Annotated in this window: 55 protein-coding genes and 2 pseudogenes (1 of these 57 cut by a window edge); 34 read left to right on the forward strand and 23 right to left on the reverse strand. The window is 52.1% G+C overall.

Annotation, left to right across the window (positions count from 1 at the left end; translation table 11 throughout):
- The first annotated feature begins 43 nt into the window (after positions 1–43).
- The 3 genes and pseudogenes from OEL83_10530 to OEL83_10540 all read left to right on the forward strand — a co-directional run bounded on the left by OEL83_10530 (position 44) and on the right by OEL83_10540 (position 2502).
- On the forward strand, positions 44–499 hold the full coding sequence (locus OEL83_10530) for a ribosome maturation factor RimP (protein ID MDK9707474.1): 456 nt from the start codon (positions 44–46) through the stop codon (positions 497–499).
- Between the two features lie 81 nt (positions 500–580).
- Positions 581–1939 (forward strand): transcription termination factor NusA, encoded by a 1359-nt coding sequence (nusA, locus tag OEL83_10535; GenBank protein MDK9707475.1) that lies wholly within the window; start codon positions 581–583, stop codon positions 1937–1939.
- A 419-nt stretch (positions 1940–2358) separates the two neighbouring features.
- Positions 2359–2502: pseudogene (locus OEL83_10540) on the forward strand (translation initiation factor IF-2 N-terminal domain-containing protein).
- 194 nt (positions 2503–2696) lie between these two features.
- Here OEL83_10540 and OEL83_10545 read toward each other — a convergent pair.
- Positions 2697–3080, reverse strand: a complete 384-nt coding sequence (locus OEL83_10545) for a hypothetical protein (protein MDK9707476.1) — start codon at positions 3078–3080, stop codon at positions 2697–2699.
- 7 nt (positions 3081–3087) lie between these two features.
- On the opposite strand from OEL83_10545, the gene infB reads away from it, so the two are divergent.
- The 8 genes from infB to OEL83_10585 all read left to right on the forward strand — a co-directional run bounded on the left by infB (position 3088) and on the right by OEL83_10585 (position 11597).
- Complete coding sequence (gene infB, locus OEL83_10550; GenBank protein ID MDK9707477.1) at positions 3088–5208, forward strand: translation initiation factor IF-2; 2121 nt, start codon at positions 3088–3090, stop codon at positions 5206–5208.
- Between the two features lie 18 nt (positions 5209–5226).
- A complete protein-coding gene (rbfA, locus tag OEL83_10555) occupies positions 5227–5649 on the forward strand; it encodes a 30S ribosome-binding factor RbfA (protein MDK9707478.1) in 423 nt (140 codons plus the stop codon).
- Entirely contained in the window at positions 5618–6622 is a 1005-nt protein-coding gene (locus tag OEL83_10560) for a bifunctional oligoribonuclease/PAP phosphatase NrnA (GenBank protein MDK9707479.1), read from the forward strand. Before rbfA ends, OEL83_10560 begins: the two co-directional genes overlap by 32 nt.
- Before the next feature lie 51 nt (positions 6623–6673).
- Positions 6674–7420 (forward strand): tRNA pseudouridine(55) synthase TruB, encoded by a 747-nt coding sequence (truB, locus tag OEL83_10565; protein MDK9707480.1) that lies wholly within the window; start codon positions 6674–6676, stop codon positions 7418–7420.
- A 268-nt stretch (positions 7421–7688) separates the two neighbouring features.
- A complete protein-coding gene (gene rpsO, locus OEL83_10570) occupies positions 7689–7958 on the forward strand; it encodes a 30S ribosomal protein S15 (protein MDK9707481.1) in 270 nt (89 codons plus the stop codon).
- 201 nt (positions 7959–8159) lie between these two features.
- Positions 8160–10238 (forward strand): polyribonucleotide nucleotidyltransferase, encoded by a 2079-nt coding sequence (pnp, locus tag OEL83_10575; GenBank protein ID MDK9707482.1) that lies wholly within the window; start codon positions 8160–8162, stop codon positions 10236–10238.
- Positions 10239–10350: 112 nt separating this feature from the next.
- Positions 10351–10806 carry a dUTP diphosphatase gene (gene dut / locus OEL83_10580; protein MDK9707483.1) on the forward strand — a complete coding sequence of 152 codons (456 nt, stop codon included), beginning with the start codon at positions 10351–10353 and terminating at the stop codon, positions 10804–10806.
- A complete protein-coding gene (locus tag OEL83_10585) occupies positions 10803–11597 on the forward strand; it encodes an MBL fold metallo-hydrolase (protein MDK9707484.1) in 795 nt (264 codons plus the stop codon). The genes dut and OEL83_10585 overlap by 4 nt, the downstream gene beginning before the upstream one ends.
- Positions 11598–11638: 41 nt before the next feature.
- Here the strand turns inward: OEL83_10585 and yhbY are convergent, their stop codons facing one another.
- The 4 genes from yhbY to OEL83_10605 all read right to left on the reverse strand — a co-directional run bounded on the left by yhbY (position 11639) and on the right by OEL83_10605 (position 14755).
- The gene (yhbY, locus tag OEL83_10590; protein ID MDK9707485.1) at positions 11639–11974 is read right to left on the reverse strand and encodes a ribosome assembly RNA-binding protein YhbY; all 336 of its coding nucleotides are present in this window, start codon (positions 11972–11974) and stop codon (positions 11639–11641) included.
- A gap of 205 nt (positions 11975–12179) precedes the next feature.
- Positions 12180–12530 carry a hypothetical protein gene (locus tag OEL83_10595; GenBank protein MDK9707486.1) on the reverse strand — a complete coding sequence of 117 codons (351 nt, stop codon included), beginning with the start codon at positions 12528–12530 and terminating at the stop codon, positions 12180–12182.
- Between the two features lie 8 nt (positions 12531–12538).
- Positions 12539–12859 carry a TraB domain-containing protein gene (locus OEL83_10600; GenBank protein MDK9707487.1) on the reverse strand — a complete coding sequence of 107 codons (321 nt, stop codon included), beginning with the start codon at positions 12857–12859 and terminating at the stop codon, positions 12539–12541.
- Between the two features lie 192 nt (positions 12860–13051).
- Positions 13052–14755, reverse strand: coding sequence for a LysM peptidoglycan-binding domain-containing protein (locus tag OEL83_10605; GenBank protein ID MDK9707488.1), 1704 nt, complete (start codon positions 14753–14755; stop codon positions 13052–13054).
- 242 nt (positions 14756–14997) lie between these two features.
- On the opposite strand from OEL83_10605, the gene OEL83_10610 reads away from it, so the two are divergent.
- On the forward strand, positions 14998–18360 hold the full coding sequence (locus tag OEL83_10610; protein MDK9707489.1) for a transglycosylase domain-containing protein: 3363 nt from the start codon (positions 14998–15000) through the stop codon (positions 18358–18360).
- A 221-nt stretch (positions 18361–18581) separates the two neighbouring features.
- Positions 18582–20414 (forward strand): tetratricopeptide repeat protein, encoded by a 1833-nt coding sequence (locus OEL83_10615; protein ID MDK9707490.1) that lies wholly within the window; start codon positions 18582–18584, stop codon positions 20412–20414.
- A 116-nt stretch (positions 20415–20530) separates the two neighbouring features.
- Here OEL83_10615 and asd read toward each other — a convergent pair whose 3' ends face one another.
- The 4 genes from asd to OEL83_10635 form a co-directional block, all read right to left on the reverse strand.
- Positions 20531–21658: an aspartate-semialdehyde dehydrogenase gene (gene asd, locus OEL83_10620; protein MDK9707491.1), complete on the reverse strand. Its 1128-nt coding sequence runs from the start codon at positions 21656–21658 to the stop codon at positions 20531–20533.
- 146 nt (positions 21659–21804) lie between these two features.
- Complete coding sequence (locus tag OEL83_10625) at positions 21805–22275, reverse strand: signal peptidase II (GenBank protein ID MDK9707492.1); 471 nt, start codon at positions 22273–22275, stop codon at positions 21805–21807.
- Positions 22276–22381: 106 nt separating this feature from the next.
- A complete protein-coding gene (locus OEL83_10630; protein ID MDK9707493.1) occupies positions 22382–23740 on the reverse strand; it encodes an ATP-binding protein in 1359 nt (452 codons plus the stop codon).
- Positions 23724–24875, reverse strand: coding sequence for an iron-containing alcohol dehydrogenase (locus OEL83_10635; protein ID MDK9707494.1), 1152 nt, complete (start codon positions 24873–24875; stop codon positions 23724–23726). Before OEL83_10635 ends, OEL83_10630 begins: the two co-directional genes overlap by 17 nt.
- Positions 24876–25130: 255 nt before the next feature.
- On the opposite strand from OEL83_10635, the gene mtnP reads away from it, so the two are divergent.
- The 5 genes from mtnP (at position 25131) to OEL83_10660 (ending at position 30136) form a co-directional block, all read left to right on the forward strand.
- Positions 25131–25880, forward strand: a complete 750-nt coding sequence (gene mtnP / locus OEL83_10640; protein ID MDK9707495.1) for an S-methyl-5'-thioadenosine phosphorylase — start codon at positions 25131–25133, stop codon at positions 25878–25880.
- Positions 25881–25898: 18 nt separating this feature from the next.
- Positions 25899–26420 carry an adenine phosphoribosyltransferase gene (locus tag OEL83_10645; protein MDK9707496.1) on the forward strand — a complete coding sequence of 174 codons (522 nt, stop codon included), beginning with the start codon at positions 25899–25901 and terminating at the stop codon, positions 26418–26420.
- 106 nt (positions 26421–26526) lie between these two features.
- The gene (locus OEL83_10650; GenBank protein ID MDK9707497.1) at positions 26527–27879 is read left to right on the forward strand and encodes a UDP-glucose/GDP-mannose dehydrogenase family protein; all 1353 of its coding nucleotides are present in this window, start codon (positions 26527–26529) and stop codon (positions 27877–27879) included.
- Positions 27880–27902: 23 nt separating this feature from the next.
- Complete coding sequence (gmd, locus tag OEL83_10655) at positions 27903–29021, forward strand: GDP-mannose 4,6-dehydratase (protein MDK9707498.1); 1119 nt, start codon at positions 27903–27905, stop codon at positions 29019–29021.
- A gap of 11 nt (positions 29022–29032) precedes the next feature.
- Complete coding sequence (locus OEL83_10660; protein MDK9707499.1) at positions 29033–30136, forward strand: GDP-L-fucose synthase; 1104 nt, start codon at positions 29033–29035, stop codon at positions 30134–30136.
- A 47-nt stretch (positions 30137–30183) separates the two neighbouring features.
- On the opposite strand, the gene OEL83_10665 is transcribed toward OEL83_10660, so the two are convergent.
- Complete coding sequence (locus tag OEL83_10665) at positions 30184–31494, reverse strand: hypothetical protein (protein MDK9707500.1); 1311 nt, start codon at positions 31492–31494, stop codon at positions 30184–30186.
- A 241-nt stretch (positions 31495–31735) separates the two neighbouring features.
- Between OEL83_10665 and OEL83_10670 the strand changes: the two genes are divergently transcribed.
- The 4 genes from OEL83_10670 to mutY are packed head-to-tail and all read left to right on the forward strand — an operon-like array spanning position 31736 to position 34950.
- Positions 31736–32803 (forward strand): iron-containing alcohol dehydrogenase family protein, encoded by a 1068-nt coding sequence (locus OEL83_10670; protein ID MDK9707501.1) that lies wholly within the window; start codon positions 31736–31738, stop codon positions 32801–32803.
- 15 nt (positions 32804–32818) lie between these two features.
- Positions 32819–33520 (forward strand): AzlC family ABC transporter permease, encoded by a 702-nt coding sequence (locus OEL83_10675; protein MDK9707502.1) that lies wholly within the window; start codon positions 32819–32821, stop codon positions 33518–33520.
- Positions 33505–33831, forward strand: coding sequence for an AzlD domain-containing protein (locus tag OEL83_10680; GenBank protein MDK9707503.1), 327 nt, complete (start codon positions 33505–33507; stop codon positions 33829–33831). The genes OEL83_10675 and OEL83_10680 overlap by 16 nt, the downstream gene beginning before the upstream one ends.
- A gap of 6 nt (positions 33832–33837) precedes the next feature.
- On the forward strand, positions 33838–34950 hold the full coding sequence (gene mutY / locus OEL83_10685) for an A/G-specific adenine glycosylase (GenBank protein ID MDK9707504.1): 1113 nt from the start codon (positions 33838–33840) through the stop codon (positions 34948–34950).
- 1 nt (position 34951) lies between these two features.
- Here the strand turns inward: mutY and OEL83_10690 are convergent, their stop codons facing one another.
- From OEL83_10690 to OEL83_10710, 5 genes are all read right to left on the reverse strand, one after another.
- Positions 34952–36403, reverse strand: a complete 1452-nt coding sequence (locus OEL83_10690) for an exodeoxyribonuclease III (protein ID MDK9707505.1) — start codon at positions 36401–36403, stop codon at positions 34952–34954.
- Positions 36404–36463: 60 nt separating this feature from the next.
- Entirely contained in the window at positions 36464–37723 is a 1260-nt protein-coding gene (locus OEL83_10695; protein MDK9707506.1) for a diaminopimelate decarboxylase, read from the reverse strand.
- Positions 37724–37735: 12 nt separating this feature from the next.
- On the reverse strand, positions 37736–38194 hold the full coding sequence (locus OEL83_10700; GenBank protein ID MDK9707507.1) for an Lrp/AsnC family transcriptional regulator: 459 nt from the start codon (positions 38192–38194) through the stop codon (positions 37736–37738).
- Positions 38195–38413: 219 nt separating this feature from the next.
- Positions 38414–38845, reverse strand: a complete 432-nt coding sequence (locus OEL83_10705; GenBank protein ID MDK9707508.1) for a CAP domain-containing protein — start codon at positions 38843–38845, stop codon at positions 38414–38416.
- Positions 38846–38892: 47 nt separating this feature from the next.
- On the reverse strand, positions 38893–40635 hold the full coding sequence (locus OEL83_10710) for a cache domain-containing protein (GenBank protein MDK9707509.1): 1743 nt from the start codon (positions 40633–40635) through the stop codon (positions 38893–38895).
- Positions 40636–40653: 18 nt separating this feature from the next.
- Here OEL83_10710 and OEL83_10715 point away from each other — a divergent pair, with 18 nt between their 5' ends.
- From OEL83_10715 to OEL83_10725, 3 genes are all read left to right on the forward strand, one after another.
- Entirely contained in the window at positions 40654–40800 is a 147-nt protein-coding gene (locus tag OEL83_10715) for a hypothetical protein (protein ID MDK9707510.1), read from the forward strand.
- Positions 40801–40935: 135 nt separating this feature from the next.
- The gene (locus OEL83_10720; GenBank protein ID MDK9707511.1) at positions 40936–41820 is read left to right on the forward strand and encodes an ABC transporter ATP-binding protein; all 885 of its coding nucleotides are present in this window, start codon (positions 40936–40938) and stop codon (positions 41818–41820) included.
- A complete protein-coding gene (locus tag OEL83_10725) occupies positions 41817–42896 on the forward strand; it encodes an ABC transporter permease (protein ID MDK9707512.1) in 1080 nt (359 codons plus the stop codon). Before OEL83_10720 ends, OEL83_10725 begins: the two co-directional genes overlap by 4 nt.
- Positions 42897–42904: 8 nt before the next feature.
- Here OEL83_10725 and OEL83_10730 read toward each other — a convergent pair whose 3' ends face one another.
- On the reverse strand, positions 42905–44233 hold the full coding sequence (locus OEL83_10730; GenBank protein MDK9707513.1) for a hypothetical protein: 1329 nt from the start codon (positions 44231–44233) through the stop codon (positions 42905–42907).
- 370 nt (positions 44234–44603) lie between these two features.
- Between OEL83_10730 and OEL83_10735 the strand changes: the two genes are divergently transcribed.
- Positions 44604–45317: a polyprenol monophosphomannose synthase gene (locus OEL83_10735; protein ID MDK9707514.1), complete on the forward strand. Its 714-nt coding sequence runs from the start codon at positions 44604–44606 to the stop codon at positions 45315–45317.
- A gap of 51 nt (positions 45318–45368) precedes the next feature.
- On the opposite strand, the gene OEL83_10740 is transcribed toward OEL83_10735, so the two are convergent.
- Positions 45369–46754 (reverse strand): class II fumarate hydratase, encoded by a 1386-nt coding sequence (locus OEL83_10740; protein MDK9707515.1) that lies wholly within the window; start codon positions 46752–46754, stop codon positions 45369–45371.
- 248 nt (positions 46755–47002) lie between these two features.
- Positions 47003–47377, reverse strand: coding sequence for a desulfoferrodoxin (locus OEL83_10745; protein MDK9707516.1), 375 nt, complete (start codon positions 47375–47377; stop codon positions 47003–47005).
- Positions 47378–47744: 367 nt separating this feature from the next.
- Here OEL83_10745 and OEL83_10750 point away from each other — a divergent pair, with 367 nt between their 5' ends.
- The 8 genes and pseudogenes from OEL83_10750 (at position 47745) to OEL83_10785 (ending at position 53720) form a co-directional block, all read left to right on the forward strand.
- On the forward strand, positions 47745–48290 hold the full coding sequence (locus OEL83_10750) for a DOMON domain-containing protein (protein ID MDK9707517.1): 546 nt from the start codon (positions 47745–47747) through the stop codon (positions 48288–48290).
- A gap of 13 nt (positions 48291–48303) precedes the next feature.
- Positions 48304–49173 carry an SCO family protein gene (locus OEL83_10755; GenBank protein ID MDK9707518.1) on the forward strand — a complete coding sequence of 290 codons (870 nt, stop codon included), beginning with the start codon at positions 48304–48306 and terminating at the stop codon, positions 49171–49173.
- A gap of 86 nt (positions 49174–49259) precedes the next feature.
- On the forward strand, positions 49260–50891 hold the full coding sequence (locus OEL83_10760) for a cbb3-type cytochrome c oxidase subunit I (protein MDK9707519.1): 1632 nt from the start codon (positions 49260–49262) through the stop codon (positions 50889–50891).
- Positions 50863–51495, forward strand: coding sequence for a cytochrome c oxidase subunit 3 family protein (locus OEL83_10765; protein ID MDK9707520.1), 633 nt, complete (start codon positions 50863–50865; stop codon positions 51493–51495). The genes OEL83_10760 and OEL83_10765 overlap by 29 nt, the downstream gene beginning before the upstream one ends.
- A gap of 34 nt (positions 51496–51529) precedes the next feature.
- The gene (locus tag OEL83_10770) at positions 51530–51817 is read left to right on the forward strand and encodes a cytochrome C oxidase subunit IV family protein (GenBank protein MDK9707521.1); all 288 of its coding nucleotides are present in this window, start codon (positions 51530–51532) and stop codon (positions 51815–51817) included.
- A 15-nt stretch (positions 51818–51832) separates the two neighbouring features.
- The gene (gene coxB, locus OEL83_10775) at positions 51833–52429 is read left to right on the forward strand and encodes a cytochrome c oxidase subunit II (GenBank protein ID MDK9707522.1); all 597 of its coding nucleotides are present in this window, start codon (positions 51833–51835) and stop codon (positions 52427–52429) included.
- Positions 52405–53343: a UbiA family prenyltransferase gene (locus OEL83_10780; GenBank protein ID MDK9707523.1), complete on the forward strand. Its 939-nt coding sequence runs from the start codon at positions 52405–52407 to the stop codon at positions 53341–53343. The genes coxB and OEL83_10780 overlap by 25 nt, the downstream gene beginning before the upstream one ends.
- A 92-nt stretch (positions 53344–53435) precedes the next feature.
- A pseudogene (locus tag OEL83_10785) lies at positions 53436–53720 on the forward strand (ArsC family (seleno)protein).
- Here the strand turns inward: OEL83_10785 and OEL83_10790 are convergent.
- From OEL83_10790 to mtaB, 5 genes are all read right to left on the reverse strand, one after another.
- Positions 53717–53854, reverse strand: a complete 138-nt coding sequence (locus OEL83_10790) for a hypothetical protein (protein ID MDK9707524.1) — start codon at positions 53852–53854, stop codon at positions 53717–53719. The pseudogene OEL83_10785 and the gene OEL83_10790 overlap by 4 nt on opposite strands.
- A 41-nt stretch (positions 53855–53895) precedes the next feature.
- The gene (locus OEL83_10795) at positions 53896–54051 is read right to left on the reverse strand and encodes a rubredoxin (GenBank protein MDK9707525.1); all 156 of its coding nucleotides are present in this window, start codon (positions 54049–54051) and stop codon (positions 53896–53898) included.
- A 222-nt stretch (positions 54052–54273) separates the two neighbouring features.
- Complete coding sequence (gene recA, locus OEL83_10800) at positions 54274–55347, reverse strand: recombinase RecA (protein ID MDK9707526.1); 1074 nt, start codon at positions 55345–55347, stop codon at positions 54274–54276.
- A 123-nt stretch (positions 55348–55470) separates the two neighbouring features.
- Complete coding sequence (locus OEL83_10805) at positions 55471–56715, reverse strand: CinA family nicotinamide mononucleotide deamidase-related protein (protein MDK9707527.1); 1245 nt, start codon at positions 56713–56715, stop codon at positions 55471–55473.
- A protein-coding gene (gene mtaB / locus OEL83_10810) for a tRNA (N(6)-L-threonylcarbamoyladenosine(37)-C(2))-methylthiotransferase MtaB (GenBank protein MDK9707528.1) crosses the window boundary here: on the reverse strand, positions 56705–57349 show its 3' portion. The gene runs 678 nt beyond the window's last position; 645 of the gene's 1323 nt are visible here — the last part of the coding sequence; its start codon lies beyond the right edge, outside the window; the stop codon is at positions 56705–56707. The genes OEL83_10805 and mtaB overlap by 11 nt, the downstream gene beginning before the upstream one ends.

Genomic DNA, 57349 nt, shown 5'->3' on the forward strand with positions numbered 1-57349 from the left:
CCACGTAGTGAAAGAGCTCTAGTGTCAATAAGGGTTTTCGATAATGAGTCAGTTTGTGATAGATAGAGTGCAGAGTTTTCTGCTGACCCTGTTGCCCACTCTGGGGCTTGAGCTTTTCGACATACAGTTTCGTAGAGAAGGAAATGGCTGGGTTTTAAGGGTTTTTATCGATGCGGAATCCGGTGTTACATTGAATCACTGTAGCGATGTCAGTCGTGAATTGGGAAATTATCTCGACGTAGAAGATTGTATCGAACATGCTTACCATCTGGAGGTTTCTTCGCCCGGATTGGAACGGCCCCTCAGGTCAATAAATGACTTCCTTCGCTTTGCCGGTAAAACAGCACGGGTGAAGCTACACCACGAGGTCGATGGAGAAAAACTTTTTGAAGGTGTGATTGAGGTCGTAAGTGATGGCCAGATACATCTGAGATTGGCTGACGGGAGTATGGCGCGGTTTACTCTTGAGATGATCAGTAAAGCCAGGTTAACCATCTGAGCCTGACCGGCCCGTGGTTGTAAGAAAATTGCAAAATCTCCCCACACAAAGGGATGAAAGTCAGAATAACGGGGTAAAAGAATGCTCTCAGATTTGAAACGCATAATCGACCAGATAAGCAGGGATCGAGGTTTTGATAAAACATTATTGATAGAGGCCATCGAAGAGGCCGTTCAATCTGCTGCCCGGAAGAAATTCGGGAGCCGTCGGGAGATTGAGGTACGTTACAATGAGGAATATGGTGAGGTTGAGGTGTTTCAGTTCAGAAATGTTGTTGAAGAAGCACTTGATGACCAAACAGAAATTTCATTGACCGATGCCTTGCGCCTTGATCCAGAGGTACAGATTGGTGACGAGCTAGGTGAAAAGATGGAAGATATCAGCGACCTTGGCCGCATTGCCGCTCAATCTGCCAAGCAGGTTATCATTCATAAAATGAAGGATGCCGAGCGCGAGGTCATTTATGATATGTTCAAGGACCGGATTGGTGAGGTCGTGAGCGGTATTGTCCAACGCTTTGAGCGGGGCAATATGATTGTCAATCTCGGTCGTACCGATGCCATTTTGCCGAAAGACCAGCAGATAGCCAAACGTTCTTTTAAGCAGGGCGATCGGATCAGGGCCTATCTGAAAGAAGTACGGCAAACCAGTCGTGATTCCCAGCTCATTTTGTCGCGAACCTGTGATGAGTTTCTGGCGAAATTGTTTCAAATGGAAGTGCCGGAGATGGCTGAAGGGATCGTTCGCGTCATGGGTGTCAGCCGTGAGCCCGGATTTCGCGCGAAAATAGCGGTTAGTTCCTCGGAGAGCGATGTCGATCCAGTAGGAGCCTGCGTTGGTATGAAGGGGTCGAGGGTTCAAAATGTCGTCCAGGAATTGCAGGGGGAGCGTATTGATATAGTCACATGGAGCCCTGATCCAGCCAAGTATGTCTACAATGCTTTGGCGCCAGCTCACGTAAGTATGGTTATGGCCGATGAGGACAATCGTTCTTTGCTGGTTGTAGTGCCCAATGATCAGCTTTCTTTGGCGATCGGCAGACAGGGGCAGAATGTTCGTCTTGCTTCAAAACTGATCGGCTGGCGGATAGATGTGAAAAGCGAACAGCGCTATGCCAACCTGGCCGATCCCGGTTACCAGTCGCTCCTTGGCCTGCGCGGGATAGATGAGACCTTGGCCGACCAGTTACTCGGCAAGGGTATTTACTCATCAGGTGTTTTGGCGGAGAAAACCGTAAATGACTTAATGGTAATTCGTTCAATAGACGAGGAGTTTGCCCAAGCACTCATTGATGAGGCAAAGGCAAAGCCGTATACCGGACCGGTTACTGTGCGGAACACTCTCCCGCCCGTCACTGTAACAAACGATAAGGCAATTACGGAAGAGATACAACCTAAGAGCGAAATGCCTGGTGGTACTGACAATGAGGGACGGGAATAGGTACTTGTCTTTCCACATCCCTTGGACGGTTGAATTTCGCGATGTGGCGGTGCGGTTATCGAACAGAACATACAATTCGGAGCTTCCTTGGTTCCAAGATTGAGCGATGACTACTTTGATGCAAAGAACCTGTATCTCCTGCGGAGCGAAAAAAGCCAAAGACGACCTTTGGCGTTTTGTATGGAAGGGTGACATTCCGACACGAGACCTCAGGCAGTCTGAGCCGGGGAGAGGGGCATATTGTTGCCAAGAAGAGGGTTGTCACCGAGTCTTTTTCAAACAGAGAAAAAAATGGAAAAGAGTATTTCGCCTTTAATCAAAGGGATTTAATATTATTTGCCTAGCGCTGGATGTCGTTACGTTGTTGAGAAGCTGTTGATAGGTGAATTTACTTTTGCGATGCAATACGGGAGTAAGGGATGAGCAGAGTTCGGGTGTATGAGCTGGCCAAGGAGGCCGGAATGAGCAGCAAGGCGTTGGCCGATAAATTGGTTGAATTGGGCTTTGATATCAAAGGTCACAGTTCTTCGGTGGACGACGAAACCGCTGAGAGTATTAGGAATGCACTCAAAAGATCAGCTCATTCCGAGCGGGTAGATAAGCGAGGTGCGGGTAACGAGAGTGACCGGTCAACAGTGGTACGGCGTAAATCGACAGTAATCAGAAGAAGACCTGTTATTGCTGCCGAGGAAGCTCCCGGAAGGGAAGGCGGGTCCGAAGTCCCGGTGACTCACTCCGATTCAAAAAATGATGAGTCTCAGTCGGTTACACCAGTTGTGGCGGCTGCGGCTGATGAGACAAAAATTTCAGACAATTTGCACTCTAGCTCTGAAAAATCTACTGAGTCAGTGGAAAAAGTTCCCGATTCTTCTCCCGTACCCGAAATAACTGCCCAGGAACCAAAGCTGGAAGTAGTTGTCGAACAAGCAGATTTCCAAAGAGCTCGATTGATTTCAAAGAGCGAAAGGCCTGCATCACCGAAGGAAGAAGTTGATGGTAATGTTGCACCAATAAAGGCCGAGGAATCGCTTGAGGAGACAACAGAGGCAAAGACTGCCCCGCCCCGTGAGGCCACCGGGCAGATAACATCTTTCGCCAGACCCGAACCAAAAGACAAAAGGGAAAAGAAACCATTTCCCAAGAAGTCAATGGCCAGAGTGGTTCGTACTATCGAGTTGCCGGTGGCACCTGAAGAAACACCATCGTCAGTTCGCCCGAAAAAAAAGGTAACGAAACCACCACAGCAAAGACGGCCTGGGGCTGTTGGAACCGATGATCCGGTTTTGTCAGCGAGCGAAGAGGCTGCGCGGATTAAGAAAAAAGGCAAAAAGGTTGTTGAAGGGGATGTTGATAAAGACAGTGAATTCAGGCGGGGGGGTGGAAAGAAGGGGCTAAAGAATGTCAAGTTCACCCATTTTGCTCAGGATTATCTTGAGCGGGAAGGGGGCGCCCGTCGTGGCAAGAGAGGCAGAAAGCCACCTAAGGTCGTTGCGTTACCAGCGGAAATGAAGGCTAGCAAGAAACGCTTTAAAGTCTTCGATATGATCAGCGTTGGGGAACTCGCTCTGCGCATGAAGATTAAGGCAAGCGAGGTTATTGCCAAGCTCATGGGGCTTGGGGTAATGGCCACTATTAATCAATTGGTAGACACCGAAACGGCTATGCTCATAGCCACCGATTTTGGCTATGAAGTGGAGCAGGGAATAACGGAAGAAATCGGTGTGCAGATGCTTCAGGAAGCGGAGGAAGGCGGCGAGAGACATCTCCGTTCTCCGGTTGTTACGGTTATGGGGCATGTTGACCACGGTAAAACCTCCATTCTTGATGCCATCCGCAAGACCGATGTCGCCTTGGGTGAGGCGGGTGGGATTACCCAGCATATCGGGGCGTATCATGTGCGCTCAAGTTCTGGTGACGTTACCTTCGTCGACACACCCGGCCATGCAGCATTCACAGAGATGCGGTCCAGGGGGGCGCAGGTTACCGATATCGTTATCCTGGTTGTTGCTGCCGATGATGGGGTAATGGATCAGACACGCGAGGCGATTCATCACGCGCAAGCGGCAAATGTGCCAATAATAGTCGCGGTTAATAAGATCGATAAAGAAAATGCCGATATCGACAGGGTGAAACGTGAGCTTTCCGACCTGAACCTTATGCCTGAAGACTGGGGTGGGCAGACGATGTATTGTGAGACCTCCGCCAAAAAGAATATCGGCATAGACAACCTTCTTGAGTCGATCCAGGTTTTGGCGGAAGTTCTTGAACTGCGTGCCGATGCATCCCGAAAGGCAAGGGGCAGGGTTATTGAGGCTCAGCTGCATAAGGGCAGAGGCCCCGTGGCAACAGTGCTCATCCAGGAAGGGACTTTGCAGCTTGGAGACTATTTCGTGGTCGGCCAGCACAGCGGCAAGGTCAGGGCCATGCTTGATGACAAAGGCAGGAAAATCAAGGAAGCCGGGCCTTCCATACCGGTGGAGGTACAGGGTCTTTCCGGGGTGCCGAGCGCCGGCGATGAATTCGTGGTAGTCACCGATGAAAAAATGGCTCGCAGCGTTTCTCAGGTCAGGGCTCTCAAAGCCAGGGAAAGTGAGCTGGGTGCTACCAGCAAGATCTCACTCGACAGATTATTCGAACAGATGAGTGAGGGCGATGTTCAGGAGCTGCGGGTGGTTCTCAGAGCCGATGTGCAAGGAACCCTTGAAGCCTTTGCCAAGGCGGCAGAAGATCTTTCTACTAAATCAATCAAAGTTAGAATTCTTCATGAAGGCACAGGTACTATCACCGAATCGGATATCCTTTTGGCCTCCGCTTCCGATGCAATCATTATCGGTTTTAACGTCAGACCTTCTGTGAAGGTGCGGGATCTGGCCACCAAGGAAAATGTTGATGTCAGGTCGTATGATGTTATCTATCACGCCCTTGACGATATTCGCAAGGCAATGGTTGGCATGCTTGAGCCGACTTATGAAGAACAGGTCATCGGTTTGGCTGAGGTACGTGAAACCTTTAGTGTTCCCAAGGTTGGGACGATTGCCGGCTGTTCGGTACTTGAAGGCAAGATCCTGCGTACCGCCAAGATTCGCGTGTTGCGTGAAGGGGTTGTCATCTTCACCGGCAAGATCGAATCGCTCAGGCGGTTCAAAGACGACGTCAAAGAGGTTCTCTCCGGTTTTGAATGCGGTATCGGGGTTGAGAAATTTAATGATATCAAGATTGGTGATCATCTTGAGGCCTTCATTATGAACGAAGTTGAAGCAACCCTCTAAAATAAGGATGGATTTGTCGTGAAGACCTGGGATCCGAAACGGACACTTGAGTCCGTAGGTATTGGAGAAAAGAGCGAACAGAAACGTTCATCCCGGGTGGCGGAAGCGATCAGGAATGAGCTGGCTATCTTGGTGATCAGCAAGGTGCAGGACCCTCGGTTGCACAACCTCAACATCTCGCGTGTTGAGGTGAACGATGATCTGAGCGTGGCACTGATTTTCTTTACCGTCCTTGGTGATAAGAAGGAAGCGAAAGAGGCCGAGAGGGGACTCCAGCGAGCCAAGGGATTTTTGCGCAGCCATATTGCCAGGACCCTCAATTTGCGCTTTACACCGGATCTGCAATTTCGATATGATGATGTTGTGGAGAAGGTAGCTGAGTTGGAAGAACTATTTCAGGAAATTGCCAATGAACGAAAATCCCGAGAGGACAATCCCTGAGCGGCTAATAGCTGAGATACAAGGCGCGAAGAATATAGTCCTGCTTACTCATTCCCACCCGGATGGCGATGCTTTGGGATCTCTTTTCGCATTGGCAGGAATTCTTGATACACTCGGGAAAAACGTCTTTTGTTTCCTCGAGGAGCCTGTTTCCCATCATTACGATTTCCTTCCGGATACCCAAAGGGCCAACACAAATATTGAGGATTTCCGGAAATTTGTCGGCGATTCCGGAACCGATATCTTGATGATTGGCCTTGACTGCGGTGATGATGATCGGCTGGGCAGATTAAAAGCAGAGTTTTTGCGGATCGAACCGTTTTTGGTGATAGATCATCATCGGTCGCACAGGGCCTTTGGTACGATCAGCTGGGTAGATCCGTGCCGCTCTTCCACCGGTGAGATGATTTTTGAGTTAGCACAGGTCCTACAGGCACCAATTACCTACAATTGCGCCTACAATCTGTATGTTGCCATCTGCACTGACAGTGGATCGTTTCGTTATGAGTGTACAACTCCCCGAACCATGCAGATTGCCGCGGAACTTCTCGAAAAAGGGGTGCGGCCGGAGGAGGTAGGGAGCCATCTCTATGACAAATACAGCGTGGAACGATTGAGGCTGATGCAGATGGTTCTGGCTACCATCTCCCTTTGTGCCGAAGATCGAATTGCCTTTATGCATGTTTCTAATGAGATGCTTGAACAAAGCGGTGCTACCATTCAGGATGTTGAAGGTTTCGTTGATCTGCCGCGCTCTCTTCTATCGGTCAAAGTGGCTGTTTTGATCAAGGAAACTGGCAATGGTGTTGTCGCGGTTAGTATGCGAGCGAAAGGCGAGTGCGATGTGGCTTTGGTTGCAAAAGAATTTGATGGTGGCGGGCATCGCAATGCTGCTGGCTTTCGCACTCAGGGGAAAACCATCGAACAGGTGCAACAGGACGTACATAAAGCCTTATGCAGGATCTTAGCATGAAGAAAGCAGAAATACGGGTAAGCGCTTTCTTCTCGGGCAATTTTTGATAAGATGAATAGTTGTGGTATGTTTGAGGCCGGTGTCTTTCTCGTCGATAAACCGGCTGGAATTACCTCTTTTGCTGTGGTTGGCCGGTTGCGACGGATTTTGCAGATGAAAAAGGTTGGCCATGCTGGCACCCTTGATCCTTTTGCCACTGGTTTGCTCGTTCTCTGCGCAGGAAGGCCGGCGACACGGATCATCTCCGAGCTCATGGTTGGAGATAAAGAATATTTAGCAACGTTGCGGTTGGGAGTTGAGACCGAAACCTATGATACGGAAGGGGCGGTGGTTCGGCGCCGGAACGTAGGCTTTATTGCCCCGGCAGAGATAGAAGCCTGTCTTGATAAATTTCGTGGCAGGCAACTCCAGGTGCCGCCGGTGTACTCAGCTCTAAAACACCAAGGTAAGCCTCTTTACTATTATGCTCGCAAAGGCATTGCTGTTACCAAAGAGGCGCGGGAAGTCGATATAAAACTTCTCGAACGTACTGATGGCCATGGAGACGTTGCAGGTGGAGAAGCTGATCTTGGTATACGCGTAGTATGCAGCAAAGGGACATATATTCGGTCCCTTGCAGCCGATATCGGTCGGCAGTTGGGCTGCGGCGCCCATCTGGTGCAGCTACGGCGAATCAGGAGCGGATGCTTTTCCATTAATGAGAGCATAGGTTGGGATGAACTCGGTGGCGATGATGCCCGGGAATGCTGCCTGAGAACAATGATATCTGTTGAGCAGGCGTGTAAACTCTTGCAATAATCAGCCGAGTTGGCTAGTGTGTGCTCGACAGTGGTATTCTATACTCAAGGAGTTTTCTTGTTTCGCACAAGAAGAGAAAGTGGGTAGTTCCCCTTGAGTTGTACGGAATCGAATAGTTTCTTGCTGGTCGGCTTGGCTCGCCACCAAATTTGTCGCCGGCAGGTGTTGCTCCGTGTTGGTACCCCATACTCAGGGATGCCAGGAGTTATGTCGTTACTCTATATTTATCGAATAGTTTTTATTTATTATACATTTCAGGAGGATTGTCGTGGCACAGTCAGCAGTAAAGAAAAACGAAATCATTGAGAAATTTAAGGTTCACCCTTCCGACACCGGGTCTTCTGAGGTGCAGATTGCTCTTCTTACCGATCGGATTGAATATCTTACCGAGCATTTTAAAGTCCATCAAAAGGATCATCATTCAAGACAAGGCCTTCTCAAGCTTGTTGGTCAACGCCGCAGCTTGCTTGATTATCTGAAAAAGAAAAACATTGAGAAGTACCGTATAATGCTCAAGGAACTCAATCTCAGGAAGTAACTGTAATCGTTGTTGCCGGATGCTGGTTGTCTCGGCAGGGTGCTGTGTTATTGCCTCAAACAGTTCTTGATGTAAGAATTGTTTGAGGTTTTTGTTGTTTATGGAATTCCGAAAATAGAAAGCATACGGGGCTGGTGGATAATCCAGTCGGAGATATTGGCGCTGCGCCTTTCCCTGATGCTACAAACATCTGGAGAAATCATGTTGAAAAGAGTTGAAGCAGAAATTGGTGGCAAAGTAATTTCCATCGAGACAGGAAAAATTGCCAAGCAGGCATCTGGATCCATTGTAATTCGATCCGGCGAAACAATGGTATTGGTGACCGCTGTTGGGGCAAACGAAAATAAAACTGATGCCGGTTTTCTGCCCCTGACCATTGAATATCAGGAGAAACTGGCAGCGGTAGGAAGGATTCCCGGCAATTATTTCCGTCGGGAAATTGGTAGGCCGAGTGATGCTGAAGTGTTGACCTGCAGAATTATTGATCGCCCCCTTAGGCCCCTTTTTGCCTCGGGATATTGTGCTGAAACCCAGGTTATCGCTACTGTTCTTTCCGCGGATCAGGATGTTCAACCGGATATTCTTGCTCTGACAGGGGCGTCTTGCGCTCTCACCCTATCTGACATACCGTTCAATGGCCCGGTAGCCGGAGGGCGCGTCGGCTGCATCGATGGACGATATATTATTAATCCAACCATTTCCGAGCTAAAAAAGTCGACCATGGACATCGTTGTCGCTTGTACTCGCAACGCTGTGGTCATGGTTGAAGGCAAGGCCGACGAACTTGGAGAGGATGAGGTCTTGGCTGGGATCTTTTATGCCTTTGAGCATCTACAACCCTTGATCAACCTGCAGGAGCAGTTGCAGAAATCATCCGGTAAATCCAAACGTTCGGTTGTGGCGCCGACAGTTGACGAAGCCCTCCTCGCCAAGGTGAAAGAGATAGCTGCAGCCGGAATGGAAAAGGTTTTCAATACCTTTGATAAACTTGAACGCAGCCTTGTCTATGATGAGTTGAAGGGCGAAGTTGTCGCTGCTCTTGATCCGGAAAAGGCCCGAGGGAATGAAATTAGCGAATTGCTTTCCGCATATAAAAAATCCTTCATGCGGGACAAGATCGTCAATAGCGAAATCAGAATTGGCGGTCGAAAATTCAACCAAATTCGTGAAATCGCCTGCGAGACAGAATATCTGCCGCGAACTCACGGGTCTGCTCTTTTTACCCGCGGAGAAACTCAGGCCCTTGTTTCAACGACGCTTGGCAGTGAACGCGATAAACAACGGGTTGAGACTCTCCATGGTGAGATCACTAACCGTTTTATGCTGCATTATAACTTCCCTCCATATTGCGTTGGTGAGGTTCGCGGTCTGCGTGGGCCGTCTCGTCGGGATATTGGCCATGGTAATCTGGCGACCCGTGGACTTGAGGCTGTGCTTCCGTCTGAAGAGGATTTTCCCTATTCAATACGCGTAGTTTCCGAGGTTCTTGAATCAAACGGCTCTTCCTCTATGGCCACGGTTTGTGGAGGGAGCATGGCTATGATGGATGCGGGAGTACCTCTGAAAAGCCCGGTTTCCGGTATAGCCATGGGCTTGATAAAGGAAAATGATAAAGTGGTAATTCTTTCCGATATCCTTGGCGATGAGGATCATCTCGGTGACATGGATTTCAAGGTAGTTGGAACCGGTGAAGGGATTACCTCACTGCAGATGGATATCAAGATCGATGGGGTTGATAGGCAAATTATGGGCAAAGCCCTTGCTCAGGCCAAAGAAGGCCGAGTTCATATCCTTGCCGAGATGAAGAAAAGCATTGCCAAATCACGAGACGAGGTCGCTGAGCATGCCCCGAAATACATGGTACATAAGATTAATCCGGATAAGATTCGTGACTTGATCGGCCCGGGTGGTAAAATCATCAAGGAATTATCCGCTGAATTCGATGCCAAAATCGAAGTCGATGATTCTGGGCTCGTGAAGATGTTTGCTTTGAATGGTGACATGGCTGATGCCCTTCTTGCCAAAGTAAAGGCGATCACTGCCGAGGCCGTGGTAGGTGCTGTTTATAAAGGGATAGTTAAAACCATCAAAGATTTTGGCGCATTTGTCGAGATCTTGCCTGGAACAGATGGCCTGGTACACATCTCCGAGCTTGATATCAAAAGAGTATCTAAGGTTACCGACGTAGTGAACGAAGGTGATGAAATCGAAGTCAAGGTTCTTGATGTTGACAATCGTGGCCGGATACGTCTGAGTCGCAAGGCCATGCTTGAACAATAGAGCAGGCCGTAGACAGAGTTTATTGTAGCAAGCGAGGCCGGCTCCCTGAACAAGGGGCCGGCTTTTTTTATGCGGCGTTTGAGGGAGAAATGACCAACTGGGAAGGGTAACAATGGACGTAAAGGAAGTCGAAATTTGTTGGCTGATACCCGAAGAAGAACGTGATCTGAATCTGCCCAGCTATGAATCGGCAGAGGCAGCCGGAATGGACGTCGAAGCAGCGGTGCATGGAGAAATGGTTATAGAATCTGGAAAGATGGGCCTTGTACCGACAGGTTTTGGTGTAGCGCTGCCGACCGGTTATGAACTCCAGGTCCGGCCGCGTAGCGGCTTAGCGGTAAAATATGGCCTGACCATTCTTAATAGTCCGGGGACCATCGACTCAGACTATCGAGGCGAAGTCAAGATTGTCTTGATCAACCTTGGATCTAAACCCTTTACCATTCATCGGGGAGACCGTATTGCACAGTTGGTGCTCGCCCCAGTCACCAGGGCCAGGCTCTATCTCGTTGAGGATCTCGGTCCTACCGACAGGGGTGATGGCGGTTTTGGTCATACCGGAGTATGACAGTGCGGTTCTCAATACTTGGCAGCGGTAGCAGGGGAAATTCCGTTTACATTGAAAGCGGTCGGACTGGTATTTTGGTTGATGCTGGGTTTTCCGGCAAAGAGATGCAGTCTCGGTTACACAAGATTGGTCGTGATCTTCACGATGTTCAGGCAATATTTTTAACCCATGAGCATAACGATCATATCGGCGGTGTAGGAGTACTTTCGAGGAAATACAGGATTCCAGCGTATGCCAATCCGGGAACCTTTGCAGCTGGCGAAGCAAGGCTGGGGAGGCTTTTTTCCAGAATGGAATTTGAAACTGGAAGCGAGGTGGCGATTGGTGATCTGCTGGTACGGTCCTTTAGCGTTTCCCATGATACCGCTGACCCGGTCGGCTTCGTGGTTAGCGATGCCCAAAACAGTATCGGCTATTGTACCGATACCGGTAAAGTCTCCCACCTTATGGCCAGGAGGTTGAGCGGCTGCAATGCCCTCATCTTAGAGTTTAATCATAACCTGGAAATGTTGAAAAATGGGCCGTATCCCTTGCCCCTCCAACAGCGGGTACGATCAAGCAAAGGACATCTCAGTAATGAAGATGCCGCAACATTTCTTGCAGAACTCATGGGAGAACATGTGCATAGCGTCGTGCTGGCCCATTTAAGTGAAACCAATAACACTCCCAGATTAGCAAGGGAGGCGGCACAGTTGGCTGTTCGGGAATGGGGTGACACGGCATTATTATTGGCCCTTCAGGACGCAGCCCTGCCGCTACTAAATATTTCCGAGAAAGAGAGAAGATCGTAAAGAAAGGCCGTTAGGAGGTTAACGGCGATCTCTCCCATCTGTCAGCCCTTTGGCAGGGAAATTTTCTTTTCCTTCGATTTCTCCGGGTTTGGCTTATACAACACAAAGACCTTGCCGATGAGCTGGATCATGGTACTTTCTGTTTGCTCGGTGATTGCCTGCGACGTGGCATGTCTCTCCAGTCCACTATTGTTTCCTATCTTTACCTTGATCAATTCATGATTGTACAATTCGGCTTTTACGGTATCGATGATGGCCGAACTCATACCCTCCTTGCCAATATGGACGAGTGGTTTAAGAGGGTGGGCCAGACCTTTGAGAAATTGTTTCTGACGGGCTGTAAGAGTTGGAGCGGGGGTAGACGTTGTTTCGGGCATATTGGTAAATATCCTTTTTTTATGTGAAGGGGAATTGATGAATTGTTGTCAGCTGACCAAGTTATTAAAAATTCGGTAACCGCCGGGCCATGTTCCTAATGCCGGACCGAACTCGGTCCGTATAAAGACAAGAAAAAGTCTGAGTAATCGGTTTTTCACCCATCCTTTGAGTGTATTGATGTCATTGCCTGACCTTTTAAATTCCTTAACGACAGGTGGACAGACCATGACTTGCACAAAGGCGCAAAACTGAACCGGCATCAATCAGCGGTGATAGGCTGGTAATTGGGGCCGCTGCAAAGGCTGTGAGCGTGGTGAGCGGATGGGCAAGAGAGAGAAGACCACCGATAGATGCCGGTATTCCATGTTCTAATATCCAATAAATGGCGCTTTCATCAGCAATTTCGGAACATTTCTGCACAGCGATCAGGGCGAGAGAGCCAATGATGGCCAAAGGAATGGTCCAGCCTAAAATCTTAAAGCCAATGGCTACTGTTGGGATGCTTACAATATCCAGTAGCTTCGCTCTATTGTCAGTTGCAAATAATTGAATCATTCAGGGCCTTATCTTAATTTCCCCCCTAATCGCTTCTGGTAGGAGGCCATAAGGAGGCTGACGAGCAAGGTGGATAGTTGATTATCTTTGATTATTGTCTTGAGGTCTAGGGTTTGCCAATGTAGCTTTTCTGTCAGTGTCTGAAACCGTTTGTCGTCGAGTTCCAGGCAGACACAATCCGGTCGTTCTTCGTCGATAACCCTTTGTACAAGATCAACAGTTTCTTGGGAAATATGTGCAGTTCCAGCGAGAGTTATGGTCTTATCGCCATACTCAACTACATGGACATCATTTCCATAGGTTTGAAATGACAAAGAGGGGGCAGTCATGTTGTTGGATATTTTTTGAAGATACAGCCGTTACTGTCTGTCTAGCCGCCGAGATCGTCTTGCCCTCAGCGGCACAATAGCTTTATGGGAGGTATTATTAAGAGAAAACGGGATACAAGGTGGCGGGTGTATCACGAAGATTGAACTTTCAACTGGCAAACCATATACGAAAGATAGCAACTGGTTGGGGATTTAGGCTTTTTTAAGTTTTAAGACGATGCCAGGATAAATGATGTCGGATTTTAAGTTGTTCCATTTTTTAATTTCCGATGTCGAAGCACTAAACTTCTGTGAAATAGTCCACAAAGTGTCTCCATCCTGGACATTATATGATGCGTAGGAGTCTGTTACCCTGACTTCCCTGATGTATGTCTTTCTGTGCTCAGGCTTCAAGACAATCTTAGCCGTTTTTTCTGGCAGCACAGGATTCTTTTTGTCAACAACGACAGCAACTTGATTAGGTTTATCTTTATTATCTTTATATAAAGCTAGCTGTTGCCCTATCTGAAGAGATTTGACGTTCTTCAAGTTGTTCCAGGACATGATCAGCTCGGGAGAAACGTTGTGCAGTTTGGAAATTCTCGAAATAGTTTCTCCAGGTTGAACCTGGTGCATAACAAAATTTTCCCGGCTGACTGCTTTTTTGGCGGCAATATTGTCGGGCAGGAGCTGGTATGAAACGGTATTATACGGAATCCTCAGTACTTGGCCTGAAGCAAGGGTGCCGCTTTTCAGGTTGTTTACCTTAAGAAGAGTAGCTTTGTTGATATCATATCTGGAAGCGACCGAGGTGAGAGTATCTCCCTTGGCCACCTTATGTGATTTATAATTGGTGGCGACCGTGGAATGCAGACGAGCAAGATTTTTCATCGCTAGGCCATATGTTGCATACGGGATTTTCACCTCATAATCACCTTTAGTCGGTGGTGTTTTATTCTGTCGCAATTCCGGATTGAGTTGTTTGATTTTTTCAACACTGCTGTTGCTGATCAGTGCTATCGCATCAAGACCCATGCCGGGGGCAACGGAAATTGAATCATATCGTGGCGGGGCCTGATAAGCGAGTTGGGTGAAACCGAACTTTTCTGGTTGTTTAGCGACTATAAGAGCGGCAATGAGCTTGGGTACATAGCGTTTGGTTTCAAGGGCTAAATAGTCTTTGCTGGCCAATTCCCAAAAATTGTCAACCTTATATTTAGCCAGACCGTTTCGGATTTTCCCAGGGCCGCCGTTATACGCTGCCACGGCGAGATGCCAGTCGCCGAATTCCTTGTACAGATCTGCAAGAAAGGCTACCGCAGCCTGGGTAGACTTGACGGGATCACGACGTTCATCAATATATTTATTGATTTCAAGATTGTATTGAATTCCTGTGCCTTCCATGAACTGCCAGAGACCAACCGCCATGGACTTTGAGCAGGCCAGCGGATTATAACCACTTTCTATCATCGCAAGATATACCAAGTCACGCGGCAGGCCGGCTTCCGCTAGGGCAGCCTCCATCATCGGCATATAGGTGGCGGATATTTGCAGCCACTGGGCAAATTGCTCCCTAAAACCATTCTGGAAAAAATGGAGATACATCGCAACCTGTTTGTTTAACACGACCGGAAAATCAAAAGACACATTAAGAGTCGGATCAAAGCTGGTTGGGAAATACGGTTCATTCCACACTCCAGTCTGACTGAGTTCATTCAACTCTTGGTCAAGGCACATCTCTGGCTCGGAAGGCTGAAGCTCTTGGTCCGCTTCGTTTGCGGCTATGTCGCTGGTATTGTTCAGGGACGCATCGCCGGGGGTTGTTCCAAAATTAACTTTCTCGGCACAACCAGTGAGAAGGAACAGAAAAGAAAGAACAGCAAGAATCTTAACAATCGTATGGGGTATTTGTATCATTCGCCAATCCGGTTGTTGTCTACAGTTAGAGGGCCCCAAAAAAAAGGCCACTGATTTTGACAATTAGTCTGTTGAGATATCCCGGATAACCATGTACATTCAGAGTCGCCGAGACGGTGCCGATAATCGTCACTATAAAAACCTAACTTTCAAGCAATTGCAAGGATTATACGTCCATCATTCCGTTGAGGCAGCTTTTTCTCCCTCTTGTCCACCTATTTTCCCAAAACAATTGAATAATTATGTTGAAAAAGTTCTTTATTATGGCATTTGCCTTGGGCGTTATCGTCACCGCGGCTTTGCTTGGTTGGTTATACAAGTTGGTCGTCCTCGAGCCTGGAGAAGAGATAAAACAGGATAACATTCGTCGTATACTAGGCAAGGAGAGCCAAGTATACTACAGCGATGGCGTTACCAAGCTCGGGGTTTTTTTTGATACCGCTCATCGTCAGTACGTTGCCTTTGAAGAAATTCCTAAAAATTTTGTTAATGCCTTGGTCGCTTCCGAGGATGAAAGATTTTTCATCCACATAGGGTTTGACCCCCTTGGAATTGCCAGGGCTATGCTGCGTAATGTCCAGGCAGGCAAAATTGTCCAGGGCGGCAGTACACTGACTCAGCAGACTGCAAAGAATCTCTTCAAGAGGACCGACCGGTCTCTACAGGCGAAGATCAAAGAGCTTCTGTTTGCCCTGAGGTTGGAATATCACTATCCCAAAGAGAAGATTTTTGAATTTTATGCCAACCAATTTTACGTTTCAGGCAATGGGCATGGTCTAGGGGTTGCTGCTAGGTACTATTTTGACAAAACGCCGCAGGAATTAACGCTTGCGGAGTGTGCTTTTATAGCAGGCAGTGTTAAAAGGCCCAACTATTACAACCCATTTATAAAAAAGACCGATCAAGGAGCCGATCTTGCCAGATCCCGTGGGAAAACCAGGCTGGAATACGTTCTCGGAAAAATGCGAGACTTGGGAACGATAACGGCTGAAGAATACACCAAAACAGTTGCTGAAGATCTCACTTTCAACCAGGGAAAGGTAGGCTATGCGCTTGACTACGTAATGGAACTCGTCAGAGAAGCGGTTTCCTCAACGGAGGTTCTCGGTGCCCTTGAGGCGAGCGATGTCTCAAATATCGCGACCTCCGGAGTGAAAATTGTTACCACCATCGATCGGGAGCTTCAGGAAAGAACCCTGTCCATTCTCCGTAAAGAATTGTCACACCTTGACGTTCGCCTGCGTGGATATGAAAGAAAAGAGGTGCAGGAGGAATTCGCTGGGATTGAATACAGTGGTGACTCTGCCCTTCGGGAAGGAGATTTTCTCTTTGGTACCATCTCCGGTATTACCGGTAAAGGCAAGGATATCCAGATCGGAGTTGAACTCGATAAAAAACTTGGCAAAGGCCTTATTGATGCAACTGGATTATCGGAGATAGTCAAGGCCCGGGTCAAATGGCAGAAAAGTCTGTGGAGCGAGCCGGCCCCTGCTGACCAGGAACACTTGCTCGAGCAATTGCAAAAAGGCGACAGGGTTTGGGTCAGTGTGCGGACTGTCGTCGATGGGCAACCTGCTCTGTTTGACCTGCAAAGGTACCCTTTGGTTCAAGGTGGTGCCTTGGTAATGAAAGGCGGAGCGATCAGGGGCATGGCTGGTGGAACTGAAAACCGGTTTTTTAATCGTGCCATTCAAGCACGACGAACAATGGGTTCTGCCTTCAAGCCTCTCGTATTCGCCGCCGCCCTGCAACTTGGCTGGAATAGTGCTGATCTCTTACAAAACAGCAGAAATATTTTCGTTTTGCACGGCCGCCCATATTTTCCGAGGCCGGATCATAAGAGCCCTTTTGACTGGGTTTCTATGGATTGGGCGGGGGTTCATTCGGAAAACTTGGCCTCTGTGTGGTTGTTGGCACACCTTTGCGATCATTTGACACCACTACAATTTCGGGAAGTGGCCGAAAATCTCGGAATGGCACCGAAGACGGTAGATGGAGTGGACGAACCGTACCGGGTTTATAGTGCGAGAATTCGGGATCGTTTCGGGATCCAGGTCAATCGTGAGCTCCTGAGAGCTGCGGCATATCGGGTAGCTGTTCTGAATCTCGAGACCGATTTTATCTTTGATGGGCTGGAAGCCGAATATAAAATCATCAAGGATCTGCCGTATGGGCTCAATTTTGATCGCTTTACCGAGGAAGTTGATGAGGAGGTGCGGCAGAAAGACGACACTGCGACCAAGATTGACAATGAAGAGCTAGCAGTGCGCAAGAGGATTCTTGCGAATCGATATGTCTTATTCCATCCACTGCGGGAAGGGCTTGCTGCCTTTAAAGCGTCGTTTGAAAAAAGAACCGAGTTTTTCCGCGAACCCATTGCACATGACCCGTCGCCTGCATCATCCGCCGGATTGTATATGAACCGGATGAATGGAGAGTTTTCCTTTTGTAATCCAGAGGATGCCTCACCGTATCAAACGCGATTCGATGATGATCGGTTACTTACCCATTTGCAGAATATGAGCAGCGCTGAGATCGATCAATTTTGGCAAAAAGTAAAATTGATGGGGAGTGGACTCACCGCAGGTACCTTTGATAAGGTTGAAGAACAAGTGGAGGAGGAATACCGGAAGCTCAGTAGCGCTCAACCCTACAGTTTTGAGGTGTTGTCCCAACTTGACGATTTTCGCATTACTGTCGGTCTTCATTATATCATCGAGCTTGCGAGCCGGCTTGGCATTAAGGGTAATCTTGAGCCAGTTCTTTCCTTTCCGCTCGGGTCCAATGTGGTCACCTTGCTTGAGGCGACAAGAATGTACGAGGGTCTGGTCACCGGCAGCATAACGACCTTTGGGGCTGCGGAGCAGGATGAAAGCAACGATTCACTGGCGATTATCGATCGCATTGAGTCTGAAGAAGGAAAGGTGCTGTACATGCCGACGGCGATAAGCAAAAAGGTTGTTGATGATAAAACAACCCTGGCGATTGGCGGGATTCTCGAAAATGTAGTAAAATTTGGAACCGGCAAGACCGCCAACGAAAAGGTCCGGCTTCGGGTAGATGATGAGGGTGGCGGAGCGGAAATTGTCGCCTTGAAGTTACCGGTACCGCTGCTTGGTAAAACGGGTACTGCTAATAATTATGCCAATGCCTCATTTTTTGGTTTCGTGCCCGAGATTGCCGAGGGTGGTGATACAATGATTCTCCAGGATGGGTATGCCGTTGGGGTATATGTCGGCTTTGACAATAACCAGCCAATGCGCCGCAAAACCAATCGGATCAGTGGCGCGGCAGGGGCCTTGCCGGCCTGGTCCGAAATTGCTAATGTTCTGCTGCGTGAGAAGGGTTATGCCACAAGACTTGATCCAGTTGATTTGTCGTTCAATGGTCTTATGATTAAGCGCAAAGAATTGGGGCAAGTCAATGTCGCTGTGGCGACCGATCAAGGAGGCAAAGTACTTGAACCGATGCAGCAGGTAAGTTTTGCAGCACGCAATCAACCGGCCATCTTGACTTTCGGTGCAAAGTCTGCCGAAACTGGAAGGTTTACAGAAGAGAGAAATTTCCAACCATTTTGGGACACCGCTGTTGATAAAACTCAGTAATGAGTCGAGGTCAATTTTAGGAAAGCTGAGTCGAGCAGCTTGCCTGCTTGTACGAAACTTATGCCCTTGCGGTATATAGCTGAGTCGAGCAGCTTGCCTGCTTATACGAAACTTATGCCCTTGCGGTATAAGCAATGAGTTATCACATGGACGGGAAATCCGCTCTGTGCACAGCACTCTTGTTCTTTATTTTGCCAACATATTCTTTATAAAGAGATACCATGAAAAAATTAGTTTGGTCCGTATTTTTATTGTTCTTTGCCATGACCTTGGAAGGTTGTGCAATTCCAAAGAAAACGCCTGTTTATCCTACGTCTTCTTCCATCCCCTCCAAACAGCAGGGAACCACCCCTCTTATCAATGGTAAGCGCCCCCCTCCTTCTACCGCCATGGAGTCCGGGGAGCCTGAACACTCAAAAGCAGGAGAGGAGAATTATCAGGCAAGTCTCCCATCTGCCGGTTTTATAAATGACCGGATTACTGAGTATAACCGGAAGCTTGAACGCTGGAAGGAATTGGATAGCCAGTCGGGAAGAAGGCAGGTCAATGAGGAAGAATCCGCCGAGATGGTTCGCTGCTTTCGCAAATTGCAGAATGTTCTGCATGGATACACCGAGCTTCGAGGCAGATTGCTGCAGGCCGATAAGATGGCTGCAGCCGAAAAGATCAGCAGTGACGGTATATTGGAATTGGAAAAAAATGATATTGCTTTTCTGGAGGGGTCTTGCGGGCAGTTGTTGGCCGATTCTCCTGACAAGAACGCCGTATCGCATCAGCGTGAAGAGCCGGCAGATTTATCTCAGTTTGAGGCACTCATCGATCGGCATTCAGGAAATCGCGACTATCAGGAGGTGGCACAGGTTTGGCAGAAAATCCCAAGCACTCAGTCAGGCAGAGTTTCCCTGCGCACGAAGATTCACTACGGCAATGCCCTGGTATATCTCAATAGGGAGGAGAAGGCCGCAGAGATTTTTCAACAGGTTGTCGATGAGATGTCAACCTCCGACGCGCAAGCAACTGACCTGGTTTCCCTGCGAAAGAATCTCGCTGATTTGTATATCGCATCCGGCAATTACCGTGCTGCAGCGGCCCAATATAAAAAGATCAGCGATGACTACCAGAACCTGGGTCGCTTGGAGGAGTGGTCGAAATTGCAGTTGTCGATCATTGATCGTTCAAAGGAAGGTGGGGCAGAACTCAAAGAATACTCTGCAATGCTCAGGGACTATCTCGGATATGTAGCCGAAAAAGATGGGTATAAGCTGCTTTGGCAAGCCGAGAAATTTCTCATCAAATATCCCTATTCGCCGGTAGCTTCAAATGTTGATATCATCAAAGCGAAGGTCAAAGCCGATGCCGATAAATGGTTTGAAGGTTTCATCGCGAAAGTTGATAAACTCAGGGCTGAGAAAAAGTTCCAGGAGGCTCAGGACCTTCTGCAAACCTTGCCCCCTGACATAGTTGGTCCGGAGAAACTCCTCGCCGTCAAAGGCAAGACCGACGAGTTGACGCTCACCGATGCAGTGGAAAAAGAGAGCCAGAGGATGGCGCATATCCAGGTCCTGCAAAATCAGTGGAATAATGGAATGCTGTTGGCAAAAGCCGAAAAATTCGATGAAGCCATAGCCGTTTTTACAAAACTCTTGGATAGCGAATTTTCGGCCAAGGCAAGTGAGAAGATCAAGGAGATGTCGCTTGAAGCAGCAAAAAGTGACCGGAAGAAGGCCGCGAACTTGTTTACCAGATTTACCAAAACCACGGATCCTGAGAGCAAAAAGAAGCTCCTCATTGAAACCCACAAGTTGTTGAAGAGTATATTGGTGAAATACCCCGATGTAGATATCAAAGCCAAGGTTATCGGCAATATTGAGCGGGTTGAACAGGAAATGATGAATATCGATCCAAAACTTATAGTGCAGGTCGATCAGGGCGACAACCTTCCTTCAAGGGCTGACGGTCTCGACGGAACCTTTGCTTCGCCAACCAGAACGGCAAATGATGCCGAACAGGATGCGATAAGCGAATCCGATTTGGTGTTGCCACCGAAAAAATGATCAGATGTACGGCAAGAGGGTTCCTCCTCTTGCCGTACTGATACCGCAAGGGTATGCATGAGTTTTGGTTGAGCAGATAAACTGCTCAACGCAGCTATACCAGCTGATCCTTTGCGTTATTTCGATGTAGTTCCAGCATGGCCGAGGAGGATCTTCAGCATCCTTCGCAGTGGTTCAGCGGCTCCCCACAGCAACTGATCGCCGACCGTGAAGGCTGCCAGATACTGTGGACCGAGTTTCATCTTGTGCAGGCGGCCAACCGGTACGGTCAGCGTTCCGGAAACCTTGACCGGGGTCAGTTCGCGAGAACTTATCTGGCGGTCATTGGGGATAACCTTGACCCATGGATTGTGGCCGGCAATAATCGTCTCAATCTCTTCAATACTGATATCCTTCTTCAGTTTTATAGTGAGTGCCTGGGAATGGCAGCGCATGGCGCCTACTCGGATGCACAGACCATCAATGGGAATGGTGCTCGCGGCATCTTTGCCGAGTATCTTATTGGTTTCGGCGATTCCCTTCCATTCTTCCTTTGATTGTCCGCCTTCCACCGGGACATCGATCCAGGGGATAAGACTTGCGGCCAGGGGAACGCCCCAGTTGTCCATGGTGAGCGAGCCATCGTTCAGCTTGGCGGTGATTTTCCGGTCGATATCAAGAATCGCCGAGGATGGATCGGCAAGAAGATTGCCGACTTCACCGGCCAGCTCGCCCATCTGTTTGATGAGTTCGCGCATATTCTTAGCCCCAGCGCCGCTTGCCGCCTGATAGGTCATGGAACTTACCCACTCCACCAGGTCGGCAGCAAAGAGGCCCCCGAGACCCATGAGCATAAGGGAAACGGTACAATTGCCGCCTATAAAATTCTTGATACCGCTCTGCAGGCCCTTGTCGATCACCGTTCTGTTTACCGGGTCGAGGATGATAATGGCGTCGTCCTTCATTCTTAGGGTCGAAGCCGCATCTATCCAATAGCCGTTCCAGCGATTGCGCAGGGTTTCATAAACACTGGTGGTATAGCTGCCCCCCTGGCAGGAAACGATGATGTCCATTTCGGCCAGCCGGTCAATATTTGTGGCATCTTCGAGGGCCTTGCCACCACCGACCTCTGGGCCCGCAAGACCGGCCTGGGAGGTGGTAAAGAACACCGGGAGAAAGCCCTGAAAGTCATTTTCGGCAACCATGCGCTCCATGAGCACAGAACCTACCATCCCGCGCCAACCGACAAATCCTACTTTAAGCATTGGAGACTCCGTGAGAGTGAATTGTGAAGATGTGAATTTTCCTGCCTTTATTGTAACCGGTCCATAAATCGGAAACCTTCATTATTACCGGAAAGCGACCTTAAACGCTCGTAAAAAACAAAAGTCTGATAAACGCTCCCCATCCCTCAATGAGGAGTGGGATGCTTGAAAAAATGATAGCCAAGGACGAAGGAACCGCCGAGGATAAAGACATCAGCCAGGTTGAAAATTCCGGTGTGTACAGAGTCGGTACCGATAATGATAAAGTCGGTCACTCCGCCGGAACCGGCGAGACGATCGAGAAGATTACTCAAACCACCGCCGGTGATGCAGGCCATTGGTGTCCAGGTCTGCACGTGTTGTCTGGAAGACCAGAGCAGGTAGCCGAGGCATGCTGCAAGAAGGATGGCGACGCATATATTGAGGAAGAAAAAGCGTAATCCTGGAGGAAAATCACTGACTATGCCGAGAAATCCGCCGTGATTTTCCACAAGGGAAAATCGCAGTACACCGCCGAGCAGGTCGATTTGCGGGGAACCAGCCAACAGGTAACGCGCCATGTATTTGGTGAGCTGATCACTGCCGAGGATAAAGAAGAAGAGAACAAAGAGAAGCATTATACGATGTATCAATGGTTTGGTGACGAAAGAAGAGTGCTGTTTCATAGAGAGGAAAGAGAGATAAAGGGCAGTAGCTTGGCAAGTGCTGGGGGGTAGAAGAGTTTCAATCGTCCAACGCTTTTCGAACGATTTTAGCAATTGTTTTGCGAGTGAGAGGCTTCATAGCAAAGGCTTTGACCCCAAGCGATCTTGCCTTCGCCTCGTTCACCAGTTCGCTGAACCCGGTGCAAAGAACGACTGAGATGTCGGGGCGGATCGCCAGGATATTTTGGGTCAGGGCGGCACCGTTCATTTTCGGCATGGTCATGTCTGTTACAATCAGGTCGTAGGCATTTGGGTTAGCATTGAAAATCTGTAATGTTCGCAAGGGATCCGTTTCTTGGGTCACTGAATAGCCAAGGCTTTCAAGGAGTAGGGCCTGCATCTGAGCTACCAGTGTCTCATCGTCAACAAGAAGTATTCTTTCGGTGCCGGTGGGAATTTCCTTGTCGTTGTCGATTTCCGGTAGGGAAGGTTTTTCGACCAGTTCTGGGAAATATATTTGAAAACTGGTTCCCTTGCCAGGTTCGCTGTATACGGTAATCAGACCCTCGTGGCTTTTTACTATGCCGTGTACCACTGCAAGCCCCATCCCTGTACCCTGTCCATGCGGTTTTGTGGTGAAATAGGGGTCAAAGATCTTGTCAAGCACCGCCCGCTCCATGCCGCATCCCTTGTCACAGATCTTTAGCAATAAGTAGTGACCGGGTGCAAGGAGCAGATTTTTTGATTTTGAATCAAATTCGTCGATTTCAATTCGTGAAACCTCAACAGCGAGAATTCCCCCGGTTTCTCGCATGGCATGGTGGGCATTGACACCGAGATTCATGATAATTTGGTGGATCTGGGTTGCGTTGCCAAGGATTTGCGCGTCACCGCAATCAATATCGGATTTAATTTCGATTGATTGGGGAAGGGAGGCGCGGAGAAGGGCCAAGGCTTCTTTAGTGACTTGGTCAAGGCAAATAGGACTTTTGTGGTCGTCTTGCCGGCGGCTGAAGGTGAGAATTTGCTTGATTAGGTCTCTGGCCCTTTCAGCGGCTGGCAATATATGATTCAGATCATTGATAACCAGGCAGTTGCTTCCAGAGCATGTGGCCTCTGCATGCAGCTTGGCAAGTTCGGTGTAACCCATGATTGCCGCGAGAATATTGTTGAAATCATGGGCAATACCACCGGCAAGGGTACCTATGGCTTCCATTTTTTGTGACTGCTGCAGCTGTTGGGCAAGTTTTCGCGCAGAGGCCTGGGCTTCAATCCGTTCAGCGATCTCCTTCTGTAGTTCGTTATTTCTTTGTTCGAGTTCGATAATTCGCTGTTGCAACTCGGGGTAATAGCTCTTTCGGATCGACCTTTCACCCAGTCCAATGATGCTTTGTCGCAGGTGTTCGCGGGATTCGTCAGGGTCAGAGGGCTTCTTCATAAATAACCTCAATGTCCCTCTGGGTTGGAAGCCTGGGGTTGGTGACCATGCACGGATCTTTCATTGCCTTTTGAGCGAGGATGGGAATGTCTGAAAGTGTCGCTCCTCGCTGACCGAGGGTTTTTGTTATACCAACTTCCCGTCGAAGGTCACCAATCTTTGTCAAAATGGCCTTTTTGGCGTTTTGACTGGTCATGCTCTCGGTGTCCAAGCCCATAGCTTTGCCAATTTTCCCATAACGGTCAGTTGCTTCCGAGTAGTTGTAGGCTATGACATGGTCAAGGAGAAGGGCATTACACTCGCCATGCGGGAGGTCGAGGAGACCGCCAAGGCTGTGGGCCATGGCGTGGACCGCGCCAAGACTGGCATTGGAGAAGGCCAGTCCGGCCTGAAGGCTGGCTAAGGTCATCTGGCTGCGCAGTTTAATATCGTTAGGAGTCTTCAAGACTTGCGGGAGAAAATTACAGACAAGCCGTATGGCCTCAAGGGCGTGAAGGTCGAGCAGGGGGGAGTTGGCCGTCGAAACATACGCCTCTACCGCGTGGACCAGGGCATCAATACCGGTACAGGCGGTGAGGTATGGCGGCATGCTGAGGGTCGTCAGCGGGTCGATAAGCGCCACGTCGGGTACCACGGTTTTGCTGATTATGGCAATCTTTTTTCTCTCTTCGGTGTTGTTGATGATGGCGAATTGCGAGACGTCGGCCGAGGTTCCCGATGTTGTAGGTATGCATATGAGGGGAGGGCCGGGGACGTGAACATTGTCGATGCCTTCCATATCGAGAATGCTTATTTTATTGGTGCTGACAATGCCTATTCCTTTTGCACAGTCCATGGGGCTGCCGCCGCCGATAGCAACAATGACATCACAGTGTTGGTGATGGTAATAATCCGCTCCGGTCATGACTTCATGATCACGAGGGTTGGCGGAAATATCCGAAAAGACGGCAGTATGTATGCCGTTTTCGGTTAGAATCTGTTGCAGTTTCCCGGTCAGACCAACCCCAATGACGCCTTTGTCGGATACCACCAAGGCACGTTTCGCTCCGAAATTAGTCAGATAGCGACCAACCAGCTGCATGGCCCCGGCACCGAAAATAAATTCTGGTGCAACGAATTTCCTCAATTCCATCATGTGCTTACTCCTATTTTGCGTGAAATATCGAGAGCCAGGCATTTTGGTATTTTGAATATCCTTATTATCGATTGAAGGATGTGGAAAGTCAACCATTCCACGGCACTTTCTGAGGTGTTCCGATAAATACGTTGCACCGTATGGCTCAGTTCGATAATGTGGCGGTTCTGAGGCAAATTCACTTTATGCGGAAAAAAACCCTGGGTGGAAAAATGGGGTAATTGCCGCGGCTGATTTTATAATAAGGAGTACTTCATGGTTAAGATTGGGGTTATCGGTGGGTCAGGGTTGGAAAATCCATCAATTTTTCAAGACCCTCAGGAAGTTGAGATTGAAACGAGATACGGGGCCCCATCATCGCCACTGATGGCAGGCAAGATCGGTGGGATCGATACAGTCATCCTGGCTCGACATGGCCGCAACCATCAATACAGTCCTACGCAGGTCAACAACCGCGCCAATATCATGGCGATGAAAGAGATGGGAGTCAGTCATATCATTGCCACGACCGCTTGCGGCAGCCTGCGGGGCGAAATTGACCGGGGGCATCTGGTGGTCCTCGATCAGTTCATCGATTTTACCCGGTTTCGGAAAAACACCTTTTTCGACTCCTTTGAGTCCGGTGCTCATCACACCGCTATGGCCCATCCTTTTGCCGAAGTGTTGCGGGCAAAACTGCACGCGGCGGCGGTGGCTTTGCAATTGCCGGTCCATCCCAGGGGATGTGTCGTCACTATCGAGGGGCCACGTTTTTCGACAGTTGCTGAATCAAAAATGTTTCGTCTGTGGGGGGCCGACGTTATCAACATGTCCACCGCTCCCGAGGCGATGCTGGCCAACGAGGCGGGAATTCCATACGCCGCCGTCGCCATGTCAACCGATTACGATTGCTGGAAGGAAGATGAGGCACCGGTGACCTGGGATGAAATATTGACGGTATTTCGCAAGAATGCTGATAATGTCACAGGCTTATTAGTAAAGGTGATTGAAAATTTTGCTGGTTGAGTCATCCTGGAGGGAAAAATGGATTTAAAAAAATATGTGCGGAGCATACCGGATTGGCCTATTAAAGGGGTGATATTCCGTGATTTGACAACCCTGATGAAAGATCCCAAGGCCTTCAAGGAGTCCTGTGACATCTTCTACAGGCGCTACAAGGATATGAAAATTGACAAGGTCGTCGGGATTGATGCCCGGGGCTTTGTATTCGGCGCAGTACTTGCCTATCATCTGGGGGTGGGCTTTGTCCCCGTTCGTAAGAAGGGCAAGTTGCCCGCCGAGACGGTTGAGGAGTCCTATGTTTTAGAATACGGCTCGGGAACCCTGGAGATTCATAAAGACGCCATCGACAAGGGTGACCGGGTTGTCATCGTTGATGACCTAATTGCCACCGGCGGTACAGTTGGGGCAACCGTCCTTTTGGTGCGCGGCTTGGGCGCCGAAATTCTTGAATGCGCCTTCCTCATTGAACTGCCTGATCTGAAAGGCCGAAAACGCATTGCCGATTGTAAGATTTTCGCCATGATGGAATTTGAAGGCGATTGAAGATGGGCGTGACCAGGGAGCTTGCGGCTTTACGGCCTGGATGTTAAGGTGGCGGCCTTCTGTAGGGAACAGGCTTTTTTGAGATTACGCAATTGTTGAGGATGTCATGAATGTAACGGTATTTGGAGTCGGCTATGTCGGTCTGGTACAGGCGGCGGTGTTGGCGGATGTCGGCCACGACGTATGCTGTGTCGATGTCGATGAGCGGAAAATTGAAGGTCTCAAAAACGGTATCATTCCCATTTTTGAGCCGGGCCTGACGGAACTCGTCCGTGGCAACTACGAGAAAAAACGGATCGAATTCACCACCGATGCGCAGAAAGGCGTGCAGCATGCCGAGTTGCTCTTTATTGCCGTTGGCACCCCGCCGGACGACGATGGCAGCGCCGATCTGCAATATGTCCTGGCGGTAGCCGGGACGATCGCCCGCCTGATGGAGGAAGGGAAGATTGTCATCGACAAGTCGACGGTTCCCGTTGGCACCGCTGATAAGGTTCGCGCCCATATGACCGCCATCCTCCGCGAAAGAAATCTCGATCTTCCGCTGCAGGTAGTCTCTAACCCGGAATTTTTAAAAGAAGGTTCGGCCCTTGATGATTGCATGCGGCCGGAACGGATCATCATCGGCACCGATTGCGACGAAGTGGAAGAGAAGATGCGCGAGCTATACGAACCCTTCAGCCGCAACCACGACAAGATCATGGTGATGGATGTACGCAGCGCCGAGTTTACCAAGTATGCCGCAAACTGCCTCCTGGCCACCAAGATTTCCTTCATGAATGAGATGGCCAATCTGGCCGAGCGCTTGGGCGTTGATATCGAGCAGGTGCGGCGGGGCATTGGTTCCGATTCCCGCATCGGCTACCAGTTCATCTACCCGGGCTGCGGTTACGGCGGCTCCTGTTTCCCAAAGGACGTCCAGGCCCTGGAGCGGTCGGCCCGGGAGATCGGCTATGAGGCGCAGATTCTCCGGGCGGTGGAGAGCGTCAATTATAAACAGAAGGAAAGACTTTACGAGCATATTTGTTCGTTTTATCCGGAAGGAATTGCCGGCAAGACCTTCGCCGTATGGGGGCTGTCCTTTAAGCCAAAGACCGATGACATGCGGGAGGCCTCCAGCCGGGTGCTGATCGAGGCCCTGTGGCGGGCCGGGGCAAAGGTGCAGGCCTATGATCCGGAAGCCATGGAAGAGGCCCAGCGACTGTATGGCACCCGCGACGATTTTACCTTGATGGGAACCAAAGAGGCCGCCCTGCACGGTGCCGACGCCCTGGCTATCGTTACCGAGTGGAAGAGTTTTCGGGTTCCGGATTTCAAGGCCTTACGGGCAGAACTCAAAGATAAGGTCATCTTTGACGGGCGGAATCTCTACGAGCCAACTCGGGTCGAGGCCATGGGGCTTGCCTATTACGGTATCGGCCGGGGCCGCTCAATTATAAGAAACGGCGAACAGCAGTAACAAAATTACCGAGGTAGCAGTGGATGAAAAAGGCATTAATCACCGGAGTGACCGGTCAGGATGGGGCGTATCTGGCAGAATTTCTTTTGAAAAAAGGCTATGAGGTACATGGCATCAAACGCCGGGCCTCGCTGTTCAATACAGACCGCATAGATCACCTCTACCAGGATCCTCATGTTGGTAACCGAAAATTCATTCTGCACCACGGCGACCTGACCGATTCCTCCAGCCTTATTCATATTATCGGCAAGGTGCGGCCGGACGAGATCTATAATCTTGCCGCCCAGTCCCATGTCGCCGTTTCCTTTGAGGAGCCGGAATATACCGCCAATTCCGACGCCCTGGGAACGCTCAGGGTGCTTGAGGCCATTCGCATCCTCGGTCTCACCGAAAAATCCAGGTTTTATCAGGCCTCAACCTCCGAACTGTTCGGCAAGGTGCAGGAGATTCCCCAGACCGAAAAAACGCCCTTCTATCCCCGTTCGCCCTATGCGGTGGCCAAGATGTATGCCTACTGGATCGTCGTCAACTACCGTGAGGCCTATGGAATTTACGCCTGCAACGGCATCCTCTTCAACCATGAGTCGCCGCTGCGTGGTGAAACTTTCGTCACCCGCAAGATCACCCGGGCCTTGGCGCGGATTTTTCTTGGCCTGCAGGATTGTCTGTATCTTGGCAACCTCGGCGCCAAGCGTGACTGGGGCCATGCCCGCGATTACGTGCAGATGCAGTGGCTGATGCTCCAGCAAGACTCGCCTGAGGATTATGTCATCGCCACTGGCCAGCAGCATTCGGTGCGGGATTTTGTCAACGCCGCCGCGGCCGAACTGGCGGTCAGCCTGCGTTGGGAGGGCAAGGGGACGGAAGAGGTGGGTATCGTGGCAAGTGTCCCACCAAATGCAAACCCCAAAGGCATGAAGGTTGGCGATACCATTGTGCGGGTGGATCCCCGTTATTTCCGGCCAACCGAGGTCGAGACGCTCTTGGGTGACCCGACCAAGGCCCGCGAACGGCTAGGCTGGGTGCCGAAAACCACCTTCCCCGAATTGGTCGCCGAGATGATGCGCTACGATCTGGAAGAAGCCAGACGTGACGAGTTGTGTAAAAGCGAGGGCTTCTCGGTGCTTAATCACCACGAGTAGGAGCTATGACCATGGTCCAGCTTGAAGCACATCAGGCCCATTACCCTTGTCCGCTTACCCCGCAGGAACGTATTTACGTTGCCGGGCACCGGGGGATGGTTGGGTCGGCCATTGTCCGGCAGCTGCAGAAAATGGGCTGCGGAAAGGTCATTACCCGGAGCCATTCCGAACTGGATCTCACCAACCAGGCGGCGGTCCGGGACTTCTTTGCCACTGAGAAAATAGACCGGGTGGTGCTGGCCGCGGCCAGGGTAGGTGGCATCCATGCAAATAACGTTTATCCGGCCGACTTCATCTATGTCAACATGATGATCGAGGCCAATGTCATCCACCAAGCGTACCGGGCGGGAGTGCGGGACCTGCTCTTTCTCGGCAGCTCCTGCATCTATCCGAAATTCGCGCCGCAACCGATGCAGGAAGACCATCTGCTCACCGGCCTCCTCGAACCGACCAACGAACCCTATGCAATCGCCAAGATTGCCGGGATCAAGATGTGCGAATCATATAATCGCCAGTACGGCACGCGCTACCGCTCGGTCATGCCGACCAATCTTTTTGGTCCGGGCGACAATTATCATCTGGAGAACAGCCACGTCATCCCGGCGATGATCAGGAAATATCATCTGGCAAAACTGGCGATGGCCGGTAACATCGCTGCGATTCGGGCTGATGAAAGCCGTTATGGGAAGATACCGGCGGATATCTGCCAGGCGATCGGCTACCGGGCCGACCAAGAGGCTCTCGATGCCAGGCAACCGCCGCAAGTGGTTCTGTGGGGGAGCGGTTCACCGAGAAGGGAGTTCCTGCACGTCGACGATATGGCAGCCGCCTGCATTCACGTCATGCAACTGTCGCAGGGTGACTTTACAGCACCCAATCCGTCCTTTGTCAATGTAGGTACTGGTGTCGATATAACCATCCGCGACACGGCTGAACTTATTGCCGGACTGGTCGGTTTTAGCGGCCCAACCGTGTATAATAGCAACCAACCGGACGGCACGCCCCGCAAACTCCTGGATACCGGGCGGATCAACAGCCTCGGCTGGCAGCCCGCGCGCAGTTTCAGCGAAGGACTGGCGGATGCCTACCGCGCCTATCAAGAGTTTGCCGGCTGAGCCTCCCCACCGTTCTTTTCCTCTGCCTGATACGGTGCTGATCGCCTTTATTCTTCGATAGTTCTCCGGAAGCGGCGAATCATATCGTCGCGGATCAACTCGTGGTCGAGCTGGAAGATGTCCTTGGGAAAAAGCAGTTCCATAACCCCCGAGTCAAAGATACGTTTTACCTCATACTCGTCATGGGCGACATCCTTTTGATACATGTAGTTGAGCCAGGACCGGTTGGTGTGGATGATAAATTCCACCCGCATACCGCCTAACCTCGCAAAAAACTTCAGCATCTCTGTTTTTGGGCTCGATCCGGTGGAGGTGGCCTTATAGGGGGTGCAGCCGGTAAGGGTGTCGGTGATATCCTCCAGCACCAGCAGGCTGTCGGCCTTGGAGGCACTGCGTGTAAGGTGGTTTTGAAAGGTTTTGATATCGGCCACCGAGTCGAGGACCGCCATCAGGCCGAGTTCGTCATCGACCGCCACCGCCGGGTTTTTCTCATTCTTGCGCAGCAGTTTGAGAACCTTTGCCTCCGGCGGCTTTTTGCGGATGGAGACATAGATGGGAATGTCCCGCGTCCCGGAGGTAAAACGGCGGCGTTTCAGCAAGGTGAGTTTGCTGCCCTTGCAGAGTTGGACCTCTGCGGCCTGCTTGGGGCTGAGGATCTTGACATCGGTGCAGCGGAAATCTTCCTCGGTATGCTGCGAATACAGGTAGACGATGTCATGCTCACCGATTTTCAGGTTTTTGCTCCACACATAATCGTTGAGGAAGTGGAGGAAGTTGGAGAATTTCAGCTCGATCTCCGTTTCTCTTTCCCGCTGGTCGATGCTACCGGCCAGATTCATCAGCACCAGCTTGCGCCGGGCCTCGAAGCGGGCCTTTTTATGATAGCGGTTGTCGAACATAATGAGGAGCAAGGTAACCGGATCATTGGTCACCTCAATCTCGTTGGTGGTGGCGATGGAGGAGGCGTAGGGCCTGAGCATTTTGCCCCGCAGCGAATTGACCACCGTATCGGCGGTGCGGGCATATTCGTAGACCCTGGCCTCAATTTCCCTGGCCGTGCCGTCGAGGCCGAACATATTGCCGAGGAGGGCGCAGGCGCGCTGGCTGCGGTCTTTCTGGTGCCTTGGGTTTAAAAGCAGCTCGGTTAATTGGGAGAAGTTGCTGATCTCCAGGAATTCGAATATCTGGCTGCGCAGGGCGCGGTATTTGGTGGTGTTAATCCGCTGGCGATGGAGATTTTTCACCCATGCCCTGGTTTTTCTGGAAAACGGCTGAGAAACCTCGATAGTATCTTCCACCGCCAGAGGCCCATGCTGCTGCAGGGAAGTAAAAACGCTGTCTTCGGTCATAACTGACATTTTTTTCTGCTCCATATTGCCAAGGTATTGATAGGGGATTACTACTATCTTTTGCAACAGCATTCTACCGACAATTGTAAAATTAACCACCGTAAAAAGCCAGGCGGAGGGAGGGGAAGCAGGTGGTGGTGTAATGGAAATCTCCCTTGAGTTTTAACGGAAATTTTGTTACGGGAACAAGACAAGCGTACGCCCTGCCCTGCAGAGGCGTTTTCTTTTTTCATCCATAAATGGAACAGGTATGTATAGAAATTTCAGTATCGTCCCGAAAATCATGTTCGGCAGGGGATCTTTCAATCAGCTCAGTGATGTGATCAGTGAAAGAAGAACCAATCCCGGCTCGTATTTTGTCTTTGTCCTCGATGACGTATTTACCGGCAAACCCCTTGCGGGCCGTTTGCCCCTGCAGGGCAAGGATTTGCTTTTGCCAGTGAATGTCGATGACGAGCCGAAGACCTCGTATATCGATCAGCTGGTGCAAAAAATTCGCGAATACAGCCCGGTTGTCCCAGACGGCATCGTCGGTGTCGGTGGCGGCAGCGCCATGGATATCGCCAAGGCCATATCCCTGATGCTCACCAACCCAGGATCGTCGGCCGACTATCAAGGATGGGATCTGATCAAGAATCCCTCCGTTTATCATGTCGCCGTGCCGACCCTTGCCGGCACCGGGGCGGAGATCTCCCGTACCGCCATCCTGACCGGGCCGGTGAAGAAACTGGGCATCAATTCCGATTACACCCTCTTTCACCAGATTATCCTCGATCCCGAGCTTTTGGCCGGGGTGCCGACCGATCAATGGTTCTATACCGGCATGGACTGCTATATCCATGATATCGAATCGTTACACGGTACCTACCTCAACGAGTTCAGCAAGGCCTACGGTGAGAAATCGCTAGAGCTTTGTCGGCAGGTCTTCCTGGAAGATCATGCCGACAAAGATGACAAGCTGATGATGGCCTCCTATTTCGGCGGCATGTCTATTGCCTATTCCCAGGTTGGTGCCTGTCATGCCCTTTCCTATGGATTGTCCTATGTTCTTGGTATTCATCACGGTATCGGCTGCTGCATCGCCTTTGACTACCTCGAGGAGATTTATCCGCAGGGAGTGGAGGAGTTTCGCCGGATGATGGAAAAACACAAGATCGTTCTGCCGCGCAATCTGACCGCGGGTCTTGGCAAGGAGTCGATGGAGCTGATGGTCACCACCGCCCTGAACCTCGTGCCGCTGTGGGAAAATTGCCTTGGTCCGGATTGGCAGAAGCTGATGACCCGTGAGCGCTGTCTCGGTCTTTTTCAACGGATGTAGGCCAGCCGGTACAACATGGAGAATGGTAACAAACTAGCCGGTTCAGCGGTTGCTGCCGGCATCAGAAGAGCTTTGCCCATCGTTCTTGGCTATGTTCCGGTGGGTTTTGCCTACGGGGTGCTGGCGGGAAAGAATGGCATCTCCGATGCCAATACCCTGCTGATGTCGCTCATTGTCTTTGCCGGGTCAGCCCAGTTTATCGCCGTTGGTCTGTTTGCTTCCGGAACTGGGCCGGCGGCGATCATCCTCACCACCTTCGTCGTCAATCTCCGTCATCTACTCATGGCCGCCTCGCTCACGCCCTTTCTCGCCGGCTGGCGGAAGCGCCATCTGGCCTTTTTCTCCTTCCAACTGACCGATGAAACCTTTGCCCTGCACACGTCAGCGGCGGGGCGGCTCAGCGAATGCCGGGCAGAGGCCCTCGCCCTGAATGTGACAGCCCAGTCGTCCTGGGTCGGTGGAACGATCCTGGGAATTGTCGCCTCGGGACTGATCGGCGACATTAAGCCAATGGGGCTTGATTACGCCCTGGCGGCGATGTTTATTGCCCTGCTGGTCGGCCAGTGCGAGAACCGGGTGCGAGTGATAACAGCCATCTTTTCCGGGGGTATCGCAACACTCTTATACCTGGCCGGGTGGCACCAATTTCATATTATCGCCGCCACCGTGCTCGGGGCGACCTTTGGCCTTGGGGTAGAGCTGTGGATCAAACGCTGATACTCCTTACCATAATCGGCATGGCGGTGGTGACCTATCTGCCCCGTCTTCTGCCCACCCTTTTCCTTAGCGGCCGCAATCTGCAGCCGATCATCATAGCCTGGCTGCGCCTCATTCCACCGGCGGTTCTGGCGGCGATGTTGGCGCCGTCGCTTCTGGTGCGGGACGATCACTTTGATCTGGGACCGGACAACCTTTTTTTCTGGGTGGCCGTCATCGCCTTTCCTGTTGCCTGGAAGACAAAGAGCCTGTTCGCCACGGTGGTGGTGGGTATGGGCCTGGTGGCCCTTGGTAGATATTTCGGCATGTAACGGATCATGGAACAAGCCGCGCAGGTATCGAATCTCCCTGATATTGCCACACCCCTTCTTGTCTGGTTTCGTAAGGTCGCCCGCGATCTGCCGTGGCGGCGGACCTACGACCCTTATCATGTATGGATTTCCGAGATTATGTTGCAGCAGACCCAGATGGAGCGGGGGGTTGCCTATTTCAAGCGCTGGGTTGAAAGATTTCCTGACGTTCATTCGGTGGCCAAGGCGGAACAGCAGGAGATCTTCAAGTACTGGGAAGGTCTTGGTTATTATGCCAGGGCAAGAAATCTCCAGAAGGCGGCACAGGTCATTACCAGTGAGTTTGATGGTCTGGTGCCCGACGATTACCAAATCCTCTTGTCACTGCCGGGTATCGGCCCGTATACGGCAGCGGCCATTGCCTCCATTGCCGGCAACCATGATGTGGCCGTGGTTGATGCCAATGTTACCCGGGTCTACGCCCGGCTCTTTGATTATGATCAACCAGTGGGTGAGTCCGGGAGTAAAAAACACCTGGCGAGCCTTGCCCAGGAGCTATTGCCGCATGGCCGGGCAAGGATGTTTAACCAGGCTTTGATGGACCTTGGCGGGCTGATCTGCCTGCCGAAAAAACCGCGCTGCTCGGACTGCCCGGTGCATTTGCTCTGTAAGGCGAGGATGGCGGGAACCATTGACCGCCGGCCGGCGATCGGTGCGGGCAAGAAGATGGTTGCCATGGCAAGGGTGGCGGGGATCATCCGCTGGGAAGGAAGGGTCTTTATCCAGCAGCGGCCAATCGATGCGGTATGGGGCGGGCTATGGGAGTTCCCCGGTGGCGCCCTTTCCAGCGGCTCGCCCGAGGCGCAGCTTGCCGGCCACATTCTTCTGGAAACCGGACTTGCGGTGCGCGTACTTGAACCCGTGACCACGGTGAGCCATAGCTACACCCACCATAAGATCACCCTCGACTGCTTTCTCTGTGAGGCGCTGAGTGATCATCCGCAGCCAGTCCTGCGTTCAGCCGTCGACTACCGCTGGCTTGACCTGGCCGAACTCCAGCAATACGCCTTTCCGGCAGGGCCACGGAAGATCCTGCAGTATATCACGAAACACCTGCCCGACCTTTTTAATCCCTCCTGATCTATCGACCGTCACGCAGGAATTCCAGGGCAACCGGGCAGTGGTCGGAGCCGGTTATCTCCTGGAGGATGGTGGCACTTTTTACCTTGTCCTTGGCGGTACCACTGACACAGAAGTAGTCGATACGCCAACCGACATTCTTGGCCCGGGCGCTGAAGCGGTAACTCCACCAGGTGTATTGCCCCGGTTCCTGGTTAAAGATGCGGAAGGTGTCGACGAACCCGGCGGCGACGAAGCTGTCCATCCATGCCCGTTCTTCCGGGGTGAATCCGGCATTTTTCTGATTGGTCTTGGGGTTTTTTAGATCGATCTCCTTGTGGGCAACATTGAAATCGCCACAGAGAATGACCGGTTTCTGTTTCTCCAGTTCCTTGGCAAAGGTCAGTAATCTGTTGTTGAAACGCAGCTTGAAGTCCAGACGGTTCAGCTCATCGCCGCTATTGGGAAAATAGATGTTAACGAGATAACAGTCGGTGAACTCCAGGGTCAACACCCGCCCCTCGCAGTCAAATTCCGGGTCGCTCAGGCCGTAGTGGACGGCCACCGGTGCGACGCGGGTATATACGGCGACTCCGGAGTAGCCCTTTCGCTCGGCGCTGTGCCAGTAGGAGGTATAACCTGGGATGTTTTTCAGCGCTTCGGAAAGCTGGTCGGGCTGCGCCTTGGTTTCCTGGAGGGCGATGACATCGGCGTCAAAATTCAGCAATTGCTCGACAAAACCCTTCTTTTCCACGGCACGGATGCCATTGACGTTCCAGGAGATACATTTCAGTGAATTCTTGTCAGCCATTTTTGCTCCAGGTATTTTGCGGGGTTTTACCCCTTTTTGTGGACAGGTGTGCAGCAGGGGACAGATATCACAATGCGGGCTTACCGGCCGGCAGATGCTCTGGCCAAAGGCAACGAGCAGGGAGTTGACCGACAGCCAGTGCCGTTTCGGAAGTTTTGCCCGCAGGGCCATCTCCGTCTGCAGCGGGGTCTCCGTCTCGACGTACTGCCAGATATTGGTAATCCGGTGGACATGGGTGTCAACGCAGATTGCCGGTTTTTTAAAGGCGACGCTGACCACAAGATTGGCGGTTTTGCGGCCGACGCCGGGCAGGGTGACCAACTCATCGATGGTATCCGGAACCGCGCCGCCAAAGGCCTGCAGGGCACTCGGCAGCTGGGTGAGGTGTTTTGCCTTGGTCTTGTAGAAACCGACCGGATAGATGAGTTCGGCGATGCGCTGTTCGGGGAGTAAGGCCAGTGCGGCCCTGTCCGGCGCCTGCTTGAAGAGACGGGCCGAGGCGACGGCGGTGGTTTCATCCTTGGTTCTCGCCGAGAGGATGGTCGCCACCAGAACCTTAAAGGGATCCTCGGTCTGCACAGCAATGAGATCAACTACCGGCGTCTGCTTGTCGCGGACGGCGTCGGCAACTGCCTGGAGAAAGCTGTCAATATCAATGCTCATAGGCTCCTGAGTCAATAACCAAGGTTGTTGGCGCCTTGTGGCGCAATCCGTCGGCGATAGTTACGGGGCAAGCACGTCCGGCTGGAAATTGAGTGTGGCAAAATAGTCCTCGACCCGTTCGGCGCGGCGGATCAGTTCGACCTTGCCATCAGCCCCTAAGAGCAGCTCCTTGGGGCGGAGGTTGCCGTTATAATTGAAACCCATGGCGATACCGTGGGCGCCGGTGTCCTGGATGATGAGGATATCGCCGTCGGCAACCGCCGGCAGGGTGCGCTGTATGGCGAATTTATCGTTGTTTTCGCAAAGTGAGCCGACGACATCAACGACCTCGGTTTGTGGATACTCCTCCTTGCCGAGGACATCGATGTGATGGTAGGCGCCGTAAATACCCGGCCGCATCAGGGAACTCATCGAGGCGTCAACACCGACATAGGTCCGGTAGATATCCTTGCGGTTGATGGCGGTGGTGACCAGGACCCCGTGCGGGCCGGTCATATACCGGCCGCTCTCCATATAGAGAGCCGGCTCGTAGCCATGCGCCTTTTTAAATTCTTTAAAAAGGGCGGTAATCTCCCGGCCCATGGCCACCAGATCGAGGGCAGCAATGCCCGGCTTGTAGGGGATGCCGAGGCCGCCGCCAATATTAATAAACTCAAAGGTGATGGCCAGTTCCGCCGAGATTTCGACGATCAGTTCCAGCAGCATCGCTGCCGTCTGCACCATATATTGATAATTGAGTTCGTTGGAGGCAAGCATGGTGTGGATGCCGAAACGCACGGCTCCACGTTCTTTGGCCAGCCGATAGGCGTCGATAATCTGCTCATGGCTCACCCCGTATTTTGCCTCGGTCGGGGTGCCGATAATTTCGTTGCCCGTTCGCCTTGCCCCCGGATTGTAACGAAAACTGATAAGTTCCGGCAGGGCCGGCACCTTGGCAAGCAGAGAGATATCATCGAGGTTGAGGATGGAACCGCCTTCGCTTGCTGCTTCGGCAAATTCCTCCATGCTGGTGTTGTTGGAGGTGTACATGATGTCTTCTCCCCGTCCGCCTACCTGGCGGCTGAGACGGAGTTCAGCGATGGAACTGCAGTCAAAGCCAAAGCCCATGTCGCCCATGATCTGCAGAATGCGCGGGTTGGGCAAGGCCTTGACGGCGTAGTATTCCCGGAAGCGGTCTATGCCGGCAAAGGCATCTTTCAGGGCCTTGCCGGTTTCTCGGATTCCGGCCTCGTCGTAGATATGGAAGGGCGTTCCGTAGTGTTCGGCAATGGCTGGAAGGGCTGGAAAAAGTCGCTTCTTATAGGCTTGTGACATCGGCATGGTCGTGCTTCCTTACGGGGCTTCCGGAAGTGGTATCCGGCTGGTTTCTTTGATGGTTGAGAGGACGGTTTCGGTCTTGGTGGAGATGACTCCGGAGATGGCAGCAATGCGTTCCTGCAGCAGCAGACTGAGGGAGAGGGTGTCGGCGGTTCGAACCTTTACCAGGTAACAATCGTTGCCAGCGACGAAATGCACCTCCTGCACCTCGGGGATAGCAGCCAGCTGCCAGCCAACCTCGTTGCTCGCGGCGGTGGTGGTCTGCACATGGACGAAGGCCACCTGGGCCCGGTGAAAGCGTTGCGGGTTGAGGCGTACCTCATAGCCGTCAATGATGCCCTGTTTCTCCATTTTGCGGATACGTTCAAGGACCGCCGATGGAGCCAGGCCAATCTGCCGGGATACCTCGATATTGGGGATGCGCGCCTTCTCCTGAAGGATCTTCAGGATTTCCAGGCTGATGGTGTCAAGCATTTTCGTTCTCCTTGGTTATAGGTGAATATATTCTCCATAAATATTCAAGTCAAGAACGATATTCTGATATTTTGAAATATTGATTAAAATATTCTGGTTTGTGGGGTGTGCTCTAGAGATGGTAATTTGCCAAGGGTGGGGATGTAGCCCATTATACTCTGGTTAGCTGGGGATGTTGTTGCGATACCTTGATGTCTTGTTGCCATGCTGCCGGTGAGGCTATTTGCAGGCAAGAAAGGTCACATACATATCCACCTCGGCGATTCCGGCCCGGGTGATTTCTCGGTGCAGCATGTTGCGGTTATGATTGCTTGAGCGGCGCCAGGCTTCGTACATTTCCCGGGCCGAACGAAAGTTCCAGCCGACGTTTTCCACACAAAGCCGGCTGCCCGCTCGTTCAAACCGGTCATCGAAATTATTATGATTCATCGTCTCTTGTTGGGCCATATCGGTGCTGTGAACTTTGGCCAGGCTACTTAGGAGAGGGTCGAATCGCAAGGCAGGCAAACCCTTGTCTCTCCGATACTGGTTGATTTGCTCGAAAAGCTCCTGGCTGTAAGTGGTTGCCTCGGTATTCAGGACGCTCGCCCCCTGTGCTGTGCAGGAGAGCAGGGCAAGGAGGGCAAGTACAAGCAGAAATAATGTTTTCATTGGAGATATTGAAAGGGTGGTATCTTGTCTGGAAACATGGCAAGCACCTAGATATTTCCCCTGTCCCCCGCATCCTCCGGCGAAGAGAGCACGAAGTTCTTTTCCAGAATCAAGTGGAGGCAGGCATCGACGCTTGGGGCATGATAACGGGTGCCCCGGCCGGTGCGGATTTCGTCAAGGGCCATGGTGATTCCGAGGGAGGGCCGATAGGGGCGGTGGGAAGACATGGCTTCAACGACGTCCGCGACCGTCAGAATCTTTGCCTCAAGGAGGATGCCTTCATCGGTAAGTCCCCTGGGATAACCGGAGCCGTCAAGGTGTTCATGGTGCTGATAAACAATCTCGGCGACCGGCCAAGGGAATTGGATGTTTTTCAGGATCTCGTAGCCAACCTCGGGGTGGCATCTGAAAATGGCCTTCTCCTCTTTGGACAGCCGCGTCGGCTTGGCCAGGTACTCCGACGGCAAGGTAATTTTACCGATATCGTGCAGCAGGGCGGCAATATGCAGGCCCTCTATCCGTTCCTCGGAAAATTTCAGCTCTCGGGCAATGGCGCAGGCCAGGTGTTCCACCCGCTGCTGGTGTCCGGCGGTGTAGGGGTCACGTTTTTCGGCGGTGGAGGCGAGGGAGGTAACGGTTTCTTCAAGGCTTGCATGCAGGTCGTCGCGGCTTCTCTTGAGGATCTCCATGGCCATCTTCCGCTCGGTGATATCCCGGGCGATTCCACGGTATCCGGTCAGGGTGCCGGCTTCATCAAAGATCGGTACCGCGTTGTATTCAAGGACCACGCCGTGACCATCCTTTGTCTGGCAGGGAACTTCAAAACCGCTGAATGCCTTTTGCGCAGCCAGTAGTTGCAGGGAGGATTCACCTGCGGCGGCAGCCTGATCAGGCACCGCGAAATGCACGAGAGAGGTATGGAGTATCTCTTCCGGCAGATAGCCAAGGAGCTTCTGCACATGGGGGCTGGTGTAGACGTATCTGCCAACATCGTCGGTTTCCCAGATCCAGTCGCTGGTGGTCTCCAAGAGGTTACGGAATCGCTCCTTGCTTTTCTCCAGGGACTTCAACAGGGCTTCCCGCTCAAGAAAGATGCGCTGCCTTTCACGGTCGGCCATCAGGCTCTGACGGATGGTGTACAGGGCCAGCAGAGAGACGATGAGGAGAATTCCCCCTGAAATTGCCGAGAGTTTGTTGCGAATGGCGGCGATCTCGGCATGAACATCATCGATATACATGCCCGTGCCGATGATCCATCCCCAGGGCTTGAAACCTTTGACATAGGAAACCTTCGGCACGATCTTCTGGGCGTCGTCCTTCCACTGCCACATATATTCGACAAAGCCGGCACCCTGTTTTTCAACCACTCGAACAAATTCGACAAAGAGGCGCTTGCCCTTCGGGTCCTTGAAGTCGGTAATATCCATGCCGTCCAGATCGGAGCGGTAGGGGTGCATGACCATCCGCGGAGTCATGTCGTTCATCCAGAAATAATCTTTCTTTTCCGGGCCATAGCGAAGCTTACGGATGCGCAGGACCGCCCGTAGTTGGGCCTCTTCCCTGCTCAGTTCTCCGGAAAGCTCCCGTTCGCGATAGGAGTCGAGGAGGCTCCAGGCGGTTTCCGTCTGTTCCTGAATCATTTCCTGCTTCCGGTTCATCAGGCTTTGCTCAAGCTGGGGCAAGAGGATAAAGAACATGGCGGTGACAAAGAGAAGGATGGTCAGAAAGGCCGGCAGGGCGATCCGGATGGAAATGGTATTTGATATCTTTTTCAGCTTCTTGGCAGGCATGGCGGGTGGTGAAGATGTATGAAAATGATTATCAAAAAGATTAAGAAAGACGATTCATATAAAAATGATATCGTTTCCATCCCTGCAAGTGAAGGGAAAAGGGAGACGTCAATTGGTCAGAATAGGAATTTGGGGCAAGCAGAGTTAAATAGTTTGCCTGCTTAAATGAAAGGTGTGCCCCTGCCTCTAATTAGAAATTGTCTTGCAGAGGTTCCTTGGGGATTGGTAAGGTCCTCAGGCCAGTAACCAACAAAAAACAGAGACCCGATAATCACAAGACCCATAGTCATTTGCAAGCCTATGCAGCCGATCCTTGAAGTCAACCATCTTCGCAAGCGTTTTTCCAAGCTGGAAGCGGTTCGCGATGTGTCGTTTGCCGTCCGGACAGGCATCTGTTTCGGCCTTCTCGGCCCGAATGGTGCCGGCAAGACCACCACCTTGGAGATTGTCGAGGACATCATTGAGGCGACAAGTGGCGAAATTCTCTACAATGGTCGCCCGCGAACGGCTTCCTTCCGGGAGGAAATCGGCATCCAGTTTCAGCACACCTCGCTGCTCAATTTTCTTACGGTGGAAGAGACTCTGGCGACCTTTTCCCGACTGTTCAGCAAGCCTGCCGATACCAATGAAATAGCCCGTCGCTGCCAATTGACCGACCTTGGCAAACAGCGCAACGACAGGCTATCCGGCGGCCAGACCCAGCGCCTGATGCTGGCCTTGGCCCTGATCAACGAACCCCACCTGATTTTTCTTGATGAACCGTCAACCGGTCTCGACCCCCAGGCACGCCGTAATCTTTGGAATATCATCAGGCAATTGAAGGAAGAAGGCCGGACCCTGATCCTTACCACCCATTCGATGGAGGAGGCGGAGTATCTCTGCGACGAAATTGCCATTATGGATCAGGGCATGATCATCGCCGGCGGCAGTCCGGCGGAATTGATCCGCCGGCACGGTGGCGGCAGTTCGATTATCCTGCCGGAGACCATCAATAGCCAGCTGCTCGCCGAACTCCCTTTCGCTACATCCAGGCAGAATGGCAACATCGTTATCCACACCGATGAGATTCACCAGGGTCTGAACATCCTCATGAAAAACGAGATCGATCTGCGGGGGGTATCCATTCATTCGGCCAACCTCGAAGATGTTTTTCTCAATCTGACCGGGAAGAAACTGCGGGAATGACCGCCCCCTCTAACCATGAATACCCGATAAAGACCATGAATCTGCAGAGAATGTGGGCCATCTTTCAGGCCAGAAATGCTGAGTTTTTCCGTGATCGTGCCGCCTTTGGCTGGAACTTCGCCTTTCCTTTTCTGATCATCGTCGGCTTTGGCCTTATCTTTCAGGGTAAAGAATTCAAGCAATTCCAGGTCGGTATCTTTCCCCCAGCAGCCGTTGCCGACCTGGGCAGCACGACTCTGCCGCAGGCCTTTCGGAGTGATCGGCATATCATCTTTGTCCCGGTGGCAAACCTCGCCGAGGGTGAAACGAAGCTCAGTCACCACAAGATCGACCTGCTCGTCGATGCCCATTCGCTGGATAATGCCTACTGGATCAACGATTCCTCGCCCAACGGTTCTCTCGCCGAAAGGGTGTTCCTCGCCTCCTTCATGGCAGGCAAAACGCCCCCGGAAAAAGGAATCATCAACGGCCCGCAGATCCGCTATATCGACTGGCTGATGCCGGGTATCCTGGCGATGAATATGATGTTCTCGGCACTGTGGGGGGTCGGCTATGTCATTGTCCGCTATCGCAAAAACGGCACGCTGAAACGGCTGAAGGCCACGCCGCTGACCGCCCTCGAATATCTGAGCGCCCAGATGCTGTCCCGCATCTTCCTTCTCATGTTCACCCTGTGCGTGGTATGGATCGGAGCTGACCTTATTTTTCACTTTCAGGTCCAGGGTTCGAGGATGCTTCTCTTACTGGTGTTTTTCCTCGGCGGCCTCAATCTCTGCGCCATTGGCCTGGTGCTTGCCGCCCGGGGCACTAGTGAAGAATTCACCAGCGGTGTTCTCAACTTCCTGTCCTGGCCGATGATGTTTCTGTCCGAGGTCTGGTTCTCCCTGGAAGGCTCATCGCGGCTGGTGCAGGACTTTGCCCGGCTCTTTCCCTTAACCCACCTACTGCGAGCCGCCCGGAAGGTCATGAACGAGGCCGCAACTCTTGCCGATATCCAGTTTGAGTGCGGTATCCTGCTGATCTCGACCATCATCTGCCTGGGGATAGCCGCAGCCCTCTTTTCCTGGAACGAGTGAGTTGTGATTTAGCCGGAAGTATTTGCAAATGGCCGAAATTGTTGAGCCGCAGTGGCTTGCGCACCTTCGTCCCCCGCCTTGTCGTCGCTCATCGAAACCTGCCACTGGTTACGATTTTGCAGCCATTCAAGAAGCCATTGCCGTTGTTCGGCTTTTCGCGTCGCACCCCGCAAACGCTGTTCAGCAAGGCGCATCTTCAACCGGAATTGTTGCATGGTGATGATATCGCGCAGGGCCTGCAGGGCAAGTTCCTGCTGATTGTCAGCCGACGGCAGGGTTACAGCAGTCGTTGCCGGACTCGCCAGATCGACCTCCTGCAGGGAACGCACCTCTCCGGCCTCGGTAAGAAAGATGCCACTCGCCTTGACTGAACCGAGGATGCCGCCATCCTGGTCTTCCAGCTGGAATTTTGTCCCGGCATGGGCGATACTGATCGCCCCGACGCCGGCCTGGCGCAGCGACTGCAGGTTCTCTCCACCCTGGCCATCCGGTCTATAGATCAACAACTTGTCGAAAATGGGATCATTCTCATCGATCCACTGATTGGCGTCAGTGTCAAAATTTGCCAGCTCAGCAAAACCTTCTCCGCTCGCCGGACCGAACAATTCCAGGCCATTGCCGATGACTCCGTCGCTGTTGCGATCAAGGGCGAGAAAACCGCAGCCTTGGCTTGGACAGGCAAGCTGTTCCTTCTCACCATCACTATTTAGATCAAAATTGAAGACACCTTCCCCCAGCAGGGCGGTATCGGCGGAAAACCTGAGAATGAGCGGATCGATGAAGGTTGTGAGGCCTGTGGCAACCGAATTGGCGATCATGGTCCGCCGTTCCATGGATAATCCCAGATTAAAGGTAATATCTCGGCCATCCGCAGTATGCACCTGACCTTGCGCCGAAAACATAACCTTTTCTTCCTGGGTGTAAATGATGCTGCTGACCAACTCCATTCTCTGAACCGGCACGAGGCCCTTGCTGATGGCGCTTGGCGAAGCGGTTGGGGATGCCGGATCACCATCTTCTACATATTCCCTGATGGTGACGGGCTGGCCGATGACCTGTTCTGTCAATTGTGATAGAATCTCCTTGCCGCCCGTGTCACTACCCCCGTTGGTTTCGTGGAGTGGCGGGCATTCCCCGCTCCCCCGGCTGACAAGGGATTGGTTGGTGCTTTGTATACGACTTGTACTGCTGAGGGAATTGGACAGGCGGACGCTGAAGTCCTCGGCCAAGGCCGGGGTGCTCGTGCCGCTAGCTAAACTGAGGTTCGATGTGCGTTGTTCTACTTCCCTGTAGGTTCGTGCTGCATCCATGCCGACCGCGGTCGCAGCGATTATCATAGGTCTTTCTCTTTGCCTCCACATGGGTTGTTGTTATAGATCGATGAGAAAGGTGGAACACCCTCTAAGGTGCTTTATCGGTAGAATTGAATAAAGAGATTAGTCTTGTTAAGGCGGGACATGCCTTGATGTATCCTTTTAAAGGATCGCAGGTTTTTCGAAGTGGCGCTCTTGATTTGCCGGGGTTTCTCTGATACCAAAAGAAGAGAAGATGTGCATTTCCCACTACGCTCTTCGCAGTATCCCCATTAGCGGGCGGATGATCAAGGCTGGTAGTGGAGGGGAAGGGGGTATTGCATGTTGCGGGAGGTAGTGGAGATAGACCTTCCGAAGAGCTTGGGAGACAAGGTTTTTCAGAGAGGTTTGGCGAATGTCGAAGACAACCGTAATAATTCCCACCCTCAATGAAGAGGATAATATTGACCTTTTGCTGGAACGGATCTTTCGGGCGCGTCGCCTCCGGGATCTGGATTTCGACGTACTGTTTGTCGACTCGGCCTCCCAGGATGCCACCTGTGAAAAAGTGCGTGCCTGGATGGACCACGAGCCGGTGCGTTTGCTGAGGCGTGATGTCAACCTGGGTCTTGCCGGAGCAGTCATTGCCGGAGCGAAGGCAACTGCCGCAACCTGGGTGCTGGTCATGGACGCCGACCTCAGCCATCCGCCGGAGATGATTCCCGACCTGCTGGAACCCCTTCTCGCCGGAACCTGCGACATGGTTATCGGCAGCCGATATGTAGCCGGCGGAGCTACACCTGATTGGCCGTTGTCGCGGAGGATTTCCTCGCGTCTGGCCACCTATCCTGCCCTGTTGTTCTGCGATGTCCACGATCCTCTGGCGGGTTTTTTTGCAGTCGAGCGCTGGCGGCTTACCGATTTGCCGGGGCCCGTCCCCGGTTTTAAAATAGGCTTGGCGGTGCTCGCCGAATATTGTCAGGAGATGCGGGTCAAAGAGATCCCGGTGGTATTTCGAGATCGTGACTACGGGAAATCAAAGATGGATAGCAGGATTATCCTGCAATATCTGCAGCAACTCCTTGTCCTTGGCGGACGCTGTCTGGCGAAGAGGCGGGCTGCACCTTGAATCGGGTGACGGCGCGCCTAAAAACCTTTCGCTAGAATATTTCTTTAAGAATTATAGATTGTTGTCGTTATCAGCAAGTTTTTTGGGGTCGAGCAGGGCCTGCAGTTCCTCCCGGGAAAGATCAGTCTCCTCAAGGGCCACTTCGAGAATTGGCCGTTTGTCCCTTTGGGCGATCTTGGCAATTTCCGCCGCCTGCATATAGCCGATAATCGGATTAAGCGAGGTCACCAGGATTGGATTGAGAACCAGTGCCTGGATGTACACCTCTTTATTGACGATCATGCCGCTTATGGCTTTTTCACCGAGCGATTGCATACTTCCGGCAAGGAGTTGCACCGATTCAAGAACTTTTGCCGCAGCGAGTGGCAGCATGGTGTTCAGCTGGAAGTTACCGCCCATGCCCGTCAGGCTGATCGTCGTGTCGTTGCCGATGATCTGGGCGCAGGCCATACACACCGCCTCTGGGATAACCGGATTGACCTTGGCGGGCATGATGCTTGAGCCGGGCTGGAGACTTGGCAGGCGGATTTCCGCCAGTCCGGTGAGCGGGCCGGAATTCATCCAGCGCAGGTCGTTGGCGATCTTGCTGAGGGCGATGGCTGCGGCCTTCAGATGTCCGGAGAATTCAACAATGGTATCGAGGCTGCTGAGGCCTTTATACAGGGAGGGGGCCTGGGTAAAGGCAAGGCCCGTCGTCTTGCTGAGATTGGCAATGGCCAGAGAGGCAAACTGCGGATGGCAATTTACCCCTGAGCCGACTGCCGTCCCGCCGAGGGGAAGCCTTTGCAGCCGGGGCAGGGCGCCTTCGATCCGTTCAGCGCATTCATCAATCTGCGCCGCCCAACCATCGGTTTCTGCCCGCAGGCGAATCGGCAGGGCGTCCATGAGATGGGTCCTGCCGGTCTTTATCACCCCGGCATGGGCGGTCCCGAAGGCGCGAATGGTCACCGCCAGTTCCTTTATGGCCGGCAGCAGGGTGCTTGTCGCGGCAATGGCCGCCGACATATGCAGGGCGGTAGGGATGACATCGTTGCTGCTTTGACCGAGATTGACATGGTCATTGGCCGAGAGTTCTACGCCTTTCTGGCGGATGAGCCCGGCAATGACCTCATTGACATTCATGTTGGTGCTGGTTGCCGAGCCGGTTTGGTAGATGGGTACGGGAAACTGGTCGAGGGGCCGTTGCCGCAAAAGCTTGCCGACTGCCTCTTCAATAAGTTGGGCGTGGTCACCGGCAAGAAGACCGAGTTGCCGGTTGATTTTGGCGGCTGCCGCCTTAATGAGAAGGACCGCCTCGATAAAGGCCCAGGGCATAGGCTGCCGGGAGATGGTGAAGTTGCGGGTGGCCCGTTCGGTTTGGGCGCCGTAGAGAGCCCGTAACGGCACCTCAATCTCGCCCATACTGTCCCGTTCTATCCGGTATTTTTCCTTGGCCATGGGAGTCTCCTTTTTCGGTTGTCCATTTTTCGGCACCTGGGCTTGTGACGACTGAAATAACATGCAGCGAGTCCAGTCTTGTTGATACCTTAAAAATTCGTACCTTGCTTTTCAAGGAGGAATCTGCTGACGATTGGTGTTTGCCAAAAGGGAGCGGCGAGAAATGCGGGGATGAGGAAGGATGGGGGCGGGTGAGTGCTTTGGCCCGTTGCTCGATTCAAGCAATTCGAGCAACGGGCCGGGAAGGCTTATTTCTTCCAGAGGCCGTGCAGATTACAGTAAGCGCGAGCGGTAACGCCGTCGGCTGCAACCGGGAAAAACGCCGTCGGCTTATCGTTTGGTTTGAGGAATTGACGGTACACCAGGTCGCCGGCAATGAGCTCTATCCACTCGATAAAATGGGCGTCGGTCATCGGGTGTTCAACCGTTCCGACGGTCACTTGCCAGCCGCCATCTTTTTTGGCCAATGCCGGGACGTGCTTTTCCACAGCCGCATCCGTGGTGTTCTCGGATTGGATGGTCATGGTCTTGCCGCAGCACATCATCTCAGCACCACCGGCAGTCAGAACCTCGACTATATTTCCACAAACTTCGCACTTATACACTGCCATTTTCTTCGCCATGCGTTTTCCTCCAGGTATATGGTTGGTTTTTGGTTGCCTTGCGATCTGTCCGCTGTTGGCCTCCGCAGGTAACGTGTGCAGCTTATTCACAATAATCCGCCGGTGCTTTGGGGACCCTCGCCGACTTCACCCGCCTAAATTAATCACGTATGGCGATGGTCGCAAATTATTTGCGCAATTAAAAGAGAAAAGTTCTCAAATGACGGTATAAGTCTTGGAAAAGGTTATGAAGAACCTTTTCTTGCTGGAAAGAGTGTGCTACTGTTTTTGGATCGTAGCCGGGAGGTGACCCGGATCATTACCCGCTGGAGCAATCTAGAAAAACGAAGGTGTTTGAAGTCAGTAAACTTAAGGAGATAGCGTACACATGAAAGACATCAGCAAAGCAATCATCGGCATAGCTCTCTTGCTCTGTGGAACTGCCGCAAACGTTCAGGCCGCGCAGTATGACCATGAAGTAAAAGAAAAGAAAATCACCTTTGCCTGGAAGGTTGACGGCGACAAGCTGGCGGTAAAATTGGCGGCGGAGACGGATGGTTGGGTTGGTGTAGGTTTTAATCCGAGTAAGGACATGAAGGACGCCAATTTTATCCTGGGCTATGTCAAGGATGGTGAGGCAAAGATCATCGACGAGTTCGGTGACAGCGAATATACCCATGCCTCCGACGAAAAAGCCGGCGGCACCAGCGATGTAACTCTCGTGGGAGGCACCGAGGCCGGCGGAATCACAACCCTTGAGTTCACCTTGCCGCTGAAATCAGCCGACAAGCATGACGGTGTGATACAAACCGGCGGTGATACCGTCGTCCTTCTTGCCTACGGCGCCGGACGTGACAGTTTTAAAAGCAAGCACACCTATCGAAGTGCGCTAAAGATCAATCTTGCCTCCGGTGCTTCCAAACCGGCAAAATGATTGGAGCCTCCCGGTGAAGGTTTCGTTCAGAGCTCTGGTCATTATATCGCTCCTGGTTGTGGCGCTTGGCGCGGCGCATCCGGACGCCCTTCTCTGGGCACATGGTGGCGAAGAACATGGGGCGGACGCTGCAGAGATCCTCAGTGGAGAAGGGAGTCTCGACCCTTCAGAATGGGTGGCTGAAAAAGCCGGGCAATATCTGCCTCTTGATCTGCAATTCACCGACGAATCCGGGCTCCCCATTCGCCTTGACGCCATCATTGACCGGCCGACCATCATCCTGCCCACCTATTACTTCTGTCCGAATGGCTGTAGTCTTAATCTGGCCAATCTGGCCGGGGCGGTGGGCGGCATGACCGCCCGCTCAGGCAAGGATTACCGGGTTATTGCCCTCAGTTTCAATGATGTCGAAGGCCCGAAAGATGCGGTGCGGGCCAAAAATAACTACCTGAAACTTCTGCCCGAAAATTTTCCTGCTAGCGAGTGGCGGTTTCTTACCGGCAGCAGTGAGGCGATCAAGGCAGCGACCGACGCACTTGGTTTTCGTTTTCAAAGGCTCAATGATCAGACCTTCATCCACCCGGCGGCGCTGATGATTGTCGCCGCCGACGGCAAGATCATTCGCTACGTCTATGGTTCTTTTGTGGCGGGAGATATCGATCTCGCCGTGTCGGCCGCGGCAAGCGGTACACCGATCATGTCGGTGCGGCGGCTGCTCGGCTTTTGTTTTAATTACGATCCGCACGGGAAGTCCGGATTGATCACGACGGTGAAGATCATTGTACTGATGGTTTTTGCCGGTATTGTTATTGGGGTTTTTCTTTTTTACCGACGCAGGGGCCGGGGAGTTGCTACAGCTGACAAGGCCCATAGAGGGCCTTGAAGGTTTCCGGCGGATAGAGCTGTGTTGAGCAGCTTGTCTGCAGAAACGAAACCAGCTCTTGCGGTATACCGACAGGATACGCAAACATGACGGCAATACCATCCTTTTATCATCAATCCGCTCCACCTGGACTCACCGGAATACGGGCCTGGCTCTTCACCCACGACCATAAGCGCCTTGGCTTGATGTATCTCGGGGCGGTTTTCTTCTGGTTTACCGTCGCCATGATTCTCGGACTTCTTCTCAGGACGGAGTTGATGGGGCAGGGTCGCACCATTATGAGTTCCGGGATGTATAACTCCATCTTCACCCTGCATGGGGTGATCATGATATTTCTCTTTGTTATTCCTGCTATTCCGGCGATATTCGGTAATTTTTTCCTGCCCATCCAGCTTGGAACAGACGATGTCTTCTTCCCGCGCCTGAATCTTTTCAGCTGGTATCTGTTTATGTTTGGCGGTCTTTTCGCCATCGTCTCACTTTTTGCCGGGGACGGTTTCCCCGATACCGGCTGGACCTTTTATGTGCCGTTTAGTGTCCAGAGCAGTTCCAGCGTCGGTCTTACCGTGACTGCGGCCTTTATTCTCGGCATGTCGTCGATGCTCACCGGCTTGAATTTTGTCACCACCTTCCATCGCATGCGTGACGACAAAATGGGCCTCATGCAGATACCGCTGTTTACCTGGTCGCTGTATGCCACCGCCTGGGTGCAGATTCTCGCCACACCGGTCATCTCGATTACCTTTGTCCTGGTGGTGCTGGAACGGTTTCTGTCTATCGGTCTTTTCGATCCGGATAAGGGCGGCGATCCGCTGCTGTATCAGCATCTGTTCTGGATGTATTCCCATCCGGCGGTATACATCATGATCCTGCCGGGTATGGGGGTTGTCTCCGAGATTATCCCGGTCTTTTCCCGGAAATCGATATTTGGCTATAAGGCCATCGTCTGGTCGTCGATGGCCATCGCCATTGCCGGTTCCCTGGTCTGGGCGCACCATATGTACACCAGCGGCATGAGCGATGTTTCGGTTTTTGTCTTCTCTTTGTTGACCTTCCTGGTGGCAATACCGTCAGCCGTCAAGGTTTTCTCCTGGGTGGCGACAATGTACAAGGGGTCGATCGAGATGACCCCGCCGCTTCTCCTGGCGCTGATATTCATCTATCTTTTCAGCGTCGGTGGCCTGACCGGCTTGGTGCTTGGCGCGGTCGGCACCGACATCCATGTTCACGATACCCACTTCGTTGTCGCCCATTTTCATTTTGTAATGTTCGGCGGCACCGGTTTTGCGTTTTTCGCCGCCCTTCATTTTTGGTGGCCGAAGATGTTCGGGGTCATGTATACCTTCCGGGCCGCGTATATTGGCGCGGTGCTGACGGCGGTGGGCTTTTTATTTCACTACGTCCCGATGCTGATCCTCGGTATCCAGGGAATGCCGCGCCGCTATTATGATTATCTGCCGCAATTTGCCACCGGCAATTTCCTGGCCGGATTTGGCGGCTTTATGCTCTGTCTGGGGATCGTGATTATGTTTGCCAATCTGCTTGTCAGCCTTCGCCGGGGTGTTCAAGCTCCCGCCGACCCGTGGGGCGGAACGACTCTCGAATGGAAGATTCCTTCACCACCGCCGCTGCACAATTTTATTGATGAACCGCAGATATTGGATTTCCCCTACGATTTTCGAGGGGTAGGTGAACAATCATCCAAGAATGGCCGGTGAGGGGACTATGCGCTCGCAGGTAGACAGGGTTGGCATCAAGATCGGCATGTGGCTGTTTCTCTATTCGGAGATTATTCTTTTTGGCGGCTTGTTCGTTCTTTATGCTGCCTACCTCCACAGATATCCCCAGTCGTTTGCCGTCGGCGGCAAGGAACTCAACCGGGTCATTGGGGCCTTGAATACAGTGGTTTTGCTGGTTTCCAGTTTCACCGTCGCCGCCTCCATTACCGCCATTCAGAAAAATTCCAGGAAATTGACGATTGGCCTTCTTCTTTTTTCTATATTTTGCGGAGTTATATTCCTCGTTAATAAATATTTCGAATGGGGCGCAAAGATTCAGCACGGGATCTACCCCAATTCAGAGACCTTAGTGAGCGGGGAACCTGGACTGAATATCTTTTTCGGTTTGTACTATGTCATCACCGGCTTGCATGGCCTCCATGTCATTATCGGCATGGTTCTTCTCGCCATAAGTACCGTCCTGGTGTGGCGAGGCAAGGTCGATGGTTCGAGATTATCGATGCTCGATAACTCCGGTTTGTATTGGCATCTGGTTGATCTTATTTGGATATTTGTCTTTCCCTTGTTTTACCTGGTGTTGTAGGGCAAGGAAGGACTGTCTTGTGGAGAAAATTGTTGTGGATACTCAGCATACGCACCATGTTCTCAGTTACACCCAGCTTGCCCTTGTCCTGGGTATCCTGCTGGTATTGACCGGGGTTACCGTTGGAGTTTCCTACGTCCACCTGGGTTTTTTCAATGTCCCGGTGGCCCTCGGTATCGCCTGCCTCAAGGTGACCTTTGTCTTACTCTTTTTTATGCATTTGAAGTATGAAGGCCGGATCATCATCCTGTCTTTTATTGGCACGGTAAGCTTTCTCTTCATTATGATCGGCTTCACCTTCTGGGATGTGGCATTCAGGTAACAGGCGGAGACTCTTATGACCCCGGTACAAGGTGTAGATCTGGCATTTTGGTATATCCTCGGGATATCTGCGGTCCTGCTGACCGGCATTACGGTGGTGATGGTCTACTTCGTCGTAAAATACCGGCGGAGCAGCAATCCACATCCTGCCGATATCCGCGATAACTACAAGCTGGAGATCATCTGGACCATCATTCCAACCCTTATCGCCCTGTCCATGTTTTATGTCGGCTGGCATTCCTATATGGGCCTCCGCACGGTGCCCGCCGATGCCATGCAGGTCGAGGTGTCGGCCCAGATGTTTTCCTGGCTTTTTATCTATGATAACGACAAGGAAGTACTGAACGAAATTGTTGTGCCGGTGGGAAGGGCAATCAAGTTGAATATCACCTCGGTTGATGTCCTGCATAGCTTCTATCTGCCGGCATTTCGGATCAAGGTGGATGCGGTGAAGGGGATGAAGACCTATGCCTGGTTCCGGGCCGACGAGATTGGTGAATACGATATCCAGTGCACCGAGTATTGCGGCACAAAACATTCAGCGATGGTTGCCAAGTTGAGGATCGTGCCGCAGAAGGAATTCGACGAGTGGCTTGCCAAGGAGGAGGACTGATTCGAGGTCTTTATTGTACGGCTGTTGCCTCCTGTGGCTGGTCAGCCCTCATTGCCAGGCTGCGCCTGGCCAAAACCCCCCTGTGTTTGCTGGTCGGTGTCGCCACCGTTTTTGGGGCGATACTTGCCGAGCCAGTTTTCTCGCAACAAATGCTCATCGTCGCCGGAGGTGTCTTTCTGGTTGCGACCGGTTCGGCAAGTCTCAACTCGTTGCAGGAACACGGCCTCGATGGCGCAATGATCCGGACCAAGGGTCGTCCCTTGCCCTCCGGCAAACTCACCCGCGCCCAGGCGGCATGGCAGGCTGCGGTCCTCATTGCCCTTGGACTGCTCCTTGTAGTGACGCACAGCGAGAATCGCCTGGCAGAGCTTATGACCCTTGCCGCTGTCCTTCTCTACAACTGTGTCTATACGCCCTTGAAGGGAAAGACGGTGCTGGCCATCGTTCCCGGCGCTCTTTGCGGCGCCCTGCCTGCCTATATCGGTTGGCTCACTCATGGCGGGGATCCGGATGGACTTGTCGCTATCCTTCTCGTCGTCCTCTTCGTCCTTTGGCAGATACCGCATTATTGGCTGGTTCTCCTGAGCTATCAGGAGGATTATGCCGCCGGAATTGTTCCCAATTTCCTCAGCCAGTTTCGAGAGAATACCCTTGAGCGGTTCTTTGTTACCTGGCTCGGAGCGCTTGTGGTGATTATGCTGATGTTTGCCGCCTTCCCATATTCACTGTCGAGTTGGGTGCGTTGCCTTATAGTTGCAAATGCTCTCATTTTGCCAGGGCTGGCGTATTACTGGTTGAGGTGGCGAAAGAGAAGAAAATTTCGACTGCTCTTTATTGCACTCAACTGCTTGCTTCTTAACCATATGGTAATTCTTGGTGGCGGCCGAATGCTCGCCAACGGCTTAATTTTATAGGGCTAATCCGAAGTATTTTCTTCAAATGAAGGGAGGGTGGTATGAAAATCGATTGGGCGTATATGCGCAAGGGCTGAACCTCTTGCAAAAACGCATGGGCTGCGTTTGCCGGAAAAGAGGTGACGATCATTACCGAGGTGGATGCGAAAAAGCAGTCGTATCCAGGGGATGCGGCATGGCAGGTTATTGCCGGCGCTGAGAAGGTCTATGTCGCAACGGGGAAAAAGGTCATTGAGTTTGACCCGGCTACAGCCGACAAAGAGGCTCTGCAGAAGAAAATAACCGGGCCGAGCGGCAATCTCAGGGCCCCGACCCTGCGCTTGGGAAAGGTTTTTTATGTCGGTTTTCATCCGGAGATGTATGCCGGCATTGCCTAATTGTTGAGGGCCGGAAAGAAGGGGCAAGCCTTCACCGCCGGAGAAAGGGTGCAATAGTGACTGGCCAAAAGAATCCCCATGACGGTCGCATCTGCGCTACCGTCATGGGGATTCTTCGTGGCTTGGGCAATCATCTTAGACCGGCCATGTGGGTACGGGCCGGCCAGCAAGCCCATCACATCTTCGAGAAAGCCTCTTTCTCGGCGCCGCAGATTGGGCAGACCCAGCTTTCCGGGACATCTTCCCAGGCCGTTCCGGCGGCAACTCCATTATCCTCATCACCAACAGCTGGATCATAAACATAACCACACGGGCATTCCCATTTTTGCATCGTCGTCTCCTTTTAGTTAAAAATACATTTAATAGTAATCATTCCTACATGATCGTAACTATAGCAGCTCACCGGCAAGAGTCAATAGCAAGGCGATGAAAAAGGTCTGAGCCATAGTGTAAAAAATGGTCGGTGAGCCCTGGATATATTTCTCGTACGGCGGATGAGGATCGTCTGGAAGGGACTCATGGCGATAGACCATGAGTCCCGGGCGGCATTTTTTTATTCAGCTGGTGCTGCGGCCGCAGAGGGTTTGCTGCCGCCATCGCTTTGCTCGGAGGGGTTTGTTGTTAGCGGAGCAAGGCCATAGGCAAGCCGTACCTTGGTGTCGATCTCTGCACACATCCCCGGATTGTCGATGAGGAAACGTTTGGCGTTCTCCCGGCCCTGGCCAATTCTTTCTTCCTTGTAGGAGTACCAGGAGCCGCTTTTTTCAACAATCTCCAGATTTGCCGCAAGATCGAGCAGGTCACCGATCCTGGAAATTCCCTCGCCATAGATGATATCGAATTCGGCCTCTTTAAAGGGCGGGGCAACCTTGTTTTTAACGACTTTGACCTTGGTCCGGTTGCCGATGATATCGGTTCCCTCTTTAATCTGGCCAATCCGTCTGATATCAAGGCGTAGCGAGGAATAGAACTTCAGGGCGTTACCGCCGGTGGTGGTCTCGGGATTGCCGAACATGACCCCAATCTTCATGCGAATCTGGTTGATAAAGATGAGGACCGTATTGCTGCGGTTGAGAACCCCGGTGAACTTGCGCATGGCCTGCGACATCAGCCGGGCCTGCAGGCCTACATGGGCATCACCAACATTGCCGTCTATTTCCGCCTTGGGGACGAGGGCGGCCACCGAGTCGATGACGATAACGTCGACACCGTTTGAGCGGATAAGGATCTCGGCAATCTCCAATGCCTGCTCGCCGAAGTCCGGCTGGGAGATGAGCAAGTTGTCGATATCAACACCGAGACGTGCGGCATAGCTGGTGTCAAGGGCGTGCTCGGCGTCGATAAAGGCGGCGGTACCGCCCATCTTTTGGGCCTCGGCGACGACTTGCAGGGCTAAAGTGGTCTTGCCGGAGGATTCCGGGCCATACACCTCGGTGATCCGGCCCTTCGGCAGGCCGCCCACGCCCAGGGCGATATCAAGGCTGAGGGCGCCGGTGGGAATCACCGGCACATTTTCGGTCTCTTTTGAGCCGAGGCGCATAATGGAACCCTTGCCGAACTGGCGCTGGATCTGGCTGATGGCGTTATCGACGCTGCTGACTTTTTCTTTTGCTGGGGCTACTGCCATGATGTTCTCCAATATAAAAAGGGATTAATCGGTTATGAAACAAGGTTGCTGCCTACTCTACACTGCTCATGCCATAAAAACCTTACCGTCGCGGATATTTCAGCAAGATTGTTGATGATGGGGCTATTCAATTTTCTGCAAGAGATACTTCCTGATGAGGTCAAGGCCACTTTCTGCTGTAATTTCTCGTATTTGTTCCCTGTCACCGCGAAAATGAAACTTGGTCACCCAGTTTTCCTCAGCGGTGGCGATGGCGATATACACGGTGCCGACTGGCTTATCCTTCGTGCCGCCTCCCGGGCCGGCGACGCCAGTGACAGCCAGGGCGATGTCGGCACGGCTGCGGCTGCGTATGCCGACGGCCATGGCCTCGGCGGTTTCCCTGCTGACCGCCCCGTGCGCCGCCAGCAGGTCCGGAGAAACCCCCAGGTATTCGGTTTTCAAGCTGTTATCATAGGCAACAACCCCGCCGAGGACATACGACGAGCTGCCGGGGATATCGGTGAGTTTTCGGCAGATAAGCCCGCCGGTGCAGGATTCAGCGACAGCGAGTTTATGGTGACGGTCAAAGAGGAGTTTGCCGACGACCGTTTCCATATTGTCCCGGTCAAAACCGTAGATCGAATCGCCGAGAACGGTGTTGACCGCTTGACACGATGAGTTGAACAACTTCTTGGCATTGTTTGTTTTTTTGTCACGAACGGTAAGGCTGAGGTGGACCTCGGGAAAGACCGGGTAGTAGCCGATATGGACATCTGGGCTGAGGTCGAGGGTGTTGATCCGCCGGTTGACCTCCATCTCCGGCAGGCCGAAGATGCGAAATACCCGTTGATAGGTTGTCAGCTTATGGTCCTTTTGCCAGGTCGACAGTTTGGGCAGCACCTGTTCCACCAGGAGGTGCTTCATTTGGCTGGGGATGCCCGGCAAGAAAAAAATCGGTTTGTCGTCGTGAATGAGCTGATAGCCTGCCATCTGCGATTTCGGACTGAGGGCCTCCGCCCCCGACGGCAGCCAGGCGAGTTTTTCCAGCTGGCTGACTGGGGTGCTGGTGATCTCGTCGAGGTGGGTGCGGATGTTGGAAAGGATCTCCAGGTTGGGCATGGTCGGCCGGTTGAGGGCCTTCGAAACCGCCTCATTGGTGAGGTCATCGTCGGTTGAGCCAAGGCCGCCGGTGACCAGGACTGCATCGGCGCGGCTGAGGGCCTGCTTCAGGGCGTCTCCAATGAGACTGGGGGTGTCGCCGATGGTGTTCATGCCGTAAATCTCATAGCCGGCTTCAAACAGATTGCGGGCGGCAAAACTGCTGGTGGTGTTGAGGATTCTTCCCGAGGTCAGTTCGTCGCCGATGGCAATGATTTCAATTTTCATGGTGAGCAATTTCTCCGAGGACAGAGCTTTCCAGCAGTTCGAGGAGTTTGACCGGCACGACCTTGTGCAGCAGATCGTCAGGTCCGGGAAAGGTGACGGCAACATAGTTGGTGGTAAAGCCCTTCAACATGCCGTTTGCATCGCGGCGGCCCTCAATGAGTACAGGCCAGATACGGCCGAGTTGACTTTGCCAGAAGGCAGCTTTCTTGGTGTCACTCAGTTGCCTGAGAATTGCCACACGCTGTTCTTTAACTTTCTTTGCCACGTGTCCGTCGAATCCCGCCGCCTTGGTGCCGGGGCGAATGGAGTAGGGGAAGACATGGAGGTAGGTGCAGTCAAGGGACTGCAAAAAATCCTTGGCCGCGGCAAAATGGTCGTCGGTTTCGCCGGGGAAGCCGACGAGGATATCGATGCCGATGGCGGCATCTGGCAAATATTTCTTGCAAAGATTTATAACCTGCCGAAACTGCTCGGTGCTATAGCGTCGTCCCATACGGGCAAGGATCTGGTCATGACCGCTCTGCAGGGGGATGTGCAGGTGCGGCTGGATGTTTTTTCGCTCGGCCATCAGGCCAAGGAGGGTGGCGTCAATCTCTAGCGGTTCCAGGGAGCTGATGCGGTAAGCGACATCCGG

The sequence above is a fragment of the Desulforhopalus sp. genome (genome assembly GCA_030247675.1).
Taxonomy (GTDB): domain Bacteria; phylum Desulfobacterota; class Desulfobulbia; order Desulfobulbales; family Desulfocapsaceae; genus Desulforhopalus_A.

Coding starts and splice junctions, on each gene's coding strand:
- OEL83_10530 (MDK9707474.1), top strand. CDS start 44: ATGAGTCAGTTTGTGATAGATAGAGTGCAGAGTTTTCTGCTGACCCTG.
- nusA (MDK9707475.1), top strand. CDS start 581: ATGCTCTCAGATTTGAAACGCATAATCGACCAGATAAGCAGGGATCGA.
- infB (MDK9707477.1), top strand. CDS start 3,088: ATGGCCAGAGTGGTTCGTACTATCGAGTTGCCGGTGGCACCTGAAGAA.
- OEL83_10560 (MDK9707479.1), top strand. CDS start 5,618: ATGAACGAAAATCCCGAGAGGACAATCCCTGAGCGGCTAATAGCTGAG.
- truB (MDK9707480.1), top strand. CDS start 6,674: ATGAATAGTTGTGGTATGTTTGAGGCCGGTGTCTTTCTCGTCGATAAA.
- pnp (MDK9707482.1), top strand. CDS start 8,160: ATGTTGAAAAGAGTTGAAGCAGAAATTGGTGGCAAAGTAATTTCCATC.
- dut (MDK9707483.1), top strand. CDS start 10,351: ATGGACGTAAAGGAAGTCGAAATTTGTTGGCTGATACCCGAAGAAGAA.
- OEL83_10585 (MDK9707484.1), top strand. CDS start 10,803: ATGACAGTGCGGTTCTCAATACTTGGCAGCGGTAGCAGGGGAAATTCC.
- yhbY (MDK9707485.1), bottom strand. CDS start 11,974: ATGCCCGAAACAACGTCTACCCCCGCTCCAACTCTTACAGCCCGTCAG.
- OEL83_10595 (MDK9707486.1), bottom strand. CDS start 12,530: ATGATTCAATTATTTGCAACTGACAATAGAGCGAAGCTACTGGATATT.
- OEL83_10600 (MDK9707487.1), bottom strand. CDS start 12,859: ATGACTGCCCCCTCTTTGTCATTTCAAACCTATGGAAATGATGTCCAT.
- OEL83_10605 (MDK9707488.1), bottom strand. CDS start 14,755: ATGATACAAATACCCCATACGATTGTTAAGATTCTTGCTGTTCTTTCT.
- OEL83_10610 (MDK9707489.1), top strand. CDS start 14,998: ATGTTGAAAAAGTTCTTTATTATGGCATTTGCCTTGGGCGTTATCGTC.
- OEL83_10615 (MDK9707490.1), top strand. CDS start 18,582: ATGAAAAAATTAGTTTGGTCCGTATTTTTATTGTTCTTTGCCATGACC.
- asd (MDK9707491.1), bottom strand. CDS start 21,658: ATGCTTAAAGTAGGATTTGTCGGTTGGCGCGGGATGGTAGGTTCTGTG.
- OEL83_10625 (MDK9707492.1), bottom strand. CDS start 22,275: ATGCTTCTCTTTGTTCTCTTCTTCTTTATCCTCGGCAGTGATCAGCTC.
- OEL83_10630 (MDK9707493.1), bottom strand. CDS start 23,740: ATGAAGAAGCCCTCTGACCCTGACGAATCCCGCGAACACCTGCGACAA.
- OEL83_10635 (MDK9707494.1), bottom strand. CDS start 24,875: ATGATGGAATTGAGGAAATTCGTTGCACCAGAATTTATTTTCGGTGCC.
- mtnP (MDK9707495.1), top strand. CDS start 25,131: ATGGTTAAGATTGGGGTTATCGGTGGGTCAGGGTTGGAAAATCCATCA.
- OEL83_10645 (MDK9707496.1), top strand. CDS start 25,899: ATGGATTTAAAAAAATATGTGCGGAGCATACCGGATTGGCCTATTAAA.
- OEL83_10650 (MDK9707497.1), top strand. CDS start 26,527: ATGAATGTAACGGTATTTGGAGTCGGCTATGTCGGTCTGGTACAGGCG.
- gmd (MDK9707498.1), top strand. CDS start 27,903: ATGAAAAAGGCATTAATCACCGGAGTGACCGGTCAGGATGGGGCGTAT.
- OEL83_10660 (MDK9707499.1), top strand. CDS start 29,033: ATGGTCCAGCTTGAAGCACATCAGGCCCATTACCCTTGTCCGCTTACC.
- OEL83_10665 (MDK9707500.1), bottom strand. CDS start 31,494: ATGTCAGTTATGACCGAAGACAGCGTTTTTACTTCCCTGCAGCAGCAT.
- OEL83_10670 (MDK9707501.1), top strand. CDS start 31,736: ATGTATAGAAATTTCAGTATCGTCCCGAAAATCATGTTCGGCAGGGGA.
- OEL83_10675 (MDK9707502.1), top strand. CDS start 32,819: ATGGAGAATGGTAACAAACTAGCCGGTTCAGCGGTTGCTGCCGGCATC.
- mutY (MDK9707504.1), top strand. CDS start 33,838: ATGGAACAAGCCGCGCAGGTATCGAATCTCCCTGATATTGCCACACCC.
- OEL83_10690 (MDK9707505.1), bottom strand. CDS start 36,403: ATGAGCATTGATATTGACAGCTTTCTCCAGGCAGTTGCCGACGCCGTC.
- OEL83_10695 (MDK9707506.1), bottom strand. CDS start 37,723: ATGCCGATGTCACAAGCCTATAAGAAGCGACTTTTTCCAGCCCTTCCA.
- OEL83_10700 (MDK9707507.1), bottom strand. CDS start 38,194: ATGCTTGACACCATCAGCCTGGAAATCCTGAAGATCCTTCAGGAGAAG.
- OEL83_10705 (MDK9707508.1), bottom strand. CDS start 38,845: ATGAAAACATTATTTCTGCTTGTACTTGCCCTCCTTGCCCTGCTCTCC.
- OEL83_10710 (MDK9707509.1), bottom strand. CDS start 40,635: ATGCCTGCCAAGAAGCTGAAAAAGATATCAAATACCATTTCCATCCGG.
- OEL83_10715 (MDK9707510.1), top strand. CDS start 40,654: ATGAAAATGATTATCAAAAAGATTAAGAAAGACGATTCATATAAAAAT.
- OEL83_10720 (MDK9707511.1), top strand. CDS start 40,936: ATGCAGCCGATCCTTGAAGTCAACCATCTTCGCAAGCGTTTTTCCAAG.
- OEL83_10725 (MDK9707512.1), top strand. CDS start 41,817: ATGACCGCCCCCTCTAACCATGAATACCCGATAAAGACCATGAATCTG.
- OEL83_10730 (MDK9707513.1), bottom strand. CDS start 44,233: ATGATAATCGCTGCGACCGCGGTCGGCATGGATGCAGCACGAACCTAC.
- OEL83_10735 (MDK9707514.1), top strand. CDS start 44,604: ATGTCGAAGACAACCGTAATAATTCCCACCCTCAATGAAGAGGATAAT.
- OEL83_10740 (MDK9707515.1), bottom strand. CDS start 46,754: ATGGCCAAGGAAAAATACCGGATAGAACGGGACAGTATGGGCGAGATT.
- OEL83_10745 (MDK9707516.1), bottom strand. CDS start 47,377: ATGGCGAAGAAAATGGCAGTGTATAAGTGCGAAGTTTGTGGAAATATA.
- OEL83_10750 (MDK9707517.1), top strand. CDS start 47,745: ATGAAAGACATCAGCAAAGCAATCATCGGCATAGCTCTCTTGCTCTGT.
- OEL83_10760 (MDK9707519.1), top strand. CDS start 49,260: ATGACGGCAATACCATCCTTTTATCATCAATCCGCTCCACCTGGACTC.
- coxB (MDK9707522.1), top strand. CDS start 51,833: ATGACCCCGGTACAAGGTGTAGATCTGGCATTTTGGTATATCCTCGGG.
- OEL83_10790 (MDK9707524.1), bottom strand. CDS start 53,854: ATGATTGCCCAAGCCACGAAGAATCCCCATGACGGTAGCGCAGATGCG.
- OEL83_10795 (MDK9707525.1), bottom strand. CDS start 54,051: ATGCAAAAATGGGAATGCCCGTGTGGTTATGTTTATGATCCAGCTGTT.
- recA (MDK9707526.1), bottom strand. CDS start 55,347: ATGGCAGTAGCCCCAGCAAAAGAAAAAGTCAGCAGCGTCGATAACGCC.
- OEL83_10805 (MDK9707527.1), bottom strand. CDS start 56,715: ATGAAAATTGAAATCATTGCCATCGGCGACGAACTGACCTCGGGAAGA.